This is a genomic window from bacterium, from assembly GCA_031082185.1.
Lineage (GTDB): Bacteria > Sysuimicrobiota > Sysuimicrobiia > Sysuimicrobiales > Humicultoraceae > VGFA01.
Genome location: JAVHLI010000013.1, coordinates 1 through 57671, shown reverse-complemented (window position 1 = coordinate 57671; position 57671 = coordinate 1). Strand labels below are relative to the sequence as shown.

At 67.7% G+C, this 57671-nt stretch carries 47 protein-coding genes and 3 tRNA genes (1 of these 50 running past the window's edge); 15 read left to right on the top strand and 35 right to left on the bottom strand.

The features are described 5' to 3' along the window. The 12 genes from RDU83_11615 to lexA form a co-directional block, all read left to right on the top strand. Window positions 1-173, top strand: the 3' portion of a protein-coding gene (locus tag RDU83_11615; GenBank protein MDQ7841654.1) for an extracellular solute-binding protein. The gene continues 961 nt to the left of window position 1, outside the view; only the last 173 of its 1134 coding nucleotides appear in the window; the start codon falls outside the window, past its left edge; it ends in the stop codon at window positions 171-173. Window positions 174-249: 76 nt separating this feature from the next. After that, window positions 250-325: transfer RNA gene (locus RDU83_11610), tRNA-Lys, on the top strand. 25 nt (window positions 326-350) lie between these two features. Beyond that, window positions 351-437: transfer RNA gene (locus tag RDU83_11605), tRNA-Leu, on the top strand. 33 nt (window positions 438-470) lie between these two features. Then, a complete protein-coding gene (gene tig / locus RDU83_11600) occupies window positions 471-1739 on the top strand; it encodes a trigger factor (GenBank protein ID MDQ7841653.1) in 1269 nt (422 codons plus the stop codon). Beyond that, on the top strand, window positions 1736-2338 hold the full coding sequence (gene clpP, locus RDU83_11595; protein ID MDQ7841652.1) for an ATP-dependent Clp endopeptidase proteolytic subunit ClpP: 603 nt from the start codon (window positions 1736-1738) through the stop codon (window positions 2336-2338). Before tig ends, clpP begins: the two co-directional genes overlap by 4 nt. Further along, window positions 2338-3591, top strand: coding sequence for an ATP-dependent Clp protease ATP-binding subunit ClpX (gene clpX, locus RDU83_11590; protein ID MDQ7841651.1), 1254 nt, complete (start codon window positions 2338-2340; stop codon window positions 3589-3591). Before clpP ends, clpX begins: the two co-directional genes overlap by 1 nt. An 89-nt stretch (window positions 3592-3680) precedes the next feature. Continuing rightward, window positions 3681-6128: an endopeptidase La gene (gene lon / locus RDU83_11585; GenBank protein ID MDQ7841650.1), complete on the top strand. Its 2448-nt coding sequence runs from the start codon at window positions 3681-3683 to the stop codon at window positions 6126-6128. 209 nt (window positions 6129-6337) lie between these two features. Next, the gene (locus RDU83_11580; GenBank protein MDQ7841649.1) at window positions 6338-9010 is read left to right on the top strand and encodes a valine--tRNA ligase; all 2673 of its coding nucleotides are present in this window, start codon (window positions 6338-6340) and stop codon (window positions 9008-9010) included. Window positions 9011-9024: 14 nt separating this feature from the next. Further along, entirely contained in the window at window positions 9025-9642 is a 618-nt protein-coding gene (locus RDU83_11575; GenBank protein ID MDQ7841648.1) for an SPOR domain-containing protein, read from the top strand. Window positions 9643-9671: 29 nt separating this feature from the next. Beyond that, window positions 9672-10445: an enoyl-CoA hydratase-related protein gene (locus RDU83_11570; protein MDQ7841647.1), complete on the top strand. Its 774-nt coding sequence runs from the start codon at window positions 9672-9674 to the stop codon at window positions 10443-10445. A 35-nt stretch (window positions 10446-10480) separates the two neighbouring features. Beyond that, the gene (locus RDU83_11565; GenBank protein MDQ7841646.1) at window positions 10481-11224 is read left to right on the top strand and encodes an enoyl-CoA hydratase-related protein; all 744 of its coding nucleotides are present in this window, start codon (window positions 10481-10483) and stop codon (window positions 11222-11224) included. A 194-nt stretch (window positions 11225-11418) separates the two neighbouring features. Then, entirely contained in the window at window positions 11419-12036 is a 618-nt protein-coding gene (gene lexA / locus RDU83_11560; protein ID MDQ7841645.1) for a transcriptional repressor LexA, read from the top strand. Here lexA and hflX read toward each other — a convergent pair. From hflX to mutS, 5 genes are read right to left on the bottom strand one after another with little or no spacing between them, the layout of a single operon-like run. Continuing rightward, complete coding sequence (gene hflX, locus RDU83_11555; protein MDQ7841644.1) at window positions 12028-13803, bottom strand: GTPase HflX; 1776 nt, start codon at window positions 13801-13803, stop codon at window positions 12028-12030. The two genes, lexA and hflX, sit on opposite strands and share 9 nt — an antisense overlap. 59 nt (window positions 13804-13862) lie before the next feature. Next, window positions 13863-15020 (bottom strand): LL-diaminopimelate aminotransferase, encoded by a 1158-nt coding sequence (locus RDU83_11550; GenBank protein ID MDQ7841643.1) that lies wholly within the window; start codon window positions 15018-15020, stop codon window positions 13863-13865. After that, window positions 15020-15991 carry a tRNA (adenosine(37)-N6)-dimethylallyltransferase MiaA gene (gene miaA / locus RDU83_11545; GenBank protein ID MDQ7841642.1) on the bottom strand — a complete coding sequence of 324 codons (972 nt, stop codon included), beginning with the start codon at window positions 15989-15991 and terminating at the stop codon, window positions 15020-15022. The genes RDU83_11550 and miaA overlap by 1 nt, the downstream gene beginning before the upstream one ends. Next, window positions 15973-17676, bottom strand: coding sequence for a DNA mismatch repair endonuclease MutL (gene mutL, locus RDU83_11540; protein MDQ7841641.1), 1704 nt, complete (start codon window positions 17674-17676; stop codon window positions 15973-15975). Before mutL ends, miaA begins: the two co-directional genes overlap by 19 nt. Further along, window positions 17673-20339, bottom strand: a complete 2667-nt coding sequence (gene mutS / locus RDU83_11535; GenBank protein MDQ7841640.1) for a DNA mismatch repair protein MutS — start codon at window positions 20337-20339, stop codon at window positions 17673-17675. The genes mutL and mutS overlap by 4 nt, the downstream gene beginning before the upstream one ends. 103 nt (window positions 20340-20442) lie before the next feature. Between mutS and ilvD the strand changes: the two genes are divergently transcribed. Both ilvD and RDU83_11525 read left to right on the top strand, forming a co-directional pair. After that, window positions 20443-22134 carry a dihydroxy-acid dehydratase gene (gene ilvD, locus RDU83_11530; GenBank protein MDQ7841639.1) on the top strand — a complete coding sequence of 564 codons (1692 nt, stop codon included), beginning with the start codon at window positions 20443-20445 and terminating at the stop codon, window positions 22132-22134. An 86-nt stretch (window positions 22135-22220) separates the two neighbouring features. Further along, window positions 22221-22673, top strand: a complete 453-nt coding sequence (locus tag RDU83_11525; GenBank protein ID MDQ7841638.1) for a hypothetical protein — start codon at window positions 22221-22223, stop codon at window positions 22671-22673. Here the strand turns inward: RDU83_11525 and RDU83_11520 are convergent. Both RDU83_11520 and RDU83_11515 read right to left on the bottom strand, forming a co-directional pair. After that, window positions 22663-23028, bottom strand: a complete 366-nt coding sequence (locus tag RDU83_11520; protein ID MDQ7841637.1) for a hypothetical protein — start codon at window positions 23026-23028, stop codon at window positions 22663-22665. The two genes, RDU83_11525 and RDU83_11520, sit on opposite strands and share 11 nt — an antisense overlap. 20 nt (window positions 23029-23048) lie before the next feature. After that, window positions 23049-23143 (bottom strand) — tRNA-Sec (locus RDU83_11515). A gap of 123 nt (window positions 23144-23266) precedes the next feature. Between RDU83_11515 and RDU83_11510 the strand changes: the two genes are divergently transcribed. Beyond that, window positions 23267-24445, top strand: a complete 1179-nt coding sequence (locus tag RDU83_11510; GenBank protein MDQ7841636.1) for a hypothetical protein — start codon at window positions 23267-23269, stop codon at window positions 24443-24445. Here the strand turns inward: RDU83_11510 and selB are convergent. From selB to RDU83_11370, 28 genes are all read right to left on the bottom strand, one after another. Then, a complete protein-coding gene (gene selB / locus RDU83_11505) occupies window positions 24442-26361 on the bottom strand; it encodes a selenocysteine-specific translation elongation factor (protein ID MDQ7841635.1) in 1920 nt (639 codons plus the stop codon). The two genes, RDU83_11510 and selB, sit on opposite strands and share 4 nt — an antisense overlap. Further along, a complete protein-coding gene (selA, locus tag RDU83_11500) occupies window positions 26361-27758 on the bottom strand; it encodes an L-seryl-tRNA(Sec) selenium transferase (GenBank protein MDQ7841634.1) in 1398 nt (465 codons plus the stop codon). Before selA ends, selB begins: the two co-directional genes overlap by 1 nt. A 263-nt stretch (window positions 27759-28021) precedes the next feature. Then, entirely contained in the window at window positions 28022-28885 is an 864-nt protein-coding gene (locus tag RDU83_11495; protein MDQ7841633.1) for a PHP domain-containing protein, read from the bottom strand. Beyond that, window positions 28875-29672, bottom strand: a complete 798-nt coding sequence (locus tag RDU83_11490) for a TIGR00282 family metallophosphoesterase (GenBank protein ID MDQ7841632.1) — start codon at window positions 29670-29672, stop codon at window positions 28875-28877. Before RDU83_11490 ends, RDU83_11495 begins: the two co-directional genes overlap by 11 nt. A gap of 4 nt (window positions 29673-29676) precedes the next feature. Continuing rightward, window positions 29677-31209: a ribonuclease Y gene (gene rny, locus RDU83_11485; GenBank protein ID MDQ7841631.1), complete on the bottom strand. Its 1533-nt coding sequence runs from the start codon at window positions 31207-31209 to the stop codon at window positions 29677-29679. Between the two features lie 116 nt (window positions 31210-31325). Further along, the gene (gene rmuC / locus RDU83_11480) at window positions 31326-32450 is read right to left on the bottom strand and encodes a DNA recombination protein RmuC (protein MDQ7841630.1); all 1125 of its coding nucleotides are present in this window, start codon (window positions 32448-32450) and stop codon (window positions 31326-31328) included. A gap of 34 nt (window positions 32451-32484) precedes the next feature. Further along, complete coding sequence (locus RDU83_11475; GenBank protein MDQ7841629.1) at window positions 32485-35508, bottom strand: ATP-dependent DNA helicase; 3024 nt, start codon at window positions 35506-35508, stop codon at window positions 32485-32487. Next, entirely contained in the window at window positions 35489-36166 is a 678-nt protein-coding gene (locus tag RDU83_11470; protein ID MDQ7841628.1) for a regulatory protein RecX, read from the bottom strand. The genes RDU83_11475 and RDU83_11470 overlap by 20 nt, the downstream gene beginning before the upstream one ends. 18 nt (window positions 36167-36184) lie before the next feature. Beyond that, window positions 36185-37285 (bottom strand): recombinase RecA, encoded by a 1101-nt coding sequence (recA, locus tag RDU83_11465; protein ID MDQ7841627.1) that lies wholly within the window; start codon window positions 37283-37285, stop codon window positions 36185-36187. Between the two features lie 106 nt (window positions 37286-37391). Then, on the bottom strand, window positions 37392-37982 hold the full coding sequence (gene thpR / locus RDU83_11460) for an RNA 2',3'-cyclic phosphodiesterase (protein MDQ7841626.1): 591 nt from the start codon (window positions 37980-37982) through the stop codon (window positions 37392-37394). After that, entirely contained in the window at window positions 37979-39217 is a 1239-nt protein-coding gene (locus RDU83_11455) for a competence/damage-inducible protein A (protein MDQ7841625.1), read from the bottom strand. Before RDU83_11455 ends, thpR begins: the two co-directional genes overlap by 4 nt. Window positions 39218-39244: 27 nt before the next feature. Beyond that, on the bottom strand, window positions 39245-40051 hold the full coding sequence (locus tag RDU83_11450) for a DUF4115 domain-containing protein (GenBank protein MDQ7841624.1): 807 nt from the start codon (window positions 40049-40051) through the stop codon (window positions 39245-39247). Window positions 40052-40071: 20 nt separating this feature from the next. Continuing rightward, window positions 40072-41010 carry a pseudouridine-5'-phosphate glycosidase gene (locus tag RDU83_11445; GenBank protein ID MDQ7841623.1) on the bottom strand — a complete coding sequence of 313 codons (939 nt, stop codon included), beginning with the start codon at window positions 41008-41010 and terminating at the stop codon, window positions 40072-40074. Beyond that, window positions 41007-41900, bottom strand: coding sequence for a PfkB family carbohydrate kinase (locus RDU83_11440; GenBank protein MDQ7841622.1), 894 nt, complete (start codon window positions 41898-41900; stop codon window positions 41007-41009). The genes RDU83_11445 and RDU83_11440 overlap by 4 nt, the downstream gene beginning before the upstream one ends. Then, window positions 41900-42751 carry an MBL fold metallo-hydrolase gene (locus RDU83_11435; protein MDQ7841621.1) on the bottom strand — a complete coding sequence of 284 codons (852 nt, stop codon included), beginning with the start codon at window positions 42749-42751 and terminating at the stop codon, window positions 41900-41902. The genes RDU83_11440 and RDU83_11435 overlap by 1 nt, the downstream gene beginning before the upstream one ends. A 4-nt stretch (window positions 42752-42755) precedes the next feature. Continuing rightward, on the bottom strand, window positions 42756-43736 hold the full coding sequence (locus RDU83_11430) for an ABC transporter permease (protein MDQ7841620.1): 981 nt from the start codon (window positions 43734-43736) through the stop codon (window positions 42756-42758). A 3-nt stretch (window positions 43737-43739) separates the two neighbouring features. After that, entirely contained in the window at window positions 43740-44882 is a 1143-nt protein-coding gene (locus RDU83_11425; protein ID MDQ7841619.1) for an ABC transporter permease, read from the bottom strand. After that, window positions 44879-46405, bottom strand: a complete 1527-nt coding sequence (locus RDU83_11420; protein ID MDQ7841618.1) for an ABC transporter ATP-binding protein — start codon at window positions 46403-46405, stop codon at window positions 44879-44881. Before RDU83_11420 ends, RDU83_11425 begins: the two co-directional genes overlap by 4 nt. 44 nt (window positions 46406-46449) lie before the next feature. Beyond that, window positions 46450-47517 (bottom strand): BMP family ABC transporter substrate-binding protein, encoded by a 1068-nt coding sequence (locus RDU83_11415; GenBank protein MDQ7841617.1) that lies wholly within the window; start codon window positions 47515-47517, stop codon window positions 46450-46452. Window positions 47518-47613: 96 nt separating this feature from the next. Further along, window positions 47614-49866 carry a DNA translocase FtsK gene (locus RDU83_11410; GenBank protein MDQ7841616.1) on the bottom strand — a complete coding sequence of 751 codons (2253 nt, stop codon included), beginning with the start codon at window positions 49864-49866 and terminating at the stop codon, window positions 47614-47616. A 5-nt stretch (window positions 49867-49871) separates the two neighbouring features. Then, complete coding sequence (locus RDU83_11405) at window positions 49872-50678, bottom strand: undecaprenyl-diphosphate phosphatase (GenBank protein MDQ7841615.1); 807 nt, start codon at window positions 50676-50678, stop codon at window positions 49872-49874. A 17-nt stretch (window positions 50679-50695) separates the two neighbouring features. Then, a complete protein-coding gene (gene dapA, locus RDU83_11400) occupies window positions 50696-51595 on the bottom strand; it encodes a 4-hydroxy-tetrahydrodipicolinate synthase (protein ID MDQ7841614.1) in 900 nt (299 codons plus the stop codon). After that, complete coding sequence (locus tag RDU83_11395; GenBank protein ID MDQ7841613.1) at window positions 51592-52665, bottom strand: aspartate-semialdehyde dehydrogenase; 1074 nt, start codon at window positions 52663-52665, stop codon at window positions 51592-51594. Before RDU83_11395 ends, dapA begins: the two co-directional genes overlap by 4 nt. Window positions 52666-52683: 18 nt before the next feature. After that, window positions 52684-53505, bottom strand: coding sequence for a 4-hydroxy-tetrahydrodipicolinate reductase (dapB, locus tag RDU83_11390; protein MDQ7841612.1), 822 nt, complete (start codon window positions 53503-53505; stop codon window positions 52684-52686). 52 nt (window positions 53506-53557) lie between these two features. Then, on the bottom strand, window positions 53558-54856 hold the full coding sequence (locus tag RDU83_11385) for a pitrilysin family protein (protein MDQ7841611.1): 1299 nt from the start codon (window positions 54854-54856) through the stop codon (window positions 53558-53560). Between the two features lie 20 nt (window positions 54857-54876). Then, on the bottom strand, window positions 54877-57129 hold the full coding sequence (locus tag RDU83_11380) for a polyribonucleotide nucleotidyltransferase (GenBank protein MDQ7841610.1): 2253 nt from the start codon (window positions 57127-57129) through the stop codon (window positions 54877-54879). 74 nt (window positions 57130-57203) lie between these two features. After that, a complete protein-coding gene (rpsO, locus tag RDU83_11375) occupies window positions 57204-57470 on the bottom strand; it encodes a 30S ribosomal protein S15 (GenBank protein MDQ7841609.1) in 267 nt (88 codons plus the stop codon). A gap of 11 nt (window positions 57471-57481) precedes the next feature. Continuing rightward, the coding region (locus tag RDU83_11370) for a hypothetical protein (protein ID MDQ7841608.1) at window positions 57482-57671 on the bottom strand (190 nt) is incomplete at its 5' end.

The window sequence follows — 57671 nt, the reverse complement described above, 5'->3', positions numbered from 1 at the left end:
CCGCCGCGGAACAGGCCGCGCTCTTCAGCGGTATGCGGTCGTTCTTCGATCGCCCGGTCAAGACAATCTATGATGACGAGATGGCGCAGCGCCGCTATGGCGAGGTCAACGATGTCTACCGCAAGCTGATCACGGAGCGCCACCCGGATCTGACCCGGCTGCACTGCCCGTAGGCCGGTCCGCGGTTGGGGTGGTCGGTTGGCCTGGACAGCGCAGGCCACTCAGATATAATGTATCAGGTACGGTCGTGGGCCGTTAGCTCAACTGGCAGAGCAGCTGACTCTTAATCAGCAGGTTCGGGGTTCGACTCCCCGACGGCCCCCCACGGTCGAAGCTGATCCGAACCCTCCGCGGGCGTAGCCGAATTGGCATAGGCGCCAGACTTAGGATCTGGTCGGCGTGAGCCGGTGGGGGTTCGAGTCCCTCCGCCCGCACCAATCGAACTCCGCGTACAGGCCAGGAGGTTTGTGATGAAGGTAGAGTGGAGGCGGGAGCCGCCCAGCCGCGCCGTGCTCGAGGTGGAGGTCCCGGCCGAGGATGTGGCCGGGGCGGTGCGCACCGCAACGGCTCGGCTTTCGCAGCGAGTAGGGGTGCCCGGGTTCCGCAGGGGCAAAACGCCGCGTGCGATGCTGGAAAGGTTCATAGGCCGTGACGAGCTCTACGGCGAGGCGCTGGAGATCATTGTGGCCTCTGCCTACCCCAAGGCGGTGGCGGAGGTCGGGGTTGTGCCGGTCGGCAGACCGGAGTTCGATCTCCCCCGCCTGGAGGAAGAGCGCTCTCTGCGGTTCACCGCCAGCGTGGACATCCTTCCAGAGGTGGAGCTCGGCACCTACGACGAGGTGAGGGTTCCCTATGAGCCCTCAAACCTGAGCGAGGCAGAGGTTGACGCCGCCATCGAGGATCTCCGCCGCCGCCGCGGGCGCCTCGTCTCCGCTCCTGGAGCGCAGGCCGCCGCAGGCGACTTCGTCTTGATCCGGCCCACGGCCGTCGAGGGAACCGATCGGTTCCATGCCGGCCGCGAGGTCTTGGTAGAAATGGGAGCCGGCGTCTTCCCTCGCGAGATCGAGGATGCCCTTTCCGGAGCCTCTGCCGGCGAGGAGCGGTCCGCGGCCATTGGCGAGGACGGGCGCCTTGTCGCTACGGTGGCGGACGTGAAGCGGCGTGAACTCCCCGACCTCGATGAAGCCTTCGCGCGGGCCGTGGGAGACGTCGCCACCGTGGACGAACTGCGCGACCGGATTCGCGACCGCCTTGCGGCCGCCTCTGCAACGCAGGCCAGGGAAGCCCACGAGGAGCAGGTGCTGACCGAAGTGCTGCAGCGCGCCACCGTCGAGTTGCCGGCCAGTCTGGTGGAACGCGAGATCGAGCATCTCCTGGCCGATCTTCAGGAGTCGCTGCAGAGGCGCGGGTACACCCTAGACCGCTACCTCCAAACCGCGGGAAAGGATCTGGCCGGCCTACGTGAAGAGCTGCGTCTGCGGGCTGAACGCCGGCTGAAGGCCCGCCACGTTTTGGATGAGATCACGCGCCGCGAAGGCGTTGAGCCAACGCAGGAGGAGATAGCGGCCGAGGAGGAGAAGGTGGCGGCCGAGTTGCAGCAGGACCTCGCGCGGGCCAGGGAATGGCTGGCCACCGAGGGGCGGCGCGAGACGATGCTGGCGATGTTGAGGCGCCGCAAGACCATCTCCACTCTGGTGGACCGCGCGAGGGGCCGGGAGGAAGGACGGGAGCCCGCATGACGCTGATCCCAATGGTTGTCGAGCAGACCCCGCGTGGCGAGCGCGCGTACGACATATACTCGCGTCTGCTCAAGGAGCGCATCATCTTCCTGGGCGGCGGCATTGACGACGATGTGGCCAACCTGGTGATCGCTCAGCTTCTATACCTGGAGGGCGAAGACCCCGACAAGGACATCATGCTCTACGTCAACAGCCCGGGTGGCGACCTGATCGCCTCGCTGGCGATATACGACACGATGCAGTACGTCCGGCCGGACATCGCCACGATCTGCGCGGGGCTGGCAGCCAGCGGCGGGGCCCTCGTCCTAGCCGGCGGCGCCAAGGGCAAGCGGTCTTCGCTCCCGTACTCGCGCATCATGATCCACCAGCCCTGGGGCGGGGCGCAGGGCATGACCTCGGACATAGACATCCAGGCCAGGGAGTTCCTGAAGATGCGCTCGCTGATGAACGAGATCCTGTCCCGCCACACGGGGCAGCCGATGGAGCGGATTGAGCGGGACACCGATCGGAACTTCTGGATGAGCGCCGGGGATGCCAAGGAGTACGGTATTATTGACGACGTCATTCTCCCGCGCGAGCGGACCAAGACCAAGAGCTGATGAACCCGTCCAAGATGTCATGCTCGTTCTGCGCGAAGCCCCAGGATCAGGTACGCAGGCTCGTGGCCGGGCCCGGGGTGTACATCTGCGACGAGTGCATCGAGCTCTGCAACGAGATCGTGGAGGAAGAGCCGACCGGCGTGGATCGGCGGTCCCAGCTCCGTCCCACCCCTAAACCCCGGGAGATTCGCGAAACCCTGAACCAGTACGTCGTCGGCCAGGATCACGCCAAGAAGGCCCTATCGGTTGCGGTCTACAACCACTACAAGCGCATCGGCAGCCGCCGTCCCTCAGAGGTGGAGCTGCAGAAGTCGAACATCTTGCTGATAGGCCCCACCGGCTGCGGCAAGACGCTGCTCGCCCAGACCCTGGCTAGGATCCTGGACGTTCCGTCCGCGATCGCCGACGCGACCTCGCTGACCGAGGCCGGGTACGTTGGCGAGGACGTTGAGAACATTCTGCTGCGCCTGATCCAGGCCGCCGACGGCGACATCAAGAAGGCCGAACGAGGAATAATCTACATTGACGAGGTGGACAAGATCGCGCGGAAGAGCGAGAACCCCTCGATCACGCGCGACGTGTCCGGAGAGGGCGTACAGCAGGCCCTGCTCAAGATCCTCGAGGGCACCACGGCCAACGTCCCGCCCCAGGGAGGCAGGAAGCACCCGCACCAGGAGTTCCTTCAAATAGACACCAGCAACATCCTGTTCATCTGCGGTGGGGCCTTTGAGAACCTGGAACGCATCATCGAGACCCGCATACGGCAGACCAGCATGGGGTTCGGCGCTCAGATCGAGCCCCGCAGCAAGGAGCACCTGGCCGAGGTCCTGAAGCGGACCATGCCCCAGGATCTGCTGCGGTACGGGTTGATCCCCGAGTTCATCGGGCGGCTGCCGGTAATCGTGCCACTGGACCCCCTCGACGAATCCGATCTAGTGGCGGTACTGGTGGAGCCCAAGAACTCGCTGGTGCGCCAGTACCAGCGCATCTTCGAGATGGACGGCGTGGAGCTGGTCTTCACCGATGAAGCGCTGCGGGCCATCGCCCGCGAGACAATGGCCCGGAACACCGGGGCCAGGGGCCTCCGGACGGTAATCGAGGAGACCATGCTCGACATCATGTACGAGATCCCCTCTCGGGGGGACGTCCGCCGCTGCCTCGTTACCGAAGAGGCTGTTCTGCGGCAACAGGGCCCACTACTGCTTACCGCCTCCGACCTGAAGGCGCAGGTGATGGAGAAACCGGCGTCGTAGGCCGCCAGGGGACAGGGCCGGCCGTCGCGCGGGAACATTGCTGCGCAGTCGTTCGTTCCAACAGGTAAGGAACGCACAAGGAGGTCCGTGTGTCTATCTCTGAGAACCAAGCAGCCATTCCGGATCGCCTGCCTCTTCTGCCGCTAAAGGGGACGGTTGTCTTCCCCCACCAGGTGCAGGGGTTGGGCGTGGGCCGCAGTAAGTCCCTACGCGCCATTGAGATCGCCCTGGAGCGGGACCGCCTGATGGTTCTGGCCGCCCAGCGCGACGACGACATAGAGGATCCGCACCCAGGGGACATCTACGCAACCGGAACCATATGCCGCGTGCTCCAGGTGGGCAAGCAACCCGACGGGGTGCTCCAGGTTGTCGTCGAGGGCATCGTCCGCGCCACCGTGACCGCCTTCCACCAGGAAGACCCGCACTTCGAGGTCGCGGTTGAGCAGCGGCCCGACAGCGCCGAGAAGACCATGGAGATGGAGGCCCTGATGCGCGGGCTCCTCTCCCAACTCGAGCGGTTTGCACGCCTCTCCCGGTCCATCCCGCCTGACCAGCTTGTCGCGGCAGCGCAGGTGGAGGAGCCCGGGCGCCTGGCCGACCTGGTCGCTCAGCACGTCTCGTTGAAGCTCGAGGAGCGTCAGGAGCTCCTGGAAACCGAGCCCAAGATCCGCCTGGAGCGGCTCAGCACCATCCTCAGCCGTGAGATCGGCGTTCTCGAACTGGAGCGCAAGATCCAGGGTCGTGTCCGCAAGCAGATGGAGAAGTCGCAGCGCGAGTACTTCCTAAAGGAACAGATCAAGGCCATCCAGCAGGAGTTGGGCGAGACCGACGAGCGGCAGACCGAGGTGTCCGAGTACAGGAAGAAGATCGAGGCCGCCGGCCTGCCCGAACACGCCAAGGCCAAGGCAGTTGAGGAGCTGGGCCGGCTGGAGAAGATGCCGCCCATGGTCGCGGAGGCCGTGGTTGTGCGGACCTACCTCGACTGGATCCTGGCGGTCCCGTGGACCGCGCGGACCGAGGATCGGCTCGACATTGACGATGCGCGCAAGATCCTGGACGAGGACCACTACGGACTGGAGAAGGCCAAGGACCGCGTGATCGAGTACCTGGCCGTCCGCAAGCTCTCGCCGGAGTCACGGGGCCCCATTCTCTGCTTCGTGGGGCCGCCGGGCGTCGGCAAGACCTCGGTTGGCAAGTCCATCGCGCGGGCACTGGGCCGCAAGTTCGTGCGGATTTCGCTGGGCGGCGTGCGCGACGAGGCCGAGATCCGCGGTCACCGCCGCACCTACGTCGGCGCCCTGCCGGGCCGCGTCGTCCAGGGGATGAAGACCGCCGGAAGCCGCAACCCCGTGTTCATGCTCGACGAGATTGACAAGCTGGGCATGGACTTCCGGGGCGATCCATCGGCCGCGCTGCTCGAGGCGCTTGACCCCGAGCAGAACCATGCCTTCAGCGATCACTACATGGAGATCGCCCTCGACCTGAGCGAGGTCATGTTCATCACCACCGCCAACATCCTGGAGACGATTCCGCCGGCGCTTCGGGATCGCATGGAGGTCATCCGGTTTACCGGCTACATCGAGGAAGAGAAGGTCAAGATCGCCGAGCAGTTCTTGATTCCGAAGCAGCGCAAGGCCAGCGGGTTGACCCCGGGACAGATCACCTTCACCACCGAAGCCCTGAGGATTGTGGCGCGCGAGTACACGCGCGAGGCCGGGGTACGCAATCTGGAGCGCGAGCTCAGCAGCATTTGCCGCAAGGTAGCCACCGGGGTGGCGCGCGGGACCACGACCGGGGAGCGGGTCACGCGCGCGAACATGCATAAGTACCTGGGCCCTCCCAAGTTCCGGTTCGGGGCGGCCGAGAAGGAAGATGAGGTAGGGGTGGCCACCGGCCTTGTCTATACCGAGATGGGCGGCGACGTCGTTGCGGTCGAGGCCACGCTGATGCGCGGGGAGGGCAAGCTGTCGCTAACCGGACAGCTGGGCGACGTGATGAAGGAGTCGGCCCAGGCGGCGCTCTCCTACGTGCGGTCGCGGGCCAAACGGTACGGCGCGGACGAGGAGTTCTACCAGCGCACCGACGTACACATCCACGTGCCTGCCGGCGCTGTGCCCAAGGACGGCCCGTCGGCGGGAATCACGATGGCAACGGCCCTGGCGTCGGCCGTCTCAGGCCGGCCGGTGCGGCGCGACGTGGCCATGACGGGCGAGATCACCCTGCGTGGCCGGATCCTGGCGATCGGCGGGCTCAAGGAGAAGGTCCTGGCGGCCCACCGCGCCGGGCTACGGACGGTCATTCTTCCCAAGGAGAACGAGAAGGACCTTCAAGATATCCCGGCCAACGTGCGCAAGCAGGTGCGGCTCGTGCTGGTAGAGCACATGGACGCGGTGCTCAACGAGGCCCTGCTGCCGCAGCGCGGGCAGGAGGTGCCGTCCCCAGCGCCGGTGGTGGCGCCGCCAGCACCCTATGTCCCACCAATGCCGCCTGTGCCGGTCAAGCCCGAACGCCGGCCGCCTGAGCCGCAGGTGAGCTAGACCGGCCGCAGGGCGGGTGGTACTATCAGGGCACGTTCGCGCGAAGACGGGGAGTAGTAGATCGGCGCCGCCCAGAGCGAGGAAGGCCCATAGGGTGCGAGGCCTTCCGGAATCGGGCCGGTCGAACGTCACCCCTGAGCCGCGGCCCTAACCGCGGAGCGCCGCTTCGCCCTTGGCGAGCGGCGTTGCTGTTTCCTGGAGGGATGGAGATGGGGAAGGAAGCACGGGCAGTCCCGTATGACCCGATGGTCGTGGAGCCACGGCGGTACCAGGAGTGGCTGGATCAGGGCTGCTTCCGCGCCCCGGTGGATCCCACCCGGCGGCCGTTTGCGATCATGATGCCGCTCCCCAATATCACGGGAACGCTGCACATGGGACACGCCCTCAATCACGCCGTGCAGGATCTGCTCACCCGCTGGCGCCGCATGCAGGGGTACAACGCCATGTGGCTGCCCGGTACCGACCACGCCAGCATAGGCACGCACGTGGTCATGGAACGGGAGCTGGCAAAACAGGGGAAGACCCGCTTCGACCTAGGCCGCGAGCGGTTCCTGGAGTTCGCCTGGCAGTGGAAGGAGAAGTACGGCGAACTGATCTACGGCCAGATCCGGCGGATGGGGTCTGGCTGCGACTGGGACCGCGTCACCTTCACTCTGGATCCCGGGTACTGCAACGCGGTCATCGAGTGCTTCCTGCGGCTGCACGCCAGGGGCTACATCTACTACGGCAAGCGCATGATCAACTGGTGCCCGAAGGACTTGACCAGCGTGTCCGACCTCGAGGTGAACTACCAGAGCGTGGCGAGTTCCCTGTGGTACGTCCGGTATCGTGGGACAGATGGGGGAGAGGGGATCACGATTGCCACGCAGCGCCCCGAAACGATCCTCGCGGACGTGGCTGTGGCCGTGCACCCCGACGACTCCCGGTACCGCAGCCAGGTGGGCCGCGAGGTCCTGGTGCCCATCGTCAACCGCCGGGTACCCGTAATCGCCGACACCCGGGTGGACCCTGCGTTCGGCACCGGCGCGCTCAAGATCACCCCGGGCCACGACCCGCTCGACAACGAAATCGGCGTCCAGCACGGCCTGCCGGTGCTGGTGATCCTGGATGAGGCCGGCCGGATGACCGCCGAGACCGGACCTTATGCGGGCATGGACCGGTTCGCCGCCAGGGAGGCCGTGGCCCGAGACCTGGAGGCGTCCGGGTTGATCGAGCGGCAGGAGCCCTACACAACCAACGTGGGGGCGTGCGGACGCTGCGGCACGGTGCTCGAACCCTACATCACCGACCAGTGGTTCTGCCGCATGGACGAGCTCGCCAGGCCCGCGATCGAGGCGGTACGCCAGGGCAGGGTGCGGTTTCATCCGGAGCGGTGGGCCAAAGTCTACCTGGACTGGATGGAAAACATCCACGACTGGAACATCAGCCGGCGGCTTTGGTGGGGACACCGCATCCCGGTCTACCACTGCGCGAACGGCCATCCGACCGCCGCGCACGAGGCCCCCGAGCGCTGCCCCGAGTGCAACAGCACCGACCTAAGCCAGGAGGAGCAGGTTCTGGACACCTGGTTCTCGTCCGCGCTCTGGCCGTTTGCCACGCTGGGCTGGCCGGAGCAGACCGCCGATTTGAAGTACTTCTACCCGACCAGCGTGCTGGCGACCGGACGGGACATCATCTTCCTCTGGGTGGCCAGGATGATCATGTTCGGGCTTGAGTTCATGGGCGACGTCCCGTTCACCGACGTCTACATCAACCCCATGGTGCAGAACCTGGAAGGGCGGCGCATGAGCAAGTCCCTCGGCACCGGGCTGGACCCCCTCGACTACGTGGAGCAGGGCTACGGTGCCGATGCGCTGCGCTACGCGCTCATCCTGCGCTGCTCGCAGGGCCAGCAGGACCTGCGCTTCGGCGAGAAGATGCTCGAGGACATCCGGAACTTCAACAACAAGATATGGAACGCCGCGCGGTTCGTCCAGATGCACCTGGGCGGGTTCCAGCCCGCCGTGGGCGCCGCAGCGGGCTCGCTTGGTCCCATTGATAGGTGGATACTGAGCCGCTACGCCCGGCTTGTCGTCGAGACCACGGAGATGTTGGAGGCCTATGGCTTTGACAAGGCGGCTCGGCGGCTGTACGAGTTCGTCTGGTCAGAGTACTGCGACTGGTACCTCGAGCTGGTGAAGGTGGACCTCTACCGGGAGGATCTGGCCCCGGCGCGCCGGCAGGCCATCCAGCACACGCTGTGGACCGTGCTGGAGGGTACCATGCGGCTGCTCCACCCCATCATGCCGCACATTACCGAGGAGATCTGGCAGGCGCTCCCACATGGGGGCGGCACCATCGTGGGGGCCCCATGGCCGGACGGCCGAGGTGTGTCGCAGGATGGAGCAGCTGAAGCCCAGATCGAGATCCTTATGGCTGTGGTACGGGCGGTACGGTCGCTTCGGGCCGATCTGGGTCTGGCATCGGCCGCGGCCGTTGCTCCGGAGCTCCATGCCGGCGAGGGGGAGCGGTCGTTCCTCGAGGCGCACCGCGAGTACCTGTCCTGGCTGATGCGGGCTCCGGGCCTAACGATCGCCGGGGAAGGGGGCGTGAGTCCTGCCCTGGGCGCAGTGGGCACCGTGGCAGGCGGGGTGAGGATCACGCTGGAGGTCGCCGAGACCGACCGGCCCAAGGCGCGTCTTCGCCTGCAGGCGGACCTCGCGTCGGTGCGGGCGGATCTCGACCGCATCACGCGCAAGATGGCCGATGCTTCGTTCGTGGCCAGGGCGCCGGCCGAGGTGGTGGAGGAGGAGCGGCGGCGCGAACGGGAGATTCGCGGTCGCCAACAGGCCCTCGAAGGATACGTAAGGGATCTGGGCCCGGAGGAGTTCGGCGGATCCTGACGAAAGATCCGTCTGTGCGAACCAACACCTTCCTGATCGGCCTGGTGATCGTCGTCCTCTTCGTCGGCTCGCTGATTGTCGGCTACTTCGTGGGGGAGAGGTACATCAACCCGCGGTCTGGGGCACCTGGGACCGAGCGGGCAGCCCCGGCTACGCCGCCGGCAGCACCTCTGCCAGAGCCTGCTCCGCCGCCGGCTCCGCCATCTGCGCCTGGTCTTCCGCCCCCGCCTACCGTGCCGCCTGCGCCAGCCGCACCGCCTAGGCAGCCCGACCTCGCCACCCCGAGCCCTGCGGCACCGACGCCGTCGGCCACCCCGCAAGCCGATGAGACACCACCGCCCGCATCCGGCCCGGCCACACCGAGGCCAGAGGCATCTCCGGCGCGCCCAGCTACAGGGGCAGAGACGACGCCTGCCGCGACCCTATACCGGGTCCAGGCCGGCGCATTCGCCGTCCGCGAGAACGCTGAGGCACGCGCCGAGGCGCTGCGCGCATCTGGATTCAGTCCTTACATCGTCCGGGAGGGCGGCATTTTCAAGGTCAGGGTGGGGGCGTTCCGCGACCGGACCTTGGCCGAGCAACTGGCCGAACGGCTCCGCGCAGCAGGATACGACGTAGCGATCATCCGCTAGCACCTTCACATAACGCAGGAGGCAGGACGATGGCCTACAGCAACATCCTCGTGGAGCAGCACGATGCCGTGACGGTAATCACACTGAACCGCCCCAAGGTGCTCAACGCGCTCAACCGGGCGACGATGGATGAGCTGGCCGCGGCGCTGGGCGCCATTGAGACCGACGACGCGGTGCGATGCGTGGTGCTGACCGGAAGCGAGCGGGCGTTTGCCGCCGGCGCCGACGTGAACGAGTTCGCGTCGGCCACGCCGGCTGAGATGCTGACCGGCTATCGGTTCGAGCAGTGGGAGCGGATTCGCAAGTTCAGCAAACCGATCATCGCGGCGGTGCGTGGCTTCGCCCTGGGCGGTGGTTGCGAGTTGGCGATGGCCTGCGACATGATCGTCGCGGGCGAAGGGGCCCGGTTCGGCCAGCCCGAGATCAACATCGGGATCATACCAGGCGCCGGCGGCACGCAGCGTCTTACGCGCGCCGCCGGAAAGGCACGGGCGATGGAACTGATACTGACCGGCCGCCCGTTCTCCGCGGCCGAGGCCCAGGCCATCGGCCTGGTCACCCGCGTCGTGCCCGATGAGGCGGTCCTGGACGAAGCGAAGGCCCTAGCCGGCCAGATCGCCTCGAAGCCGCCGGTGGCGATTCGCATGGCCAAGGAGGCGATCCTCAAGGCGTTCGATGCCACGCTCGAGGGCGGGCTCGACTACGAACGCAAGGCGTTCTACCTGCTGTTCGCCACAGAGGACAGGACCGAGGGCATCCGGGCATTTCTGGAGAAGCGGGCGCCGGACTGGAAGGGCCGCTGACCTACCATACCCTCATCGCGTTGCTGGACGGCGGCGTGCTCACGGTGACGCTGAACCGGCCGGAGTTGCTGAACGCGGTCAACGAGCAAATGGCCGCAGAGCTGAACGACGCCGTCGGGTTCGCCGGGCGGGCGGGTGAGGTGAGGTGCGTTGTCCTGACCGGGGAGGGGAGGGGGTTCTGCTCCGGGCAGGACCTCCGCGATCGCGCCGGAACCACTGGGATCTCCTATGGCGAACTCCTCCGGGCGCGTCTCAACCCAATCGTCCTCGGCCTGCGGGCATTGGAGAAACCGGTTATCGCCGCGGTCAACGGCGTCGCAGCCGGCGCCGGGTGCAGCTTGGCACTGGCCGCAGACCTACGGATCGCCTCGGACCGTGCATCATTCGCCCTGAGCTTCTCCCGGATCGGCCTGATCCCCGACGGGGGAGCCACATTCCTCCTACCGCGCCTGGTCGGGATAGCCCGCTCCTTTGAGATCGCGTTCAGCGGCGAGCCCGTCCCGGCCGCGGAGGCGCTGCGGCTGGGCCTCGTGAACCGGGTGGTCCCACATGACGATCTGCCCGCGTCGGTATCCCAACTGGCGCGGCGGCTGGCCACGGGTCCAACACGCGCCTTTGGGCTTACAAAACGCGCCGTCAATGCCGGCCTCAGCGGTTCACTTGAGGCCGCGCTCGAATTCGAAGCGCACCTGCAGGAGATCGCCGGCCAAACCGCCGACCACGGCGAGGGCCTCGCGGCATTTCTGGAGAAGCGCCATCCGCGGTTCGAGGGACGGTAAGGAAGAAACCCCAAGCGAGTGAGTGGGGATAGGGGGAGGTTGCTGCGTTCGTCACCCCCCTTCCGCCGGATTCCCTTACTTAACATAAGAGACATTATGCGAAGCAACCCTGGCGCCCCCTAAGACCGAACGCATGTTTGCATCGGTCGTGGAGTCTGCTATCCTAGTCCCACGGGTCACTCCAGGAGGCGGCCATGGCGTCCGGGCTCACGCAGCGACAGCAGGAGATCCTCACCTTCGTGGCGCGCTTCATAGAGTCGCGCGGCTACCCGCCCTCGGTGCGCGAAATCGGCCAGGCGATGGGGCTCACCAGCAGTTCGACCGTGCACAGCCACCTGGGGGCGCTTGAGCGCAAGGGTTGCCTGCGCCGCGATCCCAGCAAGCCGCGCGCCCTGGAGCTGCTGCGTGGCGCCGCCGGAGCGGGCAGGCAGTATCTGGGCGTGGCGCTGCCGCTGATCGGACGCGTCGCCGCGGGTACCCCGATTCTCGCGGATCAGAACATCGAGGACTACGTGCCGGTGCCTTCCGGCTGGACGGATGGGGCCGAGGCGTTCGTACTGCGTGTTCGCGGGGACAGCATGATCGAGGCAGGCATCCTCGACGGCGACCTACTGGTCGTTCGGCGCCAGCAGACCGCCTCCAACGGCGACATCGTCGTGGCGCGACTCGGGGACGAGGCCACTGTCAAGCAGTTCTTCCGCGAGCGAGGCCGGATCCGGCTGCAGCCGGCCAACGCGGCCATGGAGCCGACCTACGCCGACGAAATCGTTGTTGAGGGCAAGGCGGTAGCGGTGCTGCGCCGTCTAGACTGATCCCTCGGCCCGGGCCCGGCGCGCCCGCGACGGGATCTTGAGCGCCCGCAGTTGCACCGCGAGCGGTCCAGGGACCTCGGCTTCAATCCAGGCCCCCTCCTCCCCGTACCGCTCAGCCAGCACCCTGCCTTGGTTGTGGATCTGCGCCACGAGCCTCGCGTTACTGTAGGGCACGTGCAGGCGGATCCGCACCCACGGCTCGGGCAGCCGGCGTCCGATTGCGGCAAGCAGTTCGGGCAGCCCGTCACTCCGCGCCGCTGATACGGCCACGGCGTCCGGGTGTGCTGCGATCAACCGCCTCACCTGTTCTGGGGGCAGCATGTCGGTCTTGTTGAAGACAAGGAGCGTGGGGTGACTGCCCGCCCCCAGAGAGGCCAGCACTTCCCTCACCACCCGAACCTGCTGGGGCCAGTCGGGATGGCTGGCATCGGCTACGTGGAGCAGCAGGTCGGCGTGCACTACCTCCTCGAGCGTGGCACGAAACGCCGCGACGAGCTGCGTGGGCAGCCGCCGGATGAAGCCGACCGTGTCTGCCATCACAATCGGGCGCCGGTCGGGCAGCACCAGGCGCCGCACCGTCGGGTCCAGCGTGGCAAACAACTTGTCCTCCACGAATACCCCGGCGCCGGTCAGCGCGTTGAGCAGCGTGGACTTGCCCGTGTTCGTGTAACCCACCAGCGCAACCTGGGGCAGAGCGGCGTCCCGGCGAGGCCTCCGCTGCAGGTTTCGTTGCCGCTGGACCGCGTTGATCTCGCGCTGTAGCTCTGCAATTCTGGTGCGGATGCGCCTGCGGTCAACCTCCAGCTTTGTCTCACCCGGCCCGCGCGTGCCGATGCCGCCGCCCAGTCGTGAGAGCAGCACCCCGCGGCCGGTGAGACGTGGGAGCAGGTAGTTGAGCTGGGCGAGTTCGACCTGCAGCCGCCCCTCCCGGCTCCGGGCGCGGTGCGCGAAGATGTCGAGCACGAGCGCGGTGCGGTCCAGCACCTTGACGCCGAGACCGCTCTCCAGACCCCGCTGCTGGACCGGCGTCAGTTCGTCGTCCACCAGCACGAGATCGGCGGTAAATGCCTCGGTGGTACGCAGGACCTCGTCTACCTTGCCCTTTCCCAGGTAGCGGGCAGGGTCGGGGCGGGTGCGGCGCTGAATCACGGTGGCAACCGGGTCCGCCCCGGCCGTCCTGGCCAGACTGGAGAGTTCGGCCAGCGACGGCGCCGCGTCCCCGGAGCGATCCAGGGCAACCAGTACCGCGCGCTCCGACCGGAGTGCGGCCGTGGGCCGCGCACCCGCCCGCCGCCGGGCGGCGTCGGCCATCCGCGTCAGCGGCTGCAGGTCCAACTCGTCTAGCATCTCGAGCGGGTGCGGCCCTTCCACGGCCGTCCGGGTGCCGTCTCCGGCAGAGTGGGCCGGGGCCTGCTCCAACAGCCAGAATCCCGTGGGACGGCCGCGGCTGGTTCCCACGGTGACCACTAGGTCGAGATCGAGCTGCTCGAGCACCGCTCCGTCGCCGTCGTCGGGCCGGCCGTCGGCGTGGGGATGGGCCTCAATGTACCGCAGCTTGGTGCCGCGTCCCCCTGCCCGCCGTCCCATCTCGTCGGCAATGGGCTGCCAGCGGCGGCTCACGATCACGTGCGCGACCGTACCGTTGCGGTCGAGGAGCACGCCCACCTCGCGCCGGAGCGCATGGGCCAGGTGGGCGAGGATCTCGATGAGGTCTGCGCCGGCAATGCGGTTCGTCGGCGCCTTCCGCCTCCCTAGGGCCTCCAGCATCCGGCGGTGGGTCGGCGTGACCGTGCGGGGCAGTCCCCAGATGGTGCCGATGGCCGCGCCTACCCGTAGGCCTTCCGGATGCGGTCCAGCGCCTCGTCGAGCCGCGCGTCCGGGGTGGTAAGCGAGAGGCGTACGTATCCTTCACCGCAGGCCCCGTAGCCGATCCCGGGCGTTATGACCACGCCGGTGCGTTCCAGGACCTCGGCGGCGAAGGCCACCGACGAGGCGCCGTCCGGCGTCGGCATCCAGATGTATAGCGTCGCCCTCGGCACCGGTGGGGACCACCCGACCGTGCGCAGGACTGACACGAGCCGATCCCGACGGGCGCGGTAGGTCGCGAGCGTGGGCGCTATGACCTCCTGGGGACCACTGAGCGCGGCCACCGCGGCGTGCTGCACCGCCCGGAAGACCCCGGAGTCCACGTTGGTCTTCAGCGTGCCCAACGCGTCCACCGCCTCGGCGTTTCCCACAGCGAACCCAACCCGCCAGCCGGTCATGTTGAACGTCTTGGACAGCGAGTGCATCTCTATCGCCACCTCCCGGGCACCGTCGACCTCCAGGATGCTCGGGGGTCGGTAGCCGTCGTAGGCGATCTCGCAATAGGAGTTGTCGTGCACGAGCAGCAGTTTGTGGCGTCGTGCGAACTCAACTGCGCGCGCGAAGAACTCCAGATCGGCGGTGGCGCCGGTGGGGTTGTTGGGATAGTTGAGGAAGACCATCCGCGCGCGCCGCAGAACCTCCTGGGGAATGCGGTCGAACTCCGGCAGGAAGCCGCGGTCGGCCAGTAGCGGCATCGCCACCGCCTCCCCCTCGGCCATGATCGCTGAGGAGCGGTAGACCGGGTACCCTGGGTCCGGCACAAGCGCGACCTCGGAGGGGTTCAATACGGCCCAGGGCAGGTGCGCCAGGCCCTCCTTCGAGCCGATGAGCGCCAGCACCTCATGCTCTGGATCCACCCCGACCCCGAACCGCTTCAGCATCCAATCCGCGGCCGCCCGCCGGAACTGCGCGGTGCCGCGGTAGGGCGGGTACCTGTGGGTGAGCGGGTCCCTGGCGCCTTCCTCGAGCGCCTGGACGATGTGCGGCGGGGTCGGTAGGTCGGGGTCGCCCACGCCAAGGTTGATCACGTCCACTCCACGGGCTTCCAGTTCGGCCTGCTTGCGGTCGAGGTCGGCAAACATGTACGCGCCGATTCTGCGAAGTCGCTGCGACTGCATCACGCCTCCCCACACAAAGACAGAGTCGAGTTCATGATAGCATGCACGCGCTCGATCACGCTCTCCTGCGTCAGACCGGTTGCGTCCACCCAATGGATCCGGGTATCGTGCCTGAACCAGGTGAGCTGCCGCTTGGCGTAGCGACGGGTGTTGCGCTTCAGGCGCCGGACGGCCTCGGCGGCGTCGCAGGCGCCCGTCAACCATCCGGCCATCTCCTTGTATCCGAGCGCCTGCATGATCGGGGCAGAGAGAGGGATGCCTCGGTCCAGCAGGAGCCGGGTTTCTTCCACGAGCCCGGAGGCCATCTGCGCCTCGACGCGTGCGTCAATGCGGCGGTAGAGTTGCGTCCGCTCCATTGTGAGCCCCACCATCGCCACGGTACCCGCCTCGGCATCGCCGCCACCCTGCCGCTGCTGCGTTGAGATGGGACGCCCGGTCCGCAGGACAACTTCCATCGCGCGGATCACGCGGCGCAGGTTGCGCGGGTGGATGCGGGCCGCCGCAGCCGGGTCGAGGACGGCAAGACGCGCGTGAAGGTGCCCGGAGCCGCGTTCCCGCTCATCTGCCTCAAGCGCGGCACGCAGCGCGTGGTCCGGAGATACCGGCGGAAGGGAGAGACCGTCCACGACCGCACGGATGTACAGGCCTGTCCCGCCCACCAGCAGGGGTAGCCGGCCCCGCGCGCGGATGTCGGCCAGCGCCAGCCGCGCCAGCCGCTGGTAGTCGGCCAGGGTAAACGCCTCCCCTGGATCGGCCACGTCGAGCAGGTGGTGCCGCACGCACCGGCGATCGTCCGGGGTCGGCTTGGCCGTCCCGACATCCGCGCCGCGGTAGACGGTGCGGGAGTCGGCCGCGACTATCTCGGCGCCCATGCGCTCAGCCAGCGCGACGGCCACCGCGGTCTTGCCCACCGCGGTGGGTCCGCACAGCACCGCGAGGCGGTCGGAGGCGGCTATCCTCTCAGAAACCATCGTTCGATCTGTTCGCGGGAAAGGGCGATGATCGTGGGTCGGCCGTGGAAGCACGTGAACGGGTCCTCCGCCTTGTTCAGATCGGCCAGCAGCGCCGAGACCGACTCAGGGCTCAGCCTGTCTCCGGCTCGTACCGCGGTGTGGCAGGCGGTCGCGATGGCAATCCGCTCCAGGGGGTCCTCCTCCTCCCCATCCTCCTGAAGGCTCCCGACCGCGCGCAGCAGGAGATCCGCTCCCGGGACGCCCGGGACCGTCGCCGGCACCGCGCGCAGGATGGCGGTCCCCGCGCCAAACGACTCCACCTCGAAGCCCATCTGCGCGAAGTGGTCGCCGTGGCCGATCAGAATTGCCATCTGCGAGGGTGCGAGTTCCACGGTCAGCGGAACCGCCAGGCCCTGGCTGGTCAGGCTTCCCCGACGGCGGGCCGCGATGAGACGTTCGTAGAGGACGCGCTCGTGCGCGGCGTGCTGATCAATCAGGTAGAGACCGTCCGGCCCCTCGGCCAGGATGTACGTGTTGAGCAGCTGGCCGATCGGACGGAGCACCGGCAGGCGCTTGGCAAGCGAGGTCCCATAGGCCCCCCCGGCCTCGCGCGCAGCGGCCTCCCCCACCCCCTGTAGGAGCGTGAGTAGCTCTCCCCGGGCAGGCACCCCCGTGACCGCGGGGCCCACCGAACCCGCCCCCGCCTGCCGGATGAGCGGGCTCGACAGCAGCGCCTCCCGGACACCGTGGGCTACAGCGCCGAACAGGCGGGACTCCTCCCTGAACCGCACCTCCATCTTGCGGGGGTGGACGTTGACGTCGAGCGCGGCCGGATCCACCTCCACGAAGAGCGCGAAGGCCGGAAACCGCCCCACGGGCATCAGTTGCGCATAGCCCTGCTCTGCGGCCCGCCGCAGCAGAGCGCTTTGAACAGGGCGGCGGTTAACGAAGAGGTGCGCTCCGGTGCGGTTGGGCCGGCCGTGCTCCGGGCGTCCAAGCCAGCCGTGGAAGGCGCCGGCAGGCACCGCGCCCAGTACCGGAATCAGGCCCTGGGCGGCTCCTGCTCCCAGCAGTTCAGCCACGCGTTGAACCGGTTCTGTTCGGGGCCACCACCCGGCCTCGCGGCCGTCCGCGACCAGCCGAAAAGCGACCTCAGGATGCGCCATCGCCGCGCGCTGCAGCGCCTCGGCGAGCAGTGCCTGCTCGCGGGCTTGGGATCTCAGGAACTTCAGGCGCGCGGGAGTATTGTAGAAGAGCGCGCTCACCTCCACCGTCGTCCCAGGAGGGGCACCGTGGGCACCGGAGGCCTGGGGCACACCACCGGCCACCACAACCCGTACCGCGCCGATAGCGTCCTGCGTGCGGGTCGTGAGCGTCACCCGGGCGATCGCCGCGATGCTGGGCAGGGCCTCACCCCTGAAGCCGTAGCTCGTCACCCGCTCCAGGTCCTCGACTCGCGTAATCTTGCTGGTGGCGAAGCGCTCGAAGGCCAGGCCGACCTGGTCGGGGGGGATCCCTTCGCCGTCGTCGGTCACCCGAATCAGGCGGAGGCCAGCGCCCTCGGTCTCGACGGTGATCGCGCGGGCACCGGCATCCAGGCTGTTCTCCACCAGTTCCTTGACCACCGAGGCCGGACGCTCGACCACCTCGCCGGCGGCTATGCGCTCGGCGACCGACCGTTCCAGCACATGAATAGGCATCATTGCAGCCGCCGGTCCGCTCGTTCCGGGGCGCCGGCCCGCCGTACGCGCGCGCGTTCGCGCAGCTCCGCGAGAACCCGCAGGGCTTCCAGCGGGGTCATCGTCTCGATGGCCATGCCCAGCAGCTCCTCTTCAAGTGGTGACGCGAGCTCAAGCGCCAGTGGCAGTTGCCTGGGTCTTCGCGCCCTGGAGGGCACGGGCTCGGCATCGGCCTCGCCGGGCCGCGCCGCGGCTGCCTCGAGCTGCTGGAGGATGCGGCCGGCCATCGCGATTACCTCGTCTGGAATGCCCGCCAGCCGTGCCACGTGGATGCCGTACGACCGGTCCGCCCGTCCGTCGGCCACGGTGTGTAGGAACACGATCTGCTCGCCCTGCTCCTGCACCTGCATGGCGATGTTGTGGACACGGGGCAGCACCTCCGCCAGCTCGGTGAGTTCATGGAAGTGCGTCGCAAACAGCGTGCGCGCGCCGATGCGGTTGTGCAGGTACTCGACCACCGCCCATGCCAGGCTCATCCCATCGTAGGTGCTGGTCCCGCGTCCAACCTCGTCCAGGAGGACCAGGCTGCGCTCGGTGGCGCCGTGTAGGATGCGCGACACCTCCTGCATCTCCACCAGGAAAGTGCTCCGGCCCGAGGCGATCTCGTCCGTGGCCCCCACCCGCGTAAAGATGCGGTCGGTGATGCCCACACGCGCCCAGGCCGCCGGCACGAACGAGCCCATCTGCGCCATGATGGCTATCAGCGCTGCCTGGCGCAGCAGCGTGCTCTTGCCCGCCATGTTGGGGCCGGTGACGATCAGCAGCGCCCGATCGCGCACGTCCAGCCGCAGTGAGTTGGGCACGAACCGCTCGCCTTCCAGGAGGCGCTCGACCACCGGATGCCGGCCGTCGCGTACCTCGAGCACCGGTTCGACGGCCATCTCCGGCCTGACGTAACCACCCCTCTCCGCGGCCTCGGCCAGGGCCAGCAGCACGTCGGCTTCGGCCAGCGCCCGCGCCACCTCCAGCAGGGATGTGGCTCGGGTGGCCACCGAGTCGCGCAGCGCACAGAACAGCTCGAACTCCAGCGCGGCGATGCGCTCCTCAGCACCCAGGATGGCGGCCTCGCGCTCCTTCATATCGGGCGTTATGTAGCGCTCGGCGCCGGTCAGGGTCTGCTTGCGGATGTAGTCCGCGGGCACCAGGTGCTGGTTGGCGTTGGACACCTCGATGTAGTACCCGAAGACCTTGTTGAATCCCACCCGCAGGGAGCGAATGCCGGTGCGCTCACGCTCGGAGGCTTCCAGGCCGGCTATCCAGGCCTTGCCGCCGGAGGCGGCCTCTCGGAGCCGGTCAAGCGCCGGCTCGTACCCCGGCCGGATCATCCCTCCGTCGCGGAGGCCGGTGGTGGGATCATCCACCAGCGCGCGGGCTATGTGCGCGGTAACGTCGCCGTGCGGATCCAGCGCCCCTGCGATGCCGGCGAATCGCGCATCAGGCAACTGCCCGACTTCTTCACGCAGCACGGGCAGCCGCTGTAGCCCCTCACGCAGGGCGCACAGGTCGCGCGCTGTGGCCGACCCGTGGCCTATCCGACCCACGAGGCGGGCCAAGTCGGGCAGCGCGCGCAGCGTTCCACGCACGGCTTCCCTACGGAGGCGGTCCTCCAGCGCGGCGCCCACGGCGCGGTGCCTGGCCGCGATCGCCTCCACGTCCAGCAGGGGTCGAAGCAGCCATTCCCTGAGCAGCCGCCCGCCCATCGCCGTCATGGTTTCATCCAGCACGCCGATGAGGGTGTGGCGCGCGCTGCCGTCGTTGCGGTTGCGCAGCAGATCGAGGTTTCGGCGAGTGATCTCGTCGATCTCGAGGACCGACTCGGTGCCGTACACGCGGAGACCGCGCAGGTGCGCCAGCGGGCTCTGCTGCGTCTGCTGGAGGTACTGCACCAGGGCACCGGCGGCGGACGTGGCGAGCGTCAACCCCTCGCATCCAAAACCGTCCAGTGAGGCCACTAGAAAGTGGTCGAGCAGCGCGCGCCGGGCTACGCCCGGCTCGAAGCGCCAGGCGTCCAATTGCGTCCACCGACCCCCGGCGGTCTGCCCTGCCCCACCCTCTGTGGCGGCCTGGTCCGGAACCTCACCCGCGGGGACCGCGATCTCGCGCGGGTCCAGGCGCGCGATCTCGTCGGCCAGCCGGCGGTCGGCGTCGGGACCCTCAATCTGGGTTGCCAGGAAGTCCCCGGTCGAGAGGTCTACCGCGGCCACGCCCCAGGCGCCGCCCCCTCCGGCCACCGCCGCCAAGTAGCGGTGCTCGCGCGCCGGCAGCAGCGCGGCGTCCATGACCGTGCCCGGCGTGACCACACGGGTCACCTCCCGGCGAACCAACCCACGCGCCTTGCGCGGGTCCTCGACCTGGTCACAGATCGCCACCCGGTATCCACGGTCCACCAGCCGTGCCAAGTGACCGCTCAGCGCATGATGGGGCACGCCGCACATGGGCGCGCGCCGTCCCTTGCCCACCTCGCGGGAGGTCAGCACTATCTCGAGCTCTCGCGCCGCTACCTGTGCGTCATCGAAGAACAGCTCATAGAAGTCGCCCAGCCGGAACATGAGCAGCGCGCCCGGGTGGCGGGCTTTTAGCTCCTGGTACTGCCGCATCATCGGTGTAAGCGAGGAGTCGCGGGTCACCCCACAATGCTACCATAGCGCGCGCCTTCCTGTTGATTCGCCGCGACCCGCCGCCTATCATGGGGCCAACACACCGCGTTGCGGTTTGAGAAGGAGACTGAGCGTGGACAACCCCACCGCCATCAACCCCAAGCACCGCAGTCGTGAGATCACGGAAGGTGCCCAGCGTGCCCCGCACAGGGCGATGCTGCGGGCCACCGGGTTGGACGACGACGACCTGCGCCGCCCCATCGCCGGGGTGGCCAGCACATGGAACGAGGTCACGCCGTGCAATCTGAATCTTGACGTCCAGGCGCAGTGGGTGAAGGCCGGGGTGCGTGCCTCGGGCGGGGTGCCCCAGGAGTTCTGCACTATCGCCGTCAGCGACGCCATCGCCATGGGCCACGAAGGGATGAAGGCCTCCCTGGTGAGCCGCGAGGTGATAGCCGATTCGATCGAGCTGATGGCACGCGCCCAGTGTTTCGACACGCTCGTGGCCATCGCGGGGTGCGACAAGAGCCTGCCCGGATCGGTGATGGCACTGGCCCGGCTCAACCTGCCCGGAGTCTTCCTCTACGGCGGCACCATAATGCCGGGCGAGTTCGAAGGAAAGGACGTCACGATACAGGATGTCTACGAGGCGGTGGGAATGCACGCGCAGGGCCACATGACCGCCGAGGCCTTGGACTCCCTGGAGCGCCGCGCCTGCCCGGGTGCCGGTAGCTGCGGTGGATTCTACACTGCCAACACCATGGCCGCGGCGATCGAGGCGATCGGTCTGTCGGTGCCCGGCGCGGCCTCGATCCCTGCCGTGGACCCACGGCGCGAGCAGGCGTGCCGCGCCAGCGGGGAGGCCGCCATGCGAATGCTGCGGGAGGGCATCCGGCCGCGTGACATCCTGACGCGGGAGGCGTTCGAGAACGCGATCCGCGTGGTGGTCGCCCTCGGCGGCAGCACCAACGCGGTGCTGCATCTCCTGGCAATAGCCCATGAGGCCGGCGTCGCCCTATCCCTGGAGGACTTCGACAACCTCAGCCGCGCAACACCCCACATCGGCGATCTCCGGCCGGGCGGGCAATACATCATGGCGGATCTCGACCGTGTCGGCGGTGTCCCCGTGGTAATGCGCTCGCTGCTGGACGCGGGCCTGCTGAACGGGGGGGCTATGACCGTCACCGGGCGTACGCTGCGTGAGAACCTGTCCGGCGTGGAGGCGACGGGCTTTCCGGTTGTCGTGCCTGTGAGCCAGCCGTTGGAGCGCGAGGGAGGCCTGGCGGTGCTTTGGGGCAGCCTGGCACCGGAGGGCGCCGTTATCAAGACCGCGGGCGTAACCCGGAAAACGCACCAGGGGCCGGCCCGCGTCTTCGACCGCGAGGAGGACGCGTTCGCCGCGATCATCAACGGGCAGATCGGCTCCGGTGACGTGGTCGTGATCCGCTACGAAGGCCCCAGGGGCGGTCCGGGTATGCGAGAGATGCTGGCGGTTACCTCGACGCTCGTCGGCCGAGGGCTGGGCCAGGAGGTGGCGTTGATCACCGACGGCCGTTTCTCCGGGGCCACGCGGGGCGTGATGATCGGGCACGTCGCACCGGAAGCGGCCGTGGGCGGGCCGATTGCCCTGGTGCGCGAGGGCGACACGATCCTGGTTGACATCCCAAACCGCCGCCTGAACCTGGAGGTGCCCGCCGACGAGATCGAACGGCGCAGGCAGGCGTGGGCGGCGCCGCCTCCCCGGTACACGCGCGGCGCGCTGGCCAAGTACGCGCGGCTGGTATCCTCCGCGGCGCGGGGCGCGATCTGCGACAAGTTCGACTAGAAAGAGGGAACTCGATCAAGCCACGCTGCGTAGAAGCAGAGGGAAAGGTAAGAAAGCCAAAGCATCTCGGTATCGGGAGGATGAAAATGCGCGCCGCACGCATGGGGGCTTTGATCCTTGCAGTGGTACTTCTCGTGGGGGCGACGGCCGCCAGTGTCCAGGGGCAGGACATCTTCGGGATCATCAAGACGCTGGGGATCGGCTACGCCGTACGGACCTTCGCGCCTCAGATTAACTCGTTCATCAACGACCTGCTGCAGAACCGCGGTGTCGCGGTGCGCGAGCAAACCAAGGTGGTGCCCATACTGAGCATCTCCATAGGCGTGTCTTCGCCAGGGGGCGCATATGTTGGGGCCGCACAGGTATCGGGGCCCCGCTCCGCGGTGGATCGCGTGCAGGCCGTGGCCGTGATCGAAGCAGACTTCCAGGCGGCGTTCCGGATAAAGGCGCTGGTACCCGTGGACAACCTCAAGCCGTGGGAATCGCTGCGTCGTGTGCCCGGCGTGGGCGTCTCGGCGATCGTGGATATCAGAATCTAGGCGGCCCGATCCGGTTCTCCCAATCACCCTTCTTGGGCTCCGTGCACCGGACGACCGCACGCTGTGGTTCCCAGTCATCCGGCGCTCCAAACATCCGCTTGGGAAGCATCAGCAGGGTGCGCACCGGTATGCTGGTCGTCTCAAGGCCGTAGCGGTTGTCCAGGATTACCGAGCACGCGCTCCAGGTCTTGTTCGTGGAGTTCCAGACCTGGATCTCATTGCCGTCGAGTGCCACGTCAACCCGTATGCCCCTGGCGTGATCCACCGCTCGGATGAAGACGGCACCGGTTGCCGCGGACACCGCGGCAACTATGAGAAGGAGAAGGTTCTGCATCGTGCGCGAGGATGTGAGCATATGCCTCCCCCCCTTGGTTCTGGCGGAGGGCCCTGGGAATCGAACCCAGCCTGGACCGTCCGGCCCAGCGGCCGGTTTTGAAGACCGGGGCCCGCACCAGCGGACGCTGCCCTCCGCGCATTGGCCGAACCGCACATGCATTGTATGTCCACCGGGCGCCACCGGCAAGGTGCGCGAAATCCCAAGGGCCATGGAGGGACCCGGCTGCTTTTGTCGTAGTATCCGGTAGGTGAGCGCCATGATGATGCGATGGACCTTTGCCCTGGCAGCCGCGCTGATTATCTCAGCGTCCGGCGCCTCCCTCTTTGGCGGTCCTGCCGACTGCGCCATCATGGAAGGCATTGGCATCGGTGGCGTGCGGCTCGGGATGGCGGCACACGCCGCCCTGGCGATGACGGGTGCACCCCTGCGCGAGCAGGCCTTGGGAACGCGGGTGACCTATGTCCTGCGCGAGCCGTGGGCGCAGATGATTGCCGATTACGGATTCGTGGAGCGCATTGCCACCAAGACTGCCGCGTGCCGTACCGCGCGCGGGGTCGGTCCAGGTTCCCCAGGCGCCGCGGTGCGGACCGCCTATGCGGATGCCGTTGCGAGCATCACCACTGCAATTCCTGAAGGAGACCTCCTCTCCTACCCATTTGCCGGCGTGGCCTTCCTGCTGCGCCTCGAGAGGGTCGAGGCGGTGGAGGTCTTCAGGGCCGAAGCAGGCCTACGTGCCACTCCGGCGGCACCCGGGCGGGCAGCCCCAGGGGCGCCCAGCCCCACACCCACCACGGCTCCTGCGGCCTGGAGCGTGCGGGCAGCGACCGCCCGCGTGGAGGATACCACTTTGATCGTCACCGGCACGGTGGAGAACCGCGGCCGACCGATGGTGGTCTACGCGGAGGTACGGGCGTTTACCGAGGCCGGGCGCCGCGTGGCAGAGGGGTCGTCCCCACTGTATCCCAACCCGGTCCCCGGCGGCGGGACCTCCGGTTTCGAAGTGCGTATGCAGGTGAACGATGTTGTCCGCCGCTATACGGTCACCATTCGACCGACTGGACAGATCACCGGGGCCCTGGCCGAGCACGCCGGCGAGATCAAGGGACTGGCGCAGTTCGCGCAGATCATCAGGAAGCAGCTCGAGGCCTCGGTGCAGTGGGTGGGCGGTCCGCAGGGGTTCGTTGTGGTGGTAAACAACCGCAGCTCGGTAACGGTGGCCGGCGCCACGGTCGCGGTTCAGATCGAGGGTGCCTGCCGTCTGTTCCTGCCGGTTCCCCGGTTCGTGCAGGACACCCGCACGGGAACGGCTACGGTGGGCGCGATCCCGCCGGGGGGATCAGGCCGGGCCGCAGTTGAGCTGTCCCCGGGTATCTGCCAGGAGTTCACCTCCTGGTCGGCCACCACGCGCATCGCGGACGTCCGCGTAAACGACTAGCCGGGCGGCCATAGCGGCTGCTCGGCCAGGGGCCCCAGGACCCGCCGATCTCCCACGCGTCGCGTCACCCGCACGGAATCCATGTACTCCAGCAGCGCCAGGGCATTCTTGCGGTTGGTCTGCAGCCGGTCCCGCAGCAATGCAACGGTCACGGCGGTGCCATCCCGGGTCATCTCCAGGATGGTTTGCCTCACACGCTCTGCGGTGGCCGCAGCAAGCCGAAGATCGGGTGCGATCTGGACTATCAGGCCGTCGTCCATGAGCATCTGGAATGCCCTTTCCAGGGCCTCAGGCGGGCCCAGGCGCCCAATCTCCTCGTCAGGGGGTGGTGAGCTACCCCGGCGCTCCAGCAGCGCCAGGAGGGCCTCACGCACGCGCCCATCGTCCTCTCGGACCTGGGGCACGTGAGCGGCCAGCGCCAGCAGGCCCTGGGCTTCCCTCAGGCTTCCGCAGCCCAGGAGCTCCGAGACCACGGCATCGAACAGGCGGTCCCGAGCGCCTGCCTGAACCCTGCTCTTGAGCTCTTCCCGGGGCATGCCGCGGCGCCAAGGCACGGTCCGGTGGTGCGTCCCAAGCGTTTCCTTGATGATACTGCGGGCCTCGCCTACCACCGAAGCCGCGTAGAGCCGGTCGCCCACGGCCTGGACCACTCCGTCTGCCACCGCCTTTGTGAGCGCCTCTAGGGCGGCGCCTTCCGGCACGCCGGAAGCCGCCGCGACCTCGGCGGGGAGCATCCCGCCACGACCGCGCGCCGCCACCGCCGCGGCCACCAGCGCCGTAACCCCGCCCTGCTCGACGGCTTCCAGCTCGGCTGCATCCCCTGCCCTCCTGCGGCGTTGGGGCGGCGCAGGGTTCAGGACGATGCCGCCACCCATGGTGCTGGTAGGCGAGTAGCGCCGCACCACGAACCGGTCGCCGTGCACCGCTACCACGGGCTTGTCCAGACGGAGCTGGGCCAGAGCCTCCTCACCTGGCCCCAGCGCTGCACTGCCGATCAGCGCCACACGTGCGATCGTCTCGCCGGCGCCGATGTGGACGTGCAACCGCGCGGCGTGCCGGAGCGCGGGCGCGCGCGGCAGCATCCTCAATCGGACGTCCAGCCGGTCGGTAACCCGAAAAGCGCCGGGCGTCGCCAGAACATCCCCGCGGCCGACCTCGTTCTTCTCGATCCCGGTCACGTTGACGGCGGCACGGCTGCCTGCCGCGGCCTCCCCCACCGCCTCGCCGTGGACCTGAACCCCGCGCACTCTGGTCTCACGGCCCGAGGGAAGCAGTACCAGCGTGTCCCCGTGCCGGATGCGCCCGTTCCAGACCGTGCCCGTCACCACGGTCCCAAACCCCTGCATGGTGAACGAGCGGTCCACCGGCAGGCGGGCCGGTCCGTCGGCCGATCTTTCCGGTACCCCCTCCACCAACCGTTCGAGCACGGCCACAAGGTCTGCCAGCCCCTCGCCGGTCTTCGCCGAGACGCGCACAACCGGCGCACCATCCAGGACCGTACCGGCGACCAGTCCTACCAGATCCTCCTCCACCGCGGCCACCCATTCAGGATCAGGGGCCAGGTCCATCTTGTTGATGACCACCACGCCGCCCCGGGGGCAGAGAAACCGCAGGATGTCCAAGTGCTCCCGGGTCTGGGGCATCGCCCCTTCGTCGGCGGCCACCACGAGCATGACCAGGTCAATGCCCCCAGCGCCTGAGAGCATGTTGTGGACCAGCGCCTCGTGTCCTGGGACGTCCACGATGCCCACGCGCCGGCCCCCGCTCAGGTCTAGGTGCGCGAAGCCCAGGTCGAGGGTCATTCCACGCCGCTGTTCCTCGGCCAGCCGGTCGGGGTCCGTGCCGGTCAGCGCCCGCACCAGCGCGCTCTTGCCGTGGTCTATGTGCCCTGCGGTGCCGATTGTCACCGGATGCATCAGCGGGAGACCGCCGCGGCCCGGATCAGGGCGGGCAGCCGCCGGTCCTCTCCGGGCAACATTGCCAGCACGTCCAGGAGCAGGGCGCCCTCGCGGAGGATACCGACCACCGAGGTGGATCCCATCCGGAGGCGCGACGCCCACTCCTCGGGGCGCGCGGCGACAGGGCGGATCTCAACGGCCCAGGAGGGAACCAGGGCGCCGGGAAGCGTTCCCCCTCCCGCCTCCCCGCTGGTTGGCACGACGTCCACTGACGCCATCTCGCCAACTGCCTTTCTGGTTGCACCTGCCAGGCGCAGCGCCAGCCTGCGCCTGGCAACCGGAGTGCGGGAAAGCAGCACAAGAATGGGGATCTCCTGCCACGCCCGATCAGGCTCCAGGTAGGCGCGCAGGGTCGCTGCCAGAGCGGCCAGGCTCAGCTTGTCCAGGCGCGCCGCCCTGGCCAGCGGGTGGCGGCGGCAGTGATCCACGGCGGCGTGCCGTCCCACGAGCACCCCGGCCTGCGGTCCGCCCAGGAGCTTGTCGCCGCTGAAGATCACCAGATCCGCCCCTTCGGCAACCGAGGCCTGCACCGTCGGCTCCGCCGGAAGCCCGACGCGCGCCGTCTCGACCAGGCAGCCGCTGCCGAGGTCATGCACGACCGGTACGCCGCGGCTCCTCCCCAGGCCTACCAGCTCGGAGGGCGTCGCATCGTGCACGAAACCGCTCTGAGAGAAGTTGCTGCGGTGGACCTTCAACAGCATCGCCGCCTCAGGGCCCAGGGCCCCGGCATAGTCGGAGAGGTAGGTGCGGTTGGTTGTGCCGACCTCCACCAGGCGGGCGCCGCTGGAGCGCATGACGTCGGGCAGTCGGAATCCGCCGCCGATCTCCACGAGCTCACCGCGCCCGACCAGCACCTCGCGCCCCGCGGCCAGAGCCGCCAGCGCAAGGACCACCGCGGATGCGGCGTTGTTCACCGCGAAGCCCGCCTCTGCCCCGGTCACGGCGGTCAGCAGAGATTCGACATGAACGGCCCGGCTGCTGCGTTCACCGCTTTCCAGGTCGATCTCCAGGGAGCTGTAGCCGGATGAAACCGCTTCCACCGCGGCCTGCGCCGCCTTCGAGAGCGGGGCACGTCCGAGGTTGGTGTGCAGTATGACGCCGCTGGCGTTGATGACGCGTCGAAGGCCACTTCCGAACTGCCGCCGCAGCAGCCCGACGGCGTGATCCACGATGGCCTCAGGCTCCACGCCGTTCCCTCCCGCCTGGAGCGCGCGCCGTGCCTCAGCCACTGCCTGTTGGGCGGCCAGCGTGGCCGCCTTCCGGGGAAACTCCTCCAGCAGCCCGCGCCGGCGCAGCCCTACCACCACCCTGTCCACTGAGGGCAGCAGGCGCAGCGCAGGGTTCCCCTCAGTCACGGTGGCTCAGCGCAGCAGCGTGCCCAGCGCCGCGGCCGCGGCGATCACGATGGCCGCCACCACGACGAGGCGCAGCAGATCCGCGCGCAGCCGTGGCATGAGGACCTCGCCGGTATCCGGGACGGCAGCGCCCCCCCCGGCTGCCGACCGAAGGCGGGTGCTGCAACGCACGCACAGGGTCCGCCCTGGTGGATTGTCCGAACCGCACTTGGGGCATCGCATCGGTATGCTCCTCTCGTTTCTACCAGGTCGGTCTCAGCGAATCATCCTGTGAGCAGTTGCAGCGCCGGCGGTTCGGCCTGAGGGTGCCGGCGCGCGGCGGCCTCACGAATCGGCGCGACGACCGCTTCCGGAACGTACTGGCTGCCCACGGGCACGCGCGTGGCCATGGCACCGCCGTGGAAATCCGTGCCGCCGGTCATCAGGAGGCCCAACCTTACTGCCAGATCCCTGTAGTGCTCCACCTGATATGGGCTGTGGTCCGGGTAGTAAACCTCAACGCCGTCCAGACCGGCCCCAGCCAGCTCGCGAATCATCTCATCATCGGTTCCCCACCCGGGGTGCGCAAGCACCGCCAGCCCGCCGGCAGCACGGATGAGCTCGATAGCCTGTGCCGGCGTCAGCTTGAGCCGCTCGGCGTAGGCAGGCCCTCCGCGCCCGATGAAGCGATCGAAGGCCTCGGCGGTGTCCCGTACGTGGCCGGCCTCGACAAGCGCCCGGGCCACGTGCGGCCGGCCGAGCGCCCCCCCGGCCGCCAGCGTCACGACCCGCTCGTAGGTAACCGGCACCCCCAGCGCTGCCAGTCTTCCAACCATGCGCGCCGCGCGATCCGCGCGGCCTTCGCGCAGCCGGCCGAGCAGCACCTGAAACCAGTTCCTGCGGTGATCCACGAAGTACCCCAGCACGTGAACCTCGCCTGCCTCGACGTCGCAGGAGAGCTCCACCGCCGGCCAGACCTCCACGCCGGCCTTCTTCCCCGCTGAGAGGGCATCGTCCACGCCGGCGGTCGTATCGTGGTCGGAGACGGCGAGCAGCCCCACGCCCCGGGATCCGGCCTCGGCGACCAGAGAGGCCGCGTCCATAAGCCCATCCGACGCCAGGGTGTGGGTATGGAGGTCAATCCGCACGCGGCTCGTCCCCGGTGACGACCTGGATGCGCTCGATGGCCGTGGCACGCCCATCGCCGGATGCGGTCACCAACACCGCGTTGAGCATGACCGCCCCCGCGGCCACCTCAAAGCGCACCGGAAGCTGCATCAGGAAGCGTTCCATTACCGCGGCGCGGGCCATGCCGATGATGCCGTCGCGCGGCCCCGTCATGCCGACGTCGGTGATGTACGCGGTGCCGTCCGGCAGAACGCGCTCATCGGCCGTCTGCACGTGCGTGTGCGTCCCGATTACCGCGCTCACGCGGCCGTCCAGGTACCAGCCCATGGCCACCTTCTCTGATGTGGCCTCGGCATGGAAATCCACCACAACCGTGGGGAGTTCCGCGCGCAACTGGAGTGCAAGGTCCCGCGCGGTGCGGAATGGATCGTCGAGCTCCTGCATGAACACGCGCCCCTGCAGGTTGATCACACCGATCCTGACGCCGCCCGCGGTCGTGATTGCTGCCGCGCCCCTTCCCGGTACCCCAGGTGGGTAGTTGGCCGGCCGCAGAATCCGGGGGTCGGCATCGAGCAGTTCGTAGGCCTCCCGATTGTTCCAGACGTGGTTGCCGGCCGTGATCACGTCCACACCGGCGGCAAACATCTCCTGGGACACGCCCGCGGTCAACCCCCTGCCGCCCGCGGCGTTCTCACCGTTGGCGATTATCACGTCGAGGTGCCGCGACCGCCGCAGCGCCGGCAGGCATTCGGCAATCAGCCGTCTGCCCGGTTTCCCGGTGACGTCTCCTACGAACAGGATCCTCACCCGGTCACCGCGCGTACTCCACGACCCGGGTCTCGCGGAGAACCGTGACCTTGATCTGGCCCGGGTACTTGAGTTGCTCCTCGATCTTGCGGGCCAGGTCGCGGGCGAGAATGATGGCCGCGGTATCGTCGATCTCCGCCGGTTTCACGATGACACGGATCTCCCGCCCGGCCTGGATCGCGTACGCCTTCTCCACGCCTTCAAACGAGGTGGCCAGCTCTTCGAGCGCCTGAAGGCGCTTGATGTACAGCTCGACCGTCTCTTTCCGGGCCCCGGGCCTGCTGGCCGAAACCGCGTCGGCGGCCGCTACGATCACCGCCTCCACGCACGTGGCTTCCTCTTCTTCGTGGTGATAGGCGATCGCGTTCAGCACCTCGGGGGGCTCGTGGTAGCGCCTGCAAAGATCGGCGCCCAGGGTCACGTGGGTCCCCTCTGCCTCATGGGTCAGGGCCTTGCCGATATCGTGCAGGAGCCCGGCCCGGCGGGCCAACTTTGAATCGGCGCCCAGTTGCGTGGCCAGCAGACCAGAGAGCAGCGCCACCTCCACGGAGTGGCGCAGTAGGTTCTGACCGTAGGAGTGCCTGTACTTGAGCCGTCCGAGGACCTGGACCTCCTCAGGGTGCAGGCCGTGGACGTTGGCCTCAAACGCCGCCTGCTCACCGTCCGTTCGCACCCGCTCCTCGACCTCGGCACGGGCCTTCTCAATTACCTCTTCAATCCTGCCCGGGTGGATTCGGCCGTCCGCCATCAGCTTCTCCAGCGCGACCTTGGCGACCTCACGCCGGACCGGGTCAAATGAGGAGATCGTGACGGCCTCGGGGGTGTCGTCAATTATCAGATCCACCCCGGTCAGACTCTCCAGGGTCCGAATATTCCGGCCCTCCCGGCCGATGATGCGGCCCTTCATCTCCTCGTTGGGAAGCGGGACGACCGAAACGGTGACCTCGGCCGTGTGCTCAGACGCGCAACGCTGAATCGCCAGGGCAAGGATCTCCCGGGCCCGACGGTCACCCTCATCCCGGGCCTCGTTCTCGATGCGGCGTATGAGCTGTACGGACTCGTTCCGGGTGCTGGCTTCGACGGTGGAAAGAACCTGCCCCCGTGCCTCCTCGGAGGTCAGGCCCGCGATTCGCTCGAGTTCAACCTGCTGCGCATGCTTCAGCCGGGCGGCTTCTTCGCGCAACTGGGCAATGCGTTGTTCCTCCTCTGCCTGATGGCGCTCGCGCTTCTCAAGACCCTCAGTCTTCCGCTCGAGGTTCTCCTCTCGCTGCACCACACGCCGCTCTTGCCGCTGGAGGTCCGTACGCTGCTCCCGGATCTCCTTCTCCGCTTCACGCTTGAGGCGGAACGCCTCGTCCTTGGCTTCGACGATGGTTTCCCGCTGTCTGGCTTCTGCCTCCTTCCGTGCTTCCTCAAGGATCTGTCGGGCGGCCACTTCGGCCGACCTTATTCGCGCCTCGGCGATGGTCCTGCGTAGGAGGTACCCGAGGAGGAGTGAAATCAGGACCGCGACCACGGTAACGATGTAAGGACCCATGGCTTCGATGACGGTCACCTCCCTCGGTTGTGTTGGGTCGGTTCGGTATCACCCTCCGGTCTGGAAGGATACGTGCTGTACCTTCCTTAGATTGTACCGAGGGACCGAAAACGGTGTCAAGAATAGGTCTGCGATGCGGGGGGCAGCGCGTCCCCTGTCTCCTCGGGGAGGGGAACGCCACCCAGGCTTCCTAGGCGGTCGCCGAAGCGGTCCATCGCCCGGCGCAGCAGCTCGTAGTTGTTCTGGGAGTGTCGGAGTTGGGTGCCGAGCCTGACGAGCGGATCGCGGATACGCTCCATGTCCATCGCCAGGTGGGTGAGGTCCTCCCGGATCTTCGCCGCCTGCCGTTCCACCTGGAGGCCCTTCAGGCCGTAGGCAAGCGCCGTCAGGTAGGCGTAGAAGGTCGTGGGCGAGACGGGGATGACCTTCTTGCTCAGGGCCAGCGCGTACAGCGCGCCGGCCTCGTCGCCGCGCATCACCGCCTCGTAGTAGACGTTCTCCGCGGGCACGTACATAAGAGCGAAGTCGTAGGTGCCCTCCTGTGGCTGGATGTACTTCTCGGCGATAGACCTGACGTGTACCTGAACCTGGCGGTCAAACTCGCGCCGGGACCTCGCCCGCTCCTCGTCCGAGTCCGATCGCAGGATCGCGTGGAATGCCTCGAGGGGGAACTTCGAGTCCACGGGCACCAGGCTGCCTCCCAGCCTGATCACGGCGTCCACCACCGTGCCGTCGGCGAAGCGGTACTGAGTCTCGAAGACCCCCTGCGGCAGCATGTTCGCCAGCAGGTTCTCGAGCAGCAGCTCCCCCACCCCTCCCCGCATCTTCGGCGGCTGCAGGATCTCCTGCAGCGAAGCCAGGTCCTTGCCGAGATCGAAGATCCGTTCGGCAGCTTCCTCGACCCCCTTCAACCGCTCGTGCACCGTCGTCACCATACCGGTGGTCTCAGTGAATCGCTGGCCGACCATCTGGAGGTTGGCGTCGAGGCGCTGTCCCAGGCTCTCGTTGGCGCGCTGCACCATCTGGGCGCTCTCGGCCAGCCGTTCGCTCACGGTACGGCCCACCTCGTCCAGGCGCTGCGCCATCTGCCCCCGCAGCGCGTCTAGTTGCTGCTGGAGAAGAAGCATCCCGCCACCCGGCGCCTCACGCCGGCGCTGGAAGACCATGGACGCCAGCACAGCGAGGACGGCCGCGAGAACGGCCGCCGCGACTGCCGTCACCACCAGATCTACGATTCCCACGCGAGCCCGCCTCTCTCACCTGCCCGAGGGCAGGTTAGTCCTCCTTTGCCGTGTACGGGCAGATAGAGGCAAAGGCGCAGTACCGGCATGCCCGGTAGTAATCCGGGGTCGCGACAAACTCCTGGCTGCGGATGCCGGCGGCCGCTTGTTCGATCGCCTCGGCCGCGGCGTCGAGCTTCGCCTGGGTGGGAGCGGCGGTTCCCACGAGCACGTGCCTGGGCCCCAGGAAGTGGAGCTCCAACCGGTCGGGGGCGCGGTCGTAGTGATGCCGGTAGGCGAGCGCGTAGATGTCGAGCTGCAGACTCTCCTTCGCCCTGCGGTCGGCGTCCTTCTGAGCCCGCACATCGGTGGTCTTGAAATCAATAATGACTACCTCGTTGGCACCCCCGGAAGCCGCCCCGCCGCGCAGGTCAACGCGGTCCCACCGGCCCCGCACCCGCGTGCTGCCGGCTTGAACCGCGAACTTGGCTTCGACCATGGTCGGAACCGTACCGGACGCCTGTTGGAACGCGAGAAAGGTTCGCAGGACCTCCCGTCCTTCGGCCATCCTCTGGTCCTCGTGCTCGCGACTGATGAACCCCTCGGCCGCCCAGGCACGCTCGAATGCCTGGATCAGATGTTTGGAATCGATCGGCTGTCCCCGCGCGCACCGCCGGTTGTACTCCATGGCCCCGGCGTGAACGGCCGCACCGTATACTACGCGGTGGTCACGCAGCAGCGGTACGCGCAGCACGTGCGCGTACTTGTACTTCAACGGGCAGATCTGGTAGTCGTCCACCTGGCGGAACGATAGGTTGACGGGCGCCTCCGGCGGGAGAATGCCCGGCAGCGACGGGGGCACGTCCACGGGAGGGGCGTGCCTCTGGATGGCCTCGATCGCCGAGGCCCGAAACACCACCTGGTCGATCGTCGGTTCATCCAGGGCCTCCAGGATGAACCGGCTGAGCTTGCGAGGACGGGCATTCCCGTAGTCCCGTCCGCTCGTAAACACCAGCCGTTGCTTCGCCCGCGTCATGCCCACATAGAACAACCGCCGCTCCTCTTGCAGGTGGCCGTCCCCCGAAGGCAGGACTTCCTTGTCCCGCACCAGCTCGTCGGGAATCTGCAGGGGCTCGGAGCGGCCGCGCGACGGAAAACGGTCGGCAACGCAGTTGACCAGGAACACCACCGGGAACTCCAGTCCCTTGGCCTTGTGCACGGTTAGTATCTGCACACCATCGAACTCCGGATCGGGATCCTGAGACGGAGGATCGTCGCCGGCCGCGATCAGGTCCTCCATGCGACGCACGAACTCGGGCACCCGATCGTACACGGCGACCTCGCCGTGGCGTGCCACGATGTCGAAAAGACGAGCCAGGTTCGCCACCTTCACCTCGTCGCCGGGCTGCTCGGAGGTGGCCAGGCGGCGGATGTAGCCCGTGCGCGTTACCAGATACTCGTACAGCACGCGCCCTGTGGGGTGGTGGCGCATCAGCGCGCGCATCTCGTCCAGGTCCTCGAGGAGGCGGGCAATGGAGGCCCTGCTCTCAGGGGACAGCTCGGCACTGAGCTCGGGGGCCGTGTGCAGGTTCCGGAAGGTGTGCTCCAGCGACCTGTGGCGCCGGTTCGCCTGGTTGAGTGCCAGCGCCATTTCGGTGCCGTTGACCATATAGAGGCCCGACGTGCCCAGGTAGTACATGCTCAGGTTGTCGGCGGGGCTGGCCAGGACGCGCAGGAACGCCAGCGCCACCCGGATCTCCTCGCGGTCGTAGAGCCCGCGCGTTCCGGAGAACCACCAGGGGACTCCCCGAAGGTTCAGGGCCCGCATGAACGGATCGGCATCGCGGTTGGCCCGCACCAGAATCGCGCAGTCCCTCGCCCGCCCGCCCGCCTGGATGTGACCAACGATAGCCTCTGCCACGGCGTCGGCCTCGCTGGTGAGGGTATCGTGGTGGAGGTGTCTGACAGGCGGGCCGTCGGGGGTACGGGAAATAAGCCGTTTGTCGAGCTGGTTGCGCACCTCCAGGCGATCCGGGTTGTTGTGCTGGATCAGGCGGTAGGCCGCGTCCAGCACCGTCTGGGGCGACCGGAAGTTGTCGGTAAGCACCACCTGTGCGGCTGCGGGATATGCGGCCGCAAACCCCAGGATGTTGCTGATCGCCGCGCCGCGGAACTTGTAGATCGCCTGATCGTCGTCCCCCACCACCGTGAGGTTGCGGTGCGCCGCGGCCAGGAGTTTTACGAGCTCAAACTGCGCGTGGTTCGTATCCTGGAACTCATCCACCAGGATGTAGCGAAATCGCTCCTGATACCGCCGCAGGATATCGGGACGGTCGCGGAACAACTGGAGGGGAATCGAGATCAGGTCGCCGAAATCCACCCGGCCCGCCTCCCGCAGCAGGCGCTGGTAGGCCGCGTAGGTCCTGGCAAGCTCGCGGTGCGCTCCGGCGTCCTCCCCCGGCTCCGATCCGTCGCCGCCCGCTTCACCATCCCGGACCAGGCGCTCCGCGAACGCCTCGTAAGCCTCCGCGGATATATCCTCGTCCTTTGCGCGGGCGATCAGGGTGAGCAACGCGTCAATGTACCGCGTCGGATCGCCCAGAGGCCTGTACCTCTCCAACGGCATTTCGAAGAGCCGGTCGCGGGCGAAGATGAACTGCTCGGGCCGTGACAGCACCCGGAAATCAGGCACCAGCCCGGCTTCAAGCGCCTGCTCGCGCAGTACCCTGTCGCCGAAGGCGTGAAACGTGCTGATCCACGCATCCACATAGCCGTAGGGCACGAGCTGGTCCACGCGCGCCTCCATCTCCCCGGCCGCTTTGTCGGTGAACGTCAGCGCGAGGATCTCAGAGGGGCGCGCGCGCCGGCTGGCGATCAGCCATGCGATGCGCCGCGTGACAACCGTCGTCTTCCCCGTGCCTGCGCCGGCCACGATCAGCAGGGGACCTTCGCCGTGGGTTACCGCGGCAAGCTGGCTGGGGGTGAGGCCCTCCAGCGCCCGCGCGTGATCTCCAGACGCCAGGTCAAGGGACAGTTGGCCCGGTGGCTGCCGTCCTGATTCAGTCTGAGGGATCGTCATCAGGGCTGCCCGCGCTGAGCGGTCCCACCTTCCGCAGAGTGCGTGCAATCGTACCGGCCGAATAGCCGCGGCGCTGCAACCATCCCACCAGACGCCTCCGCGCCGCCTGTGGTGGAAACCCCTGGAGGCGCCGCAGGCGATCCTCTGCCTGGCGCAGCGCCAGGGCCTCCTCTTGTTCCGGAAGCAACTGGGCCCCCAGCGCCTCGGCGATCACCGCGGGCGCCACGCCGCGCGCCGCCAATTCCGCCCGCAACCTCCGCGCACCGCTGGGCCGCAGCGTCAGGCGGTCGGCGATCCACGCGCGCGCGAACCGTGCATCATCTATCCACCCCGACCGCGCCAGTTCGCCGATGACGGCCAGTGCTTCCTCTCGCGGCACTCCCCGCCGGCGCAGCGCGGCTTCCAACTCCGCGCGGCTGCGCAGCCGCCGTTGCAGAAGGCCCAGGGCCACGGCCCTGGCCCTCTGGCGCTCCGCGGCGCCGGCAAGTCGGGCGACCGCGTCCGGGGCAATATGCCGGCCCTCGGCCAGGCCAAGCGCGCCAACGGTCCGGGCGTCTATCCGAAACCGGCCGACGCCCTCGATCTCTACCTGGCAGACCCCTGGGTCACGCGCAGAAGCCCGCAGGCGCGCCACGCGCGGGTTCACGGTTCCATCCACAGGGCCGCGCTCCGTTGGCTACCCTCGGGGTTTCGCCGGCACCAGGCGTGCCACCGGCGCAGGGCGGGCAGCAGCCGCAGCTTGTCGGGCTTCCGGCTCAGCCGGTGGAACCGCCGCGGCTTCCTTGGTGCGAAGCAGCCCACGGGCCTCGCGCACGCGGCGGTCAATCTCGCTGGCCACCTCGGCGTTGCTGTCCAGGAACTCACGCGCGTTGTCGCGCCCCTGTCCCAGGCGCAGATCGCCGTATGTGAACCAGGCCCCCGAACGCTGGACCAGGCCCATCGCCGTGGCCACATCGAGGATGCTGGCGCTGCGTGAGATCCCATGGCCGTAGATGATGTCCACCTCCGCATCGCGAAACGGAGGGGCGACCTTGTTCTTGACGACCTTGACACGCGCCCGAATCCCCTTGACCTCGTCCCCGCTCTTGATGTTCTCGATCCTGCGGATTTCCATGCGGACCGACGAGTAGAACTTGAGCGCCCTGCCACCCGTGGTGGTTTCCGGATTTCCGAACATCACCCCGATCTTCTCGCGGAGCTGGTTTATGAACACCACGATCGTGCGCGACCGGCTGATGGTGCCGACCAGTTTGCGGAGGGCCTGCGACATGAGGCGCGCCTGCAGCCCGACGTGGGCATCGCCCATCTCGCCCTCCAGTTCCGCGCGCGGCACCAGGGCGGCCACCGAGTCCACAACGACGACGTCCACGGCGCCGCTGCGCACGAGGGTCTCGGCTATCTCCAAGGCCTGCTCACCGCTGTCGGGCTGGGAGAGGAGCAGGTTGTCTACGTCCATCCCCACTGCCTTGGCATAGGTAGGATCGAGTGCGTGCTCGGCGTCAATAAACGCCGCGACGCCCCCTTCGCGTTGTGCCTCTGCAATGATGTGATAGCCGAGCGTGGTCTTGCCCGACGCCTCCGGGCCGTAAATCTCGACCACGCGTCCCCTGGGAACGCCGCCGACGCCCAGCGCCAGATCGAGACCTAGGGCCCCGGTCGAGATGACCTCTACCTGGAGCCTCGCGCTGGCTTCGCCCAGCTTCATGATGGAGCCCTTGCCGAACTGCTTCTCTATCTGGGAGAGGGCCAGGTCCAGAGCCCGTTGGCGCTCAGTCATCTCCTCCAACCTCCCTGTGACGCGGTGACCAGAGAATACCAAACAAATGTTCGCCTGTCAATCCTGCAATAGCGCACCCACCTGACCGATATACCAGATTTGGGGCTTATGTACCCGTGGAGTTCAACCCGTGGCCCAACAGGACCTTCTCTCGAGGCGTGTAGACCGGACCGTCAGGCGTCAGCCGGCTTTCCATAACGGTAACGGTCCTCACCCACTCCACACCGATCGCGGCATCGCGGTGCGACCGGACGGCCCGCACCAGCTCTCCCCACTGCCGGTTGTCTTTCACGCGGCCCAGGGTCAGATGGGGGCGGAAGGGTTTGGGATCTGACGGAAGGCGCTCCCGGTCCAGCGCCGCTTTCACCTCCCCGGACAGGCGCCCAAGGGCTTCAGACCCCTCGGTGCACCCGACCCAGATCACCTGGGGCCGCTCCAAACCTGGAAAGGCGCCCAGGCCGCCGATTGACACGGGAAAGGGCATGGTCCGGCCGACCGCACTGCGCGTTGCGACGACCGCGCGGGCCACCTGCGCGGCCGGTATCTCTCCCAGAAAAGACAGGGTGTAGTGCAGGTTCTCCGGCTTCATCCATCGAAGCGTCGCCCCGGCCGCACGCAGCCGCTCCGCCAACTCGGCCACCAAGCGCCGGGATTCGTCGCTCAACTCGATCGCGATGAAGGTCCGGTAGAGCGTCATCGCCCTAGCAGGGAGAGCCGGATAAGGTTGAGCGCGGCCTGCGCGGCCAAGTGGCGTATCCCGGCTCTGCCCGCCTCGGCGCCGAACCGTACCTCCTCGGCGCGCGCGCCGGCGTCCGTGGCGATGGCGAGATACACCAGCCCGACCGGCTTGGCAGGCGTGCCGCCGTCGGGACCGGCTATGCCTGTTACGGCCACGCCGATGCCGGCGCCCGTTCGGGCCCGGGCACCCTCGGCCATCGCCCTGGCCACCTCAGTGCTGACCGCGCCGTGCGCGGCGATGAGCTCTGCTTCCACGCCGAGGTCACGCACTTTGGCCTCGTTGCTGTAGGCTACGAACCCCGCCAGCAGGAACGCCGAGCTGCCTGGGATCTCGGTCAACCGCGAGGCCAGCACGCCCGCGGTGCACGACTCCGCTACTGCCAGGGTCAGTCCACGCTCGATTAGCAGCCTGGCCGCCACGGCCTGCAGCGTCTCGTCGTCTACACCGAAGACCGCAACCCCCAGCCGTTCCCTGAGGCCGGCTTCAGTCTGGTCTATCAGGGCGGCAACTACTGCGGGCGGGCCCTTGGCGGTGATCCGCAGGTGAACCTCCCCCAGCTTGGCAAGCGGCGCCACCGTTGGGTTGGCGCCGTGGACCAGATCCCTAACCCGTTCCTCGACCAGCGACTCACCTATGCCGGCGATACGCAGCACGCGCGACCGGATGACCTCATCTCCCACGCGCTCAGCCAGCCACGGCACCAGCCCATCGGCGACCAGTTCCTCCATCTCCGCCGGCACACCGGGAAACATGAAGACCACCTGACGGCCGATGGGGACGAGCAGGCCCGGCGCGGTGCCTCTTCGGTTTGGAATGACCTGCGCCCCTGACGGTATCTTGGCCTGCCGGAAGACCGACTCGGTGGGCGTCCGGCCGCGTCGGGCAAAGAAGCCGGCGATACGGTCGGCGGTCTCATCGTGGTGGACCAACGGCAGCCCCGCGGCGAGCGCCACCGCCTCAGTCGTCAGGTCGTCTTCGGTGGGTCCCAGGCCTCCCGTCGTGATCACCAGATCGGACCGCGCCAGCGCAAGGCTCACCGCTGCGCGGACGCGCTCGAGGTTGTCGCCCACGGTCTGCTTTGCGAGCAGGTCCACGCCCCACGACGCCAGGAGCCTCGCCAGGTAGGTCGCGTTTGTGTCGGTGATCTGCCCGAGGAGCAGCTCGGTACCGACGGAGATCAACTCAGCGCGCATAGCGTCCTGACAACTCCCCGGCGCCTCTCACGGCGGTGCGCCCGGCCGGAAGGTTCGGTCCACAACCTCGCCCGGTCGCCCGTAGGTTCCCAGGGCGGCACCGTTCACGACCACGGCAATGGCGCCAGCGTTGCCCGCGCGGACCGAGATCGGAGCCCGGCTCTGCCACCGCATCACTCCTCCGGCACTGATGAACCCTTCGAAGAGGGGCCCTGCCTCGGTCTGCACGAGCAGCCACGACCGGCCCGAAGCCCGCACCTCGACGGTCACTTCCTGGTCCGCCGGCAGGGCGCCGGAGGGGATCTGCGTCTCCGGCGGTCCCACGACCGGAGATGGAATCGGAACTGGGGCCGCCGGCGTCGCTACAATGACCGATGGGGCGGCCGGCGGCACGGGCTGCGCGAACTCCCACAGCTGCCGGGTGAGGAGAACGATCGCCGCGAGAACTACCAGGAACGCCACCAGCACAAGGGAGATGACCCGCCGCCTCAGCGGCGACATCGACGCGACCGGAACGATCGCCGATCCCACACGCCGCCAGCCTTCCGGCCGCGCTGCTCCCTCCGCTGCCATCGCCGCGTTGAGGCTCCTTACAATGGGCTCGGGATCGATCCCCAGCTCGTCTGCCACGGTCCGCAGGAACCCGCGGGTGAACGCAACGGGAGGCAGCGCGCCCAATCGCCCCTCCTCAAGCGCGACAAGGTAGTCGGTGCTGATCTTCGTGCGGGTGTGCATCTCGGCTAGGGAAATGCCGCGGGCCGCGCGCGCTGAGCGCAGGGTGGCGCCGATCTCGGCGGCGCCCAACTGGTTCTTGGACGGCGGCAGCGTTGTCACTTTGTCCGTGTTGTTCCTTCTCAGTCCGGCGCGTCCCTGCCCAAGCAGGAAATTCCCACGGCCACCGCGGCGGCCAGCGATGCGTTGGCCTCCAGGACCGCCAGGTTGGCCGTCAAAGCCTCCCCGCCGGTGATCTCGGCGATCTCCCTCAGCAGATATGGGGTCAGCGCTGCGCCGCCCACCGCCGCTGCCCTGGCCCGCTCCAGAGCAGCGGCAACGGCGCGGGCCAGCTCCTGCCCGTCCATCGCGGCATCCGGGGGGGGAGGCTGCACCACGAGCAGCGCCGATGGGTCGCGCATCTCTGCCTTGGCCTTCGCGATCGCAGCCACCTCGCGCGCGGTCTCAACCCGACACGGCACCGCGACTCCACTGGAGCGTGCCAGGAACGCGGGCAGTGTATCGGTGCGAAAGCCGACAACGGATACCCCCAGGCTGTCTAGGGCCTCGGAGGTCCAGTGGGGATCGCAGATCGCCTTGGGTCCCGCGCAGACGACGACCAGCGGAAAGCGGCTCAGCGCAAACAGATCGGCCGAGACGTCCCCTCTGGCCTCGGCCCCGATGTGAACCCCACCGATGCCTCCGGTGGCCATCACCCGAATACCCGCGGCATGGGCGGCAGCCAGGGTGCCCGCCACCGTTGTACCGCCGGACTGCCGGCGCGCAACGGCCGCAGCCAAGTCGCGCGAGGAGATCTTCACGACGCCCGTTGCGAGCAGGAACTCCACATCGGAAGGATCTAGCCCGACCTCCACGCGGCCCGCCCGCACCGCGACCAGAGCAGGAACTGCTCCGGCGCTTCGAACGATCTCATCAAGCCGGCAGGTCAGAGTGCGGGCCTGGGCTTCCGGCAGGCCGTGCGAGAGCACCGCGCTTTCCAACGCCACCACCGCTCTGCCCGCGTCGAGGGCGGCGGCAACCTCCGGCGCGATGCGCATCCAGGTGGATGCGGCCCGGATCATGCGTGAGGGACGGCGCCGAGCGCCGCCGGGGTGTTCTCAGGAGATTGCACGACGCAGGCCGCTGCTGAGGCGGCCAGACGCGCCGTCTGGGCCGGGCTCATGCCGGCCAGATAGCCGTGCACCGCCGCCGAGGCAACCGCATCGCCGGCTCCGGTAGGATCCACCACGGAAACGCGGGCGGCCGGCTCGAACGCCGCCGCAAAGGGCGTCATGACGCCGACGCCCCCCTCACCCTGCGTGATCACCACACATCCGGCGCCGCCGGCCACCAGTGCCGCGCCCAGGACCTGCCAGTCCGGCGCTCCCGTCATCCCTGCCAGGACGCAGGCCTCATCCTGGTTGCACACCACAACTGCGGCGCCGTTGAGCGATGGCCGCAACCTCACCGCTTTGTCCGGCGAGGTGGCCAGCAGGATGCGTGGTACCCCGCCTGCCATCGTCAGCAGGGCGGCCTGGGCGTCCTCGTAGAGGTTGGCGTCGTGCACAAGGACCCCGGCCGTGGCGACCGCCTGACGCCAGGGCTCCAGGTCGGCCGGGCGCAGCGACTCGACCGGCCCGGCATCGGCGACGCACCAGGCCGCGTCAATGCCTGCCCCCACGGTGACGAACAGTCCCGTGGGCTGCGGGCGGAACAGGATACCGTCCGTGCCCACGCCCCGGCAGGCCGCATCATCCACCAGCCAGCGGCCCAGCGGGTCATCCCCTACTGCGGTCAGCAGGGTCACCCGGTGGCCGAGGCGGACCAAGTTCACGGCGACGTTACGCGCGGCCCCGCCGGGCAAGAGCCGGGCCTTCCCGGGTACGGACCGGCCCGGCACCAAGCTGCCGGAGGTGGCGGCGGCACGCACGTCCACCATGGCACCTCCGACCAGCACGATCCCACCTCTCATCATGCGTCTCCTAGGCCGGGCCGGCCGGGCGGTCCGTAAGGAGAACTCCCGGCTACGATTGACAGCGCCTGGTCCACCAGGTACTGCATGGCGAAGTCGCCCGAGCTGACCCAGCGCATGAACCCTTCGGCTCCCAGAATGGTGCGCCGTATCCCGACCGCGGACCTACCGGCATCGTGCAGCTCCGCAACCCGTTGGCAGACCTCTTCCCAGTACGCAAGCTTGCCGCTCAGGGCCGCTCCACCGTCGTCTATCACCGCGCCGAGGCCGCAGAACAGCCTGCCGACCGGGAGGGCGGCGACGCGACGCAGCGACTCAAGGCTATCGTCCAACCGTTCGTCTCGTCGCAGGTACTTGACCCGTTCGCCCAGGTATAGATCGGCGCTGAACAGCCAGCCCTCCCGCTCCTCGAACAGCACCACTTGGTCGGTGCTGTGTCCGGGCGCATGGAGAACTCGAAAGGCGTACCGGTCGGTGGCAATGCGGTCTCCCAGGGCCTGGGGATCGTACGGAGCCGGCCTCCCCCACACCACCCGGCGATAGAACGGCAGGTGCCCGTCCGGGTGCCGCATACCATCGATCCCCAGCGGATGAATATAGGCCCGGACCCCGAAACGCGCGCTAATCGCCGCGTTCCCTCCGACGTGGTCCTCGTGGTTGTGCGTATTGACCAACTGCGTGAGATCGCTTCCATCCAGCGCCGCCACGAGCTCACCGGCCGTGTGTCTGCATCCCGTGTCAATCAACAGGCCGTCCACGTGGTAGGCGCACGTCCAGTAGAGCGGCCGCCCGGCCAGGGCCCGCGCCATGCGGATCTGGGTTACGGGTCCGTACCGGCGGGTCCGGATCACGACCTTACGCCTCTTCCTTGGTGTACGGGATGCCGTCCGCGGCCGGCGGCACGGCCCTCCGCATGAAACCGGCCAGCACGAAAATGGTCGCGATGTGCGGCAGTACGGTGATGAACTGGTAGGGGATACGCGTGTGCACAACGCGCAGGCTGAGCGCGTCGAAGTATCCAAACAGCGCCGAGGCCCCCAGGGCGCCCAGCGGCCACCAGTTACCGAAAATCATCGCGGCCAACGCGATGAAACCACGGCCCTGCGTCATTCCTTCCAGGTAGCCCCGACCCTGCTCGATCGAGAGATACCCGCCGGCCAGTCCTGCTAGGGCGCCGCTGATCAGCACGCCCGCGTAGCGCATCGCCGCCACGTTGATCCCAAGGGTATCCGCCGCCAGCGGGTGCTCGCCCACCGCTCGCAGGCGCAGCCCGAAAACCGTCCGCAGCAGCACCCAGTGGCCGAGCCCCAGGAGAACCAGTGCCGACGGGATCACCGGTGATATGCCGGTGGCAATCGGAGCCAGGGCCGGCACGTCGCGCAGCACGGGCACGCTCCACGGCTCGAACCCGCTGATGCCGGGTGATTGCGTGGCCACGCCGAAGAAGAGGATGTTCAGGAATCGCGCCAACCCGACCGCCAGCATGTTCAGCACAACGCCGCTGATGATCTGGTTCACGCGGAACGTCACAGCCACGACGGCGTGGACGAGCGAGAACAGCACACCGGCGGCCATGGCCGCCAGCATGCCGGCCACGGGCGCGATCGCGTGCGTGGCGCCGGCCTCGGCCCCTGGGACAGGGAGGGCCGTGGCGACGAGGTGCGTCACCGAGGCTCCGAAGAAAGTCCCCATTATCATGATGCCTTCCAGCCCGATATTCACGACGCCGCCACGCTCGGAGTAGACGGCTCCCAGGGCGGTGAGGAGGATGGGCACCGTCAGTCGCACCGCCGAGGCCAACAGTGCCATGTTGAGGAGAGCGGCCAGCAACTCCACGGCCTACCCTCCCCGCTCCACGCTGACATCGGACGGTCCGGAGACCGCGCTCTCGGCCTCGCGCTTGCGCTGCGCGCGGACGTAGCGCGTCACCAACTCGTACCCAACCACGATCGCCAGGATGATCACCGCCTGAAGGATCGTGATCACCTCGCGCGGGACCCCTGAGAACACCTGGACTCCCTGCGCCCCCCGGTCCAGGAAGGCAAGAAGTAGCGCCGCCGGAACGACCCCGATCGGATCGTTCCTGGCCAGCAGCGCCACCGAGATCCCCAAAAAGCCCAGCCCCTTAGGGAAGTCAATGTCGAAGTATCCAAAGAACCCCAGCACATCGGAGAGTCCCACGAGCCCTGCCACGGCGCCGCTGGCCAAGAACATGTAGAACTGGGTGCGCGCGATCCGAATGCCGGCGGTCTCGGCGGCGTCAGGGTTCAGCGCCACGGCCCGGACCTCGTACCCGAAGCGCGTGCGGGCCAGCACGTAGGCCGCACCCAGGCACAGCACCACCCCCAGCGGCAGGAACCAGTTGAGCGCCGAGTGGTCCGGAACCCCTATCCCCACGAGCTGCAGCACCGGGCGCAGCAGGGGGATGCGGGCGCTGTCCTCAAAGAGCGGCGTGCGAACGCGGGGCGTGCCCGCTTGCGTCGGATCGCGGAAGACGTCGGCGAGCAGGAACAGGACCAGCGCGGCGGCGATGTAGTTCATCATTATTGAGGTGATGACCTCGTGCGCCCCGCGCCGGAGTTTCAGCGCAATCGGAAGCAACGCCCATGCCGCCCCGCCTGCCACGCCGGCCAGTACCGCCAGGGGCAGGTGGATGGGGGCGGGCAGCCCGCGTACCCCAAACGCCACCAACGCCGCCGCGAACGCGCCCACGGCGTACTGCCCCTCGACCCCGATGTTCCACAGATTCGCGCGGAACGAGAGCGCCACCGCCAGGCCGGCGAACGTCAGCGGGGTTGCCTTGAGAAAGATCGCCGCAACGCTGTCGGACCGAGTGAGGTTGAACCGCAGCATAAGGCCGTAGACTTCCAGTGGGTCTTTGCCGATCGCCAGGATGATCCCCGAGGCGACGACCGCTCCAAACGCTATGGCCAGCAGGGGAGCCGCGGCCTGCAGCACCCCCAGCCGGACCCGCGTGCTCACGCCGGTACGCCCTCGGCGCGCCGGGCGCCGGTCATGTATAGCCCGATCTCACGCGGCGTGACCGTACCCCGCGGGAACTCGGCAACAATCGCTCCTGCGTGCATGACCGCCACACGATCGGCCAGCGAAAGCACCTCCTCGAGCATCGCCGAGACCAGGACCACGGCCATCCCGGCTGAGCGAGCAGCAAGGATCTGGCGCCGGACGAACTCCGTGGCGCCTATGTCCAGACCTCGCGTCGGCTGAGCCGCGATCAGCACCGACGGCGCGAAGCCAAACTCGCGCGCTACGATTACCTTCTGCTGGTTGCCGCCTGAGAGCGCCAGCGTGGGCGTCCTCAGCGAGGGAGTGCGCACGTCGAAACGGTCCACCCGTTCGCGCGCGAAGCGGGCGATGGCACCGCGATCGAGCAGGAATCCTTCCCCGAACTCCCCCCGGAAGTGGTGCCCCAGGATCAGGTTCTCCCACACCTCCATGGGTAGGACCAGGCCGCGTCGGTGCCGGTCTTCGGGAATGTGGGCCACGCCCATCAGCCTGATCGCCCGGGGCCCCGAGCGGGTCACGTCCTCTCCCATGATTCGCAGCCGCCCTGCCGTCGGTACCCGCAGACCCACCAGCGTCTCCACCAGCTCGCTCTGGCCGTTTCCCTCAATGCCGGCGACGCCGAGAATCTCGCCCGCCTTGACGGAGAACGACACCCCGCGCACCGCGGGCCTGCCCCGGGCTCCGCTCACCACCAGTCCCTCAACCTCCAGGCGGACCGGACCGGGTTCCACCGGCGGCACCTCGAGTTCCATCAGCACGGGACGCCCCACCATCATCTCGGCTATCTGGGCCTTGGTCGCGCCCGCCGCATCGAGGGTGCCCACGACGCGGCCGCGGCGTAGCACCGAGATACGATCGGCGATGTCGAGGACCTCCTCCAGGATGTGGCTGATGAACACGATTGTCTTGCCCTCCGCGCGCAGGCGCCGTAGGTTGGCGAAGAGGTCGTCAACCTCCTGGGGCGTAAGCACCGCGGTGGGCTCGTCCAGGATGAGGATCTCGGCTCCCCGGTACAGCACCTTGATGATCTCCACGCGCTGCTGCTCTCCGACCGACAGCGTGCCGACCTCCGCGTCCGGATCGATTGTCAGGCCGTACTGGTCGGCAAGGGCCCGAATCCGCGAGCGTGCCACCTTCAGGGACAGCCGGCCCGCCCGTGCGGGCTCGGACCCCAAGATCACGTTCTCGGTCACGGTGAAGCGCGGGATGAGCATAAAGTGCTGGTGCACCATGCCGATGCCCGCGGCGATGGCGCGGCTGGGGCTGTCGAGCGTAACCCGACGGCCACGGATCGCTATCCATCCTTCGTCGGGCTCATAGAGCCCGTAGAGGATCTTCATTAGTGTGGACTTGCCCGCGCCGTTCTCCCCTACGAGTGCGTGGATCTCACCGGGCGCAACCGCCAGTGAGATGCGGTCATTGGCCAGCACCCCGGGGAACCGCTTGGTGATTTCGGTGAGCTCGATTACGGCGGACATATGCGGAGCGGGGGCGGCGCCGTGCGCCGCCCCCGCAGCGGGCCCTAGCGCTTGATTCCCTTCAGGAATGCCTCGAGCTGCGTCTTGTCGGATGGAACCTTGATCTTGCCGGCAACGATGTCCTTCTTAAGGGCCTCCAGACGCGGCACGAACTCCTTCATCATCTCGCGGTTGTAATCGTTCACAGCGTAGCCCACGCCGCCTTCCTTGAGCCCGAACGACTGGACACCGGCCTTGAAGGAGCCGCCCACAAGCGACTTGATCGTTGAGTAGACCGCCACGTCCACTCGCTTCATCATGCTGGTGAGGACGCGCCCGCGCTGGTCTGGTTTCACGGTCAGGGACTGGTCGGCATCCACGCCGATCGCCATCTTCTTCTTGGCCGACGCGGCCTCGAAAACGCCGATTCCGGTACCGCCCGATGCGTGGTAGATGATGTCCGCTCCGCGGTCATACTGGGCGGTGGCTAGCTCCTTGCCCTTGACCGGATCGCGGAACGCCTCACCGGTCGTCCCGGCGTAGTCCGAGAAGACCACAACGTTGGGCTTGACGAACTTCGCGCCGGCGATGTAGCCGGATTCGAACTTCTCGATCAGGGGGATCTTCATCCCGCCGACAAACCCGATCTTGCCCGTCTTGGACTTCAGCGCCGCCGCGGCACCGACCAAGAAGGACCCTTCGTGCTCGTTGAACAAGAGGCTGGCCACGTTGGGTTCCTTGTCAATGAACCCGTCCACTATGCCAAACTTCACGCCGGGAAAAGCCTTGGCCACACGCGTAATGCTGTCGGTAAACAGGAACCCAATGCCGAAGATCAGGTCGTACTTCTCGCCGGCCAGGAGGCGCAGCAGCTCTTCTCGGTTCTCGCCGCCCGCGGCGGGCTCCAGGTCTTTTGTCACGACCTTGGCTCCAAACTCCTTCTGCGCCCGCGACAGTCCCGCGTAGGCCATATCGTTGAAGGACAGGTCTCCCCGGCCTCCCACATCGTAGACCATTCCTATGAGTAGCTTCTTGGGGGCCTGTGCCTGCACGGCCGTAGGACCGGCCGACCACACCAGTACCGCCAGCGCCACGAGTACCAGCGCCGCGGCGCGCACCGTGACCTGCTTCATCCCAACCACCCCTCTCCCCATCTGCTGTCTGATCGTTCGTGTGCTACTTCTGGCCGTACCCGAGGGAGTCCTTCGGGCGCCTCCCTGGGGCATCGGCTACGAGGTTGGCGGCACCTTCTTGCGCAGAAGCCGGTCGAGATCGTCGAGGCCGATAAGCACATCGCGTGGGTTGCTTCCCTGCACCGGCCCCACGATCCCGCGCGCCTCCAGCTCGTCCACGAGCCGGGCCGCCGTCACGTAGCCTATGCGCATCTTCCTCTGAAGCAGGGACACCGAGCCGTACCCGGTCCGCACGATCAGCCTGGCAGCCTCCAGGAGCCGCTCGCCATCGGCCGATTCCTCGGTGGCCGCGGATTGCTGCGCCTCGACCAACGCCGTGTCGTAGACCGGCGTCCCTTGCCCCCGCCACCATCCCACGAGCGCACGGATCTCGTCGTCTGCTATGTACGCGCCTTGGGCGCGGATCGCCCGGGAGACACCCAGAGGCATGAAGAGCATGTCACCGCGACCCAGCAGCTTCTCCGCTCCTGGGCCGTCCAGAATCGTCCGGCTGTCAACCTGGCTGGAAACCGCGAAAGCCAGGCGTGACGGTATGTTGGCCTTGATCAGCCCCGTTATCACGTCCACCGAGGGCCGCTGCGTCGCCACCACCATGTGGATCCCGGTGGCCCGGGTCATCTGGGCCAGGCGACAGATGATGTCCTCAAAGTCGGCCGGGGCTACCATCATCAGGTCGGCCAGCTCGTCAACGATGATGACGATGTAGTACAACGGTTCGACGTCGGCGAGTTGATTGTAGCTCTGGATGTTGCGCACGCCTGCCGCAGCGAACAGCTCGAAGCGCTGCTCCATTACCCTCAGCATGTCCTTGAGCACGCTGGCGGCCTGGCGGGGGTTCGTGACCACGGGCGTCAGCAGGTGAGGGATTTCGTTGTAGTCGGTGAGCTCCACCCGCTTGGGATCAATCATGACGAGCCGAACCTGGCGGGGAGTGCTGCGGAACAGCAGGCTGGCAATCATCGCGTTCAGCGCCACCGACTTTCCGGACCCGGTCGCACCGGCAATCAGCAGGTGGGGCATTTCAGCCAGGTCGGCCACTATGGGATGCCCTGCGATATCCTTGCCGACCGCGACCACCAGCGGCGAGGTGGCCTTCTGGAAGATCTCCGCCGCCAGGATCTCCCTGAGGTGCACCATGCTTGCCTTCAGGTTGGGCAGCTCGATCCCGATGGCCGACTTCCCTGGAATTGGCGCCTCAATCCGCACGCTCTGGGCGGCCAGGTTGAGGGCGATGTCGTTGGTGAGGCTGGTGATCCTCTGAACCTTCACACCGGGCTCGGGTTGAACCTCAAAGCGCGTGACAACCGGCCCAACCTCCCAGTGAACCACGCGCGCCTTCACCCCGAAGCTATCCAGCGTCTGCTCAAGGGCCCTGGCGGTCTCGGCCGGGTCAACCCGGCTGCGCGCCCTGGTTCCCCCACCCTCCCCGACCATTGATATGGGCGGAAGCCGGTAGTCCGCGGACGCGAATGCGAGCCGTTCCTGCTGGACCGGTTCATCGGCTCTTGGCGCCTTGGACCGTGCCCTGCCACGGGTCTGAGGATCAATTGCGGGTGGGGAGATGCCTTCCGGTCCCGGGGTAGGCACGCGCAAGGGCACCTCGAGTGTGCTCTTGGGTTCATCCGGAACCGGCTGGGCCGTCTTCTGGGCCGAAGTGCGATCCGCCCTGCGTCTTCGCACCCAGCGGGCGTGGACCGCGGCCCAGAGGCCTCGCGCCTCCGCGGCCAAGAAGCGGACCAAGCGCGCAGCCAGCCGCAGGAGCACGGTCGCCAGGAAGATCCCTCCCCGCGCGGCGGCGCGGAGACCTGCCCCCGCCGACGCGAGCGTGACGCCGGTCAGCAGGCTCAGGCTCAATACCGCCAGTACGCCCACGGCCGCCCACATCCCATCCCGTCCCAGCCCCCGGGCGAGAACCCAGGTGAGGCCGCCCCCGATCGCGCCACCGCCCTGCCCTGCCAGCCCTGCGCCCAGAAGATCTGCGCCGGCGGTCCACGCGTGCACTACCAGCAGGACCGTGGCCGATCCCATTAGGAAGCCCACGATCCTCCGGCTGAGGCGCACGCGCTCGCCCGCGGCCATCAGGATAAGCCCGGCAATCAGAACGTAGGCAGGGAGAGCCGGGGCAGCCGTACCCAGCAGGAGACGCTGCCATCGGGCCAGCGTCAGGGGAATACCGGTCGCGCCCGGCAGGAACGCCAGGCCGAGCACGAGCGCAACCAGCACGAGCGCCCATCCGGCCGCGACCGGGCGGTTGTGCGAAGGCGGGCGGGACTGCCGTCGCCTGGCCATGCGGGCTACCTCGCCGTGAGTAGAACCAGCACGCCGACCAGCCAGCAGTAAGCGCTGAACGCTATCAGCCGGTGGCGCCTGATGAGATCAACCAGCCACACAATAGCCAGCCCACCCGAGATGCAGGCCACAACCGCACCAACCAGTAGTTCCAGCGGCGCATACCCCAAGCGTGTGGCCATCCCGGCGTCCTTCAACGCAAAGGCGCTGGCTCCTGCGATGGCCGGGATGGAGATGAGGAACGACAACCGGGCGCTCTCGGTGCGCCGCAGGCCGAGCGCCAGGCCGGCGACGATCGTGACCCCGGATCGCGAGATCCCCGGCACTATCGCCAGGGCCTGTGCCAAACCCAGGACCACGCCATCCCTTACCGTGGCTTCCTCGGCGGATCTCGTGCCGCGTTCGCGGCTCCAGAGCAGGATCGTACCGGTTATCATAAGCTGCGCCGCTGTAGCGCGGACCGATTCGAACATCCGCTCCAGCGGGCCGGCAAGCGCGAGACCCAGCGCAGCGGTGACCGCGGTGGAGGTTAGGATCGTCACCGCCATCCGGGCCGCGGGATCCAAGGAGCGGGCGCCCGGCCCCTCGGACCTTCGCAGGAGAGCGGGGATGCTTCGGACGATCCGTACAACGTCCGGCCAGAACAGCACGCAGGCGGCCAGTACGGTGCCGAGGTGCAGCGCGGCCTCCAGCACGAGCCCTGGCCTGGACATGCCCAGGTAGTGCTCGGCGAAAAGCAGGTGGGCGGTGCTGCTGATGGGAAGGAACTCGGTCAGCCCCTGGACGATTCCGAGAATGATGAGGTCGAGCACGGACGCTCCTGGACGGATCACGCCTGAGCCGGCATCAAACCCAGCGCGCGCAGCACCACCTGGATCTGCTCCTCCTCCTTGGGCGTTGCATCCACCAGGGGCAGCCGGACCCTCCCGCAGTCGAAACCGGCCAACCGCATCGCGGCCTTCACCGGCACCGGGTTCGTGGTGATGAACAGCACCTTGAAGAGCGGCCACAGGCGGCGATGCAAACGCAACGCCTCTTCCACACCGCCGGCAAGAAAGGCGTGGATCATCGCCTGGATCTCCGCTCCGGCCAGGTTCCCGGCGACGCTGACCACCCCGGTTGCACCGACCGCCAGTTTGGGCAACGTCAGGCTGTCGTCCCCGCTGTAGATGCTGAACCGGTCAGGAGTCCTCACTCGGATCTCGGAGACCTGGTCGAGGCTTCCGGCGGCTTCCTTGACGGCGACGATGTTGGGGATCTCGGCGAGGCGGGCCATCGTCTCGGGCATGCAGTTCACCCCGGTGCGCCCCGGAATGTTGTACAGCATCACCGGCAGCGGGGTACTTTCGGCAACGGCCCGGAAGTGGGCGTAGAGCCCGTCCTGCGACGGCCGGTTGTAGTAGGGGTTCACCAGAAGCAGACCGTCTGCGCCGACGCGGTGCGCTTCCTTTGACAGGTGGATCGAGTGCGCGGTGTCGTAGGTTCCGGTTCCGGCGATCACCTTGGCCCGATCACCAGCGGCCTCCTTCACCGCGCCGAAGAGCCGAACCTTCTCGTCATCGGAGAGCGTAGGTGACTCCCCGGTCGTACCGGCAACCACCAAGCCGTCGTTCCCGCCTGCGATCAGGCGGCCGGTCAGCACCGCGGCACGGGTGTAGTCAACCCGACCGTCGGCGTCAAACGGCGTTACCATTGCGGTTATCAGGTGGCCGAAGAACGGCATTGTCATCCTCCCTTGGGCTGCGCGGTCTCCCCGCGGCCGCGCAGCATGCCTGCTGCCAGCAGGTACTCCGCGATCTGCACCGCGTTGAGGGCGGCGCCCTTGCGCAGGTTGTCGGAACAGACCACTAGGCTCAGCCCGCACGGGTCGAAGCGGTCAGCCCTGAGACGGCCCACGTACACCGGGTCGCGGCCCGCAGCCAGCAGGGGCGTCGGCACAAGGTCGACTGAAGGGTCGTCCACCACCTCAACCCCGCGTGCCCCCCGCAGGGCAGCCCGGGCCGCGTCAGGAGCCAGTGGTCTGGCCAGGTCCAGGTGAACAGCCAGCGTGTGCCCTACCATCACGGGTACGCGCATCGCCGTTACGCTGACCGGGAGGTCGGTGGCCAGTATCTTCCGCGTCTCTGCAACGATCTTGTTCTCTTCCTCGGTCTCGCCGTCCGGTTCCCACCTCCACTGCGGTCGGACGTTGAAAGCCACGGGTGACGGGGTCCCCGCGGCCGCGGTGATGCGATCCGCATCCCCGGTCTCCAGAGCGTCGGCGGCATCGAGTAGCCCCCGGCTCTGCGCCAGGAGCGCCCGCATGTTGTCCGCGCCGCCGCCCGAGACCGACTGATAGGTTGCCACGATACAACGACGGATTCCGGCCGCATCGTGTATCGGCTTCAGTGCCATAACCAGGGCTACCGCGACGCAGTTCGGGTTGGCGATCACACCCTGGTGACCGCGCAGCGCGCCCGCGTTGACCTCCGGGACGACGAGGGGCACCCGGGGGTCCATTCGCCACGTGGACGAGTTGTCCACCGCGACCCCACCGGCTTCGGCCACCGCCCAAGCCAGGCGCCGGCTGGCGTCGTCGCCTCCGGCAAACAACACGAGATCGGACTCCAGCACACCGTCGCCGGTCTCCTCGACCTCTACCGCCTTGCCGTGAAAGACCACGGTCCGGCCTACGGACCGGGCCGTGGCGAACAGCCGGAGCGAGGCGGCGGGAAATCCCCGCTCCTCAAGAATCCGCACCATCGCGCCGCCCACCACGCCGGTGGCACCGATCACTGCCACACGAAGACCGCCGACCATTACTGTCCCTCCGTTTGACTAGCGCAATCCCAGCAGATGCTCCAGGCCGTGGACCAGGCCGTTCAGCCCGGGCACACGGCGGACCGCCAGCAGCAGCCCCGGCATGAACGACTCCTCGCTCGTTGAGTCGTGGCGGATCGTGAGAACCTGGCCAGGACCACCGAAGATGACCTCCTGGTGCGCAACCAGGCCGGGCAGGCGTACGCTGTGCACGCGGACCCCTTCGATGACGCCGCCCCGCGCGCCGGCGACGAGTTCCTCCCCGGATGCGGCAGCGGCCGGCACCGCGGTCGAGGGGGATTCAGCCCGGACCGATGCGATGGCGCGCGCGGTCTTCTCCGCGGTACCCGAGGGCGCGTCGCGCTTGCGGTCGTGGTGCAGTTCGATGATTTCCACGTGGGGAAGGTGGCGCGCGGCAAGCCGGGCAAACTCAATCATCAGCACCGCGCCGATCGCGAAGTTGGGCGCGACCACGGCACCGGTCTTGCGCAAAGCCGCCAGTCCGCCCAGTAGCTCGATCTCACTCCCAGGGATCCCGGTGCTGCCCACAACCGGCCGGATGCCGGCCTCGATCGCTGCGCGGGCGTGATCGGCCGCCACCCCCCCCGGAGCGAACTCCACCAGCACGTCCGGACCGGTGGCGATGATGGCTTCCAGGCTGTCGGTTACCTTGACATCCAGACGCCGGGCGCCGGCCTGCTCTCCGGCGTCAAGCCCGATCGCCTGGTCGTGTTCTAGGGCGCCGACCAGGACCATGTCTGGCTCGCGGGCGATGGCGCGGATCGCGGTCCGACCCATCCGACCAGCGGCACCGCTTACGGCAACACGGATCGTATCCATGTCGGGAGGCGTTCGACGCCACCGGCAGGAATTCCCGTTCAGGCGGCGGTCTTCATTGCCCGGTGGCCAGGACGCCCAGCGACCGGCCAAAGGCCCGCTCCAGCGGCCCGCGCGGGGTACCGTGCGCCCCGAACGGCCCTATTGCGGCCATGGCCATCTGGCCGGGCGTAAAGATCTCGGCGGCCATCCGCTGCACCGCGGATGCGTCCACGGCATCTATGCGCCCGAGGATCTCGTCCAAGTCTATCTGCCGGCTGTGGTACAGCTCGGAGCCCGCCAGCTTGCTCATCCGGCTGCTGGTGCTCTCAAGCGGGAGCATGATGCTGCCCTTGAGCGACTCCTTGGCGCGCTGCAGCTCCGCTTCGTCAAGAGTGCCGAACAGGGCCGCGATCTCCTCCAGGATAAGGCGCACGACCTCTGGACCGTTCTCGGGGCTCATGGCCGCGTAGATGACCGAAAGCCCGCCCTCGCGATACGAGGCCGGATACGAGGCGATGCTGTACACAAGCCCGCGCTTCTCCCTGATCTCCTGGAAGAGGCGGCTGCTCATTCCCCCTCCTAGCAGGTTGTCGAGCACGGCCAGCACGTATCTGTCCTCATCGGCCGCCGAACAGCCCCGCGTGGCCATGCAGAGATGCACCTGCTCGATCTCCTTCGAGCGGATGGTTACCGTCGGCGTGAGCGAGGGCTGGAGAGTCTCCTGCACCACCGCGCGGCCGTCCCACCGGCCCAGGTGGCGCGCGATGAGCTCGGTGGCCGCCTGGTGCTCAACGTCCCCGGCAATTGCCACGAGGACGTTGTCGGGCCGGTAACGCTCCTCGACGTACCGAACGAAGTCGGCGCGCCTCAGCCGGGAAACGGTTTTGCGCGTCCCGATGACCGGCCTGCCGAGCGGATGCCCGTCCCAGATCGTCTGAGCGATCAGGTCCTGCACCATTGCGTCCGGCGAATCCTCGTACATCTTAATCTCTTCCGTGATGACCTGCCGCTCGCGCTCGATAGCGATGGGGTCGAACTTGGAGTTGAGCAGCATGTCCGCCATCAACTCCACGATCGGGGGCAGGTGATCCGCCAGCACCTTCACATGGATGCAAGTGTGCTCCTTGTCCGTGAAGGCGTTCATCTGGCCGCCCAGCGCGTCCACCGCCTGCGCGATGGCCAGCGCAGATCTACCGTGCGTGCCCTTGAAGAAGAGGTGTTCAAGGAAGTGCGAAACGCCGTGGACCTCCACGGCCTCATACCGCGACCCAGCCCCGATCCACAGGCCAATCGCAGCGGTGCGAACCTGCGGCATTGCCTCGGTTATTACCCGAATGCCGTTAGGCAGCACCGACCTGTGTGTCGGATCCATCGAGGCCTGCCGCGGTTCGGTTACGGCTGCGGCCTACGGGGCGGCCTGCCGCCTCCATCGCGCCGTCGCGGCGGGCCCCCGCCGCGGGCGTCACCTGTACGAGGACGGGGTGATCGCGGCCTGTGCTCTGCGTTGGCCGGCTGGGGCTCGTCGGTCTCCTCCTCCCATCCTTCCGGGGGAGGCTGTGTACCGCGGTGCGTGAGGTTGACGCGACCCAAACCGTCGATCTCCTTCACCTTCACCGCAAGCTCATCGCCTACCTTGACCACGTCTTCGACCTTGTTGACACGGCCGTAGGATAGCTCAGAGATGTGCACTAGGCCTTCCTTACCGGGCAGCAGCTCGACGAACGCCCCGAAGTTCAACACCCGCGTAACCCGGCCTTGGTAGGTCTCCCCCACCTGCAACTCGCGGACGATGCCCTCGATCATAGCCACGGCGCGCCGGGCGGCGTCCTCGTTTACCGATGCGACCATCACCCGCCCATCCTGCTCGATGTCTATCTTGGCCCCTGTTTCCGCGGTGATCTTGTTGATCACCTTTCCTCCGGGACCGATGACCTCCCGGATCTTCTCGGGGTTGATCTGCAGCGTAAGGATGCGTGGGGCATGAGCCGACAGCGTGGCACGGGGAGCGGGCAGAGCGTTGGACATGGCATCGAGGATCGTGAGCCTAGCTTCCCTGGCCTGCTCCAACGCCTCGGTCAGCACGCCCTGTGGGAGCCCGGAGTTCTTGACGTCCATTTGGAGCGCGGTTACGCCCTCGCGCGTGCCGGCAACCTTGAAGTCCATGTCGCCCATGGCATCCTCGATGCCCTGGATGTCGGTCAGGATGGCATACTTGCCGCCGGTCCCGGAGATGAGCCCCATGGCGATCCCGCCCACAGCGGCACGGATGGGAACGCCCGCGTCCATCAGCGACAGGGTGGAAGCGCAAACCGCTGCCATGGACGTGCTCCCATTCGATTCCAGAACCTCGGAAACCACCCGGATCACGTAGGGGAACTGCTCTTGATTGGGGATCATTAGTTCCAGCGCCCGCTCAGCCAAGGCACCATGCCCAACCTCGCGGCGGCCCGGGCCGCGCAGCGGGCGGGCCTCACCCACGGAGAACGGCGGGAACGAGTAGTGGTGCATGTAGCGCTTCTCTTCGCGTATGCCTATGTCATCCAGGCGCTGCCTGTCGTCACCTGTTCCCAACGTGGTAATAGCGAGGACCTGGGTCTGCCCCCTCTGGAACAGCCCAGACCCGTGCGCGCGGGGCAGCAGGCCCACCACGCATGCCAGCGGCCGAATCTCCCTCGTCCCACGGCCGTCCGGCCGGACTCCATCCTCTAGGATACTGCGCCTGACCGCTTCCTTTGTGACCGAAGCGATGACCTCGCCGATCGCTCCGGCGGCGGATGGGAACTGCCCGCCGATATTTGCGGTCACCTCCGTCTGCACAGCACGCAGCGCATCCTCTCGCGCCAGCTTCTCGGGGCTGGCCAGCGCCTCGCGCACCAGCGGCAGGGCTGCGCTGCGAACCGCTTCTTCCATCTCCGGATCGTGCTTGACCAGCGAGGGAACGCGGGGGGGCTTACCGGCCGCCGCCGCCAACTCGCGCTGAGCGGTCACAATGCGGCGAATCTCGGCGTGCGCCCGCGTTATCGCCTCGATCAACACTGATTCGGGCACCTCGTTGGCGCCCGCCTCAACCATTATGATGGCGTCCTCAGTCCCGGCCACGATCAGGTCGAGATGGCTCTGCTCCTCCACCTGGCGAAGGGTGGGGTTCACCACAAGATTGCCATCGATCAAGCCCATCCGCACCGCTCCAATGGGCCCGCCGAACGGGATCCCGGACAGAACGAGCGCAGCGGAAGCGCCGTTCACGGCGGCGATGCCGGGGTCGTTTTCCTGATCGGTGGAGAGCACGGTGGCAACGATCTGGACGTCGTTGCGAAATCCCTTGGGAAACAGCGGCCGGAGCGGCCTGTCTATGAGTCGGGAAGTTAAGATCGCCCTCTCGCCCGGACGCCCCTCCCGCTTGAAGAAACCGCCGGGAATCTTCCCGGCGGCATACATCTTCTCCTCGAAATCGCACGTTAGTGGGAAGAAGTCAATCCCTTCCCTCAGGGTGTCCGACATCGTCGCGGTTACAAGGACGACGGTCTCGCCGCATGTTACCGTAACGGCCCCGGATGCCTGCTTTGCCAGCAGACCGGTTTCAAACACCATCCGGTTAGAGCCGATCTCGACTTCAGCGCGGCGGACCAACGCTGCCAGGTTCATGAGGGTATCCCATCCTTCCTACACGGACTAGGGTAATATCGTGCTGGGTCCCGTGCGCGCATGGCGGCCCGGGGTTAGCGCCGCAGGTCCAGCGACTCCACCATTCGCCGGTAGGCGGCGATGTCGGTTCTCTCGAGATATGCAAGCAGCCGCCGGCGCTGCCCTACCATCTTCAGCAGACCCCGTCGTGAGTGAAAATCCTTGGCGTGGTTCTTGAGGTGTCCGGCGAGGTGATTGATCCGTTCGGTGAGCAACGCGATCTGCACCTCGGGTGATCCTGTGTCCTCGTTGTGTCGCCGGTACTTGCCGAGGATGCCCTGCTTGGCTTCACGCTTAAGCATCTTTGCTCTCCTCAATCCCGCACGGGCGGGATGTCAATATGACGGTCGCCCACAGCCGGGAGGGCGTCGGAGCAACGCGCCTCCCCGCCGGGGTCGGAGCAATCGTAGCACACCGCCCCCAGGGGCGCAAACCCATTCACCCTGTCGAGACTGTCAAGCCCAGGGTAGCACTTCCCTTGGCCTATGATGTTGGTGTTCGAC

What these genes read in the sequence shown, in the direction of transcription:
- tig (MDQ7841653.1), top strand. Translation starts at nt 471, where the DNA reads ATGAAGGTAGAGTGGAGGCGGGAGCCGCCCAGCCGCGCCGTGCTCGAG.
- clpP (MDQ7841652.1), top strand. Translation starts at nt 1,736, where the DNA reads ATGACGCTGATCCCAATGGTTGTCGAGCAGACCCCGCGTGGCGAGCGC.
- clpX (MDQ7841651.1), top strand. Translation starts at nt 2,338, where the DNA reads ATGAACCCGTCCAAGATGTCATGCTCGTTCTGCGCGAAGCCCCAGGAT.
- RDU83_11580 (MDQ7841649.1), top strand. Translation starts at nt 6,338, where the DNA reads ATGGGGAAGGAAGCACGGGCAGTCCCGTATGACCCGATGGTCGTGGAG.
- RDU83_11570 (MDQ7841647.1), top strand. Translation starts at nt 9,672, where the DNA reads ATGGCCTACAGCAACATCCTCGTGGAGCAGCACGATGCCGTGACGGTA.
- lexA (MDQ7841645.1), top strand. Translation starts at nt 11,419, where the DNA reads ATGGCGTCCGGGCTCACGCAGCGACAGCAGGAGATCCTCACCTTCGTG.
- hflX (MDQ7841644.1), bottom strand. Translation starts at nt 13,803, where the DNA reads ATGCTGGAGGCCCTAGGGAGGCGGAAGGCGCCGACGAACCGCATTGCC.
- RDU83_11550 (MDQ7841643.1), bottom strand. Translation starts at nt 15,020, where the DNA reads ATGCAGTCGCAGCGACTTCGCAGAATCGGCGCGTACATGTTTGCCGAC.
- miaA (MDQ7841642.1), bottom strand. Translation starts at nt 15,991, where the DNA reads ATGGTTTCTGAGAGGATAGCCGCCTCCGACCGCCTCGCGGTGCTGTGC.
- mutL (MDQ7841641.1), bottom strand. Translation starts at nt 17,676, where the DNA reads ATGATGCCTATTCATGTGCTGGAACGGTCGGTCGCCGAGCGCATAGCC.
- RDU83_11525 (MDQ7841638.1), top strand. Translation starts at nt 22,221, where the DNA reads ATGCGCGCCGCACGCATGGGGGCTTTGATCCTTGCAGTGGTACTTCTC.
- RDU83_11520 (MDQ7841637.1), bottom strand. Translation starts at nt 23,028, where the DNA reads ATGCTCACATCCTCGCGCACGATGCAGAACCTTCTCCTTCTCATAGTT.
- RDU83_11510 (MDQ7841636.1), top strand. Translation starts at nt 23,267, where the DNA reads ATGATGATGCGATGGACCTTTGCCCTGGCAGCCGCGCTGATTATCTCA.
- selB (MDQ7841635.1), bottom strand. Translation starts at nt 26,361, where the DNA reads ATGCATCCGGTGACAATCGGCACCGCAGGGCACATAGACCACGGCAAG.
- rny (MDQ7841631.1), bottom strand. Translation starts at nt 31,209, where the DNA reads ATGGGTCCTTACATCGTTACCGTGGTCGCGGTCCTGATTTCACTCCTC.
- RDU83_11475 (MDQ7841629.1), bottom strand. Translation starts at nt 35,508, where the DNA reads ATGACGATCCCTCAGACTGAATCAGGACGGCAGCCACCGGGCCAACTG.
- recA (MDQ7841627.1), bottom strand. Translation starts at nt 37,285, where the DNA reads ATGACTGAGCGCCAACGGGCTCTGGACCTGGCCCTCTCCCAGATAGAG.
- thpR (MDQ7841626.1), bottom strand. Translation starts at nt 37,982, where the DNA reads ATGACGCTCTACCGGACCTTCATCGCGATCGAGTTGAGCGACGAATCC.
- RDU83_11455 (MDQ7841625.1), bottom strand. Translation starts at nt 39,217, where the DNA reads ATGCGCGCTGAGTTGATCTCCGTCGGTACCGAGCTGCTCCTCGGGCAG.
- RDU83_11445 (MDQ7841623.1), bottom strand. Translation starts at nt 41,010, where the DNA reads ATGATCCGGGCCGCATCCACCTGGATGCGCATCGCGCCGGAGGTTGCC.
- RDU83_11440 (MDQ7841622.1), bottom strand. Translation starts at nt 41,900, where the DNA reads ATGAGAGGTGGGATCGTGCTGGTCGGAGGTGCCATGGTGGACGTGCGT.
- RDU83_11420 (MDQ7841618.1), bottom strand. Translation starts at nt 46,405, where the DNA reads ATGTCCGCCGTAATCGAGCTCACCGAAATCACCAAGCGGTTCCCCGGG.
- RDU83_11415 (MDQ7841617.1), bottom strand. Translation starts at nt 47,517, where the DNA reads ATGAAGCAGGTCACGGTGCGCGCCGCGGCGCTGGTACTCGTGGCGCTG.
- RDU83_11410 (MDQ7841616.1), bottom strand. Translation starts at nt 49,866, where the DNA reads ATGGCCAGGCGACGGCAGTCCCGCCCGCCTTCGCACAACCGCCCGGTC.
- dapA (MDQ7841614.1), bottom strand. Translation starts at nt 51,595, where the DNA reads ATGACAATGCCGTTCTTCGGCCACCTGATAACCGCAATGGTAACGCCG.
- RDU83_11395 (MDQ7841613.1), bottom strand. Translation starts at nt 52,665, where the DNA reads ATGGTCGGCGGTCTTCGTGTGGCAGTGATCGGTGCCACCGGCGTGGTG.
- dapB (MDQ7841612.1), bottom strand. Translation starts at nt 53,505, where the DNA reads ATGGATACGATCCGTGTTGCCGTAAGCGGTGCCGCTGGTCGGATGGGT.
- RDU83_11385 (MDQ7841611.1), bottom strand. Translation starts at nt 54,856, where the DNA reads ATGGATCCGACACACAGGTCGGTGCTGCCTAACGGCATTCGGGTAATA.
- RDU83_11380 (MDQ7841610.1), bottom strand. Translation starts at nt 57,129, where the DNA reads ATGAACCTGGCAGCGTTGGTCCGCCGCGCTGAAGTCGAGATCGGCTCT.
- rpsO (MDQ7841609.1), bottom strand. Translation starts at nt 57,470, where the DNA reads ATGCTTAAGCGTGAAGCCAAGCAGGGCATCCTCGGCAAGTACCGGCGA.